Annotated in this window: 61 protein-coding genes and 1 riboswitch (2 of these 62 running past the window's edge); of the genes, 42 read left to right on the forward strand and 19 right to left on the reverse strand. The window is 35.8% G+C overall.

The genetic code is table 11. From position 1 onward, the window contains the following. From ABH957_RS24100 to ABH957_RS24135, 8 genes are all read left to right on the forward strand, one after another. Positions 1–599 carry the 3' portion of a DUF871 domain-containing protein gene (locus ABH957_RS24100; RefSeq protein WP_113768969.1) on the forward strand. 490 nt of this gene lie to the left of the window's left edge, so 599 of the gene's 1,089 nt are visible here — the last part of the coding sequence; its start codon lies off the left edge, out of view; it ends in the stop codon at positions 597–599. 78 nt (positions 600–677) lie between these two features. After that, complete coding sequence (locus ABH957_RS24105) at positions 678–2,618, forward strand: BglG family transcription antiterminator (RefSeq protein ID WP_404512364.1); 1,941 nt, start codon at positions 678–680, stop codon at positions 2,616–2,618. Positions 2,619–2,728: 110 nt separating this feature from the next. Beyond that, positions 2,729–3,049: a PTS lactose/cellobiose transporter subunit IIA gene (locus tag ABH957_RS24110; RefSeq protein ID WP_002087442.1), complete on the forward strand. Its 321-nt coding sequence runs from the start codon at positions 2,729–2,731 to the stop codon at positions 3,047–3,049. A gap of 1 nt (position 3,050) precedes the next feature. Further along, on the forward strand, positions 3,051–3,356 hold the full coding sequence (locus ABH957_RS24115; RefSeq protein WP_002087440.1) for a PTS sugar transporter subunit IIB: 306 nt from the start codon (positions 3,051–3,053) through the stop codon (positions 3,354–3,356). A 77-nt stretch (positions 3,357–3,433) separates the two neighbouring features. Continuing rightward, entirely contained in the window at positions 3,434–4,744 is a 1,311-nt protein-coding gene (locus ABH957_RS24120) for a PTS sugar transporter subunit IIC (protein WP_001013048.1), read from the forward strand. Beyond that, positions 4,720–4,998, forward strand: a complete 279-nt coding sequence (locus tag ABH957_RS24125) for a hypothetical protein (RefSeq protein WP_002087437.1) — start codon at positions 4,720–4,722, stop codon at positions 4,996–4,998. The genes ABH957_RS24120 and ABH957_RS24125 overlap by 25 nt, the downstream gene beginning before the upstream one ends. Further along, on the forward strand, positions 4,988–6,073 hold the full coding sequence (locus ABH957_RS24130) for a DUF871 domain-containing protein (protein ID WP_404512366.1): 1,086 nt from the start codon (positions 4,988–4,990) through the stop codon (positions 6,071–6,073). The genes ABH957_RS24125 and ABH957_RS24130 overlap by 11 nt, the downstream gene beginning before the upstream one ends. A 107-nt stretch (positions 6,074–6,180) precedes the next feature. Further along, positions 6,181–7,104: a HEAT repeat domain-containing protein gene (locus tag ABH957_RS24135; RefSeq protein WP_404512368.1), complete on the forward strand. Its 924-nt coding sequence runs from the start codon at positions 6,181–6,183 to the stop codon at positions 7,102–7,104. Positions 7,105–7,157: 53 nt separating this feature from the next. On the opposite strand, the gene entC is transcribed toward ABH957_RS24135, so the two are convergent. The 4 genes from entC to ABH957_RS24155 all read right to left on the reverse strand — a co-directional run bounded on the left by entC (position 7,158) and on the right by ABH957_RS24155 (position 12,098). Next, positions 7,158–8,582 (reverse strand): cell wall-binding protein EntC, encoded by a 1,425-nt coding sequence (entC, locus tag ABH957_RS24140; RefSeq protein ID WP_404491821.1) that lies wholly within the window; start codon positions 8,580–8,582, stop codon positions 7,158–7,160. 563 nt (positions 8,583–9,145) lie between these two features. Further along, the gene (locus ABH957_RS24145; RefSeq protein WP_002029935.1) at positions 9,146–10,297 is read right to left on the reverse strand and encodes an ABC transporter permease; all 1,152 of its coding nucleotides are present in this window, start codon (positions 10,295–10,297) and stop codon (positions 9,146–9,148) included. Between the two features lie 26 nt (positions 10,298–10,323). After that, positions 10,324–10,998 carry an ABC transporter ATP-binding protein gene (locus tag ABH957_RS24150; protein WP_002087431.1) on the reverse strand — a complete coding sequence of 225 codons (675 nt, stop codon included), beginning with the start codon at positions 10,996–10,998 and terminating at the stop codon, positions 10,324–10,326. Continuing rightward, positions 10,995–12,098 carry an efflux RND transporter periplasmic adaptor subunit gene (locus ABH957_RS24155; protein WP_088038535.1) on the reverse strand — a complete coding sequence of 368 codons (1,104 nt, stop codon included), beginning with the start codon at positions 12,096–12,098 and terminating at the stop codon, positions 10,995–10,997. Before ABH957_RS24155 ends, ABH957_RS24150 begins: the two co-directional genes overlap by 4 nt. A gap of 212 nt (positions 12,099–12,310) precedes the next feature. Between ABH957_RS24155 and ABH957_RS24160 the strand changes: the two genes are divergently transcribed. The 3 genes from ABH957_RS24160 to ABH957_RS24170 all read left to right on the forward strand — a co-directional run bounded on the left by ABH957_RS24160 (position 12,311) and on the right by ABH957_RS24170 (position 15,008). Beyond that, positions 12,311–13,045 carry a YwaF family protein gene (locus ABH957_RS24160; protein ID WP_404512370.1) on the forward strand — a complete coding sequence of 245 codons (735 nt, stop codon included), beginning with the start codon at positions 12,311–12,313 and terminating at the stop codon, positions 13,043–13,045. Positions 13,046–13,135: 90 nt separating this feature from the next. Then, the gene (locus ABH957_RS24165; protein ID WP_404455457.1) at positions 13,136–14,002 is read left to right on the forward strand and encodes an ABC transporter permease subunit; all 867 of its coding nucleotides are present in this window, start codon (positions 13,136–13,138) and stop codon (positions 14,000–14,002) included. Between the two features lies 1 nt (position 14,003). Continuing rightward, complete coding sequence (locus tag ABH957_RS24170) at positions 14,004–15,008, forward strand: ABC transporter permease (protein WP_404455460.1); 1,005 nt, start codon at positions 14,004–14,006, stop codon at positions 15,006–15,008. Positions 15,009–15,051: 43 nt separating this feature from the next. On the opposite strand, the gene brnQ2 is transcribed toward ABH957_RS24170, so the two are convergent. The 4 genes from brnQ2 to ABH957_RS24190 all read right to left on the reverse strand — a co-directional run bounded on the left by brnQ2 (position 15,052) and on the right by ABH957_RS24190 (position 17,707). Further along, positions 15,052–16,368: a branched-chain amino acid transport system II carrier protein BrnQ2 gene (brnQ2, locus tag ABH957_RS24175; RefSeq protein ID WP_404446119.1), complete on the reverse strand. Its 1,317-nt coding sequence runs from the start codon at positions 16,366–16,368 to the stop codon at positions 15,052–15,054. A 220-nt stretch (positions 16,369–16,588) separates the two neighbouring features. Beyond that, a complete protein-coding gene (gene cotJC, locus ABH957_RS24180; protein WP_002010774.1) occupies positions 16,589–17,158 on the reverse strand; it encodes a spore coat protein CotJC in 570 nt (189 codons plus the stop codon). A 61-nt stretch (positions 17,159–17,219) separates the two neighbouring features. Further along, positions 17,220–17,483: a spore coat protein CotJB gene (locus ABH957_RS24185; protein ID WP_000194953.1), complete on the reverse strand. Its 264-nt coding sequence runs from the start codon at positions 17,481–17,483 to the stop codon at positions 17,220–17,222. An 8-nt stretch (positions 17,484–17,491) separates the two neighbouring features. After that, positions 17,492–17,707, reverse strand: a complete 216-nt coding sequence (locus ABH957_RS24190) for a spore coat associated protein CotJA (protein ID WP_404512372.1) — start codon at positions 17,705–17,707, stop codon at positions 17,492–17,494. Positions 17,708–17,815: 108 nt separating this feature from the next. On the opposite strand from ABH957_RS24190, the gene ABH957_RS24195 reads away from it, so the two are divergent. From ABH957_RS24195 to ABH957_RS24215, 5 genes are all read left to right on the forward strand, one after another. Then, positions 17,816–18,226 (forward strand): VOC family protein, encoded by a 411-nt coding sequence (locus ABH957_RS24195; protein WP_404491820.1) that lies wholly within the window; start codon positions 17,816–17,818, stop codon positions 18,224–18,226. 241 nt (positions 18,227–18,467) lie between these two features. Continuing rightward, complete coding sequence (locus ABH957_RS24200) at positions 18,468–18,749, forward strand: YkvA family protein (RefSeq protein ID WP_000733852.1); 282 nt, start codon at positions 18,468–18,470, stop codon at positions 18,747–18,749. An 11-nt stretch (positions 18,750–18,760) separates the two neighbouring features. Continuing rightward, on the forward strand, positions 18,761–19,366 hold the full coding sequence (locus ABH957_RS24205; protein ID WP_002010780.1) for a DedA family protein: 606 nt from the start codon (positions 18,761–18,763) through the stop codon (positions 19,364–19,366). 110 nt (positions 19,367–19,476) lie between these two features. Then, positions 19,477–19,845: a DUF3992 domain-containing protein gene (locus ABH957_RS24210; RefSeq protein ID WP_404446133.1), complete on the forward strand. Its 369-nt coding sequence runs from the start codon at positions 19,477–19,479 to the stop codon at positions 19,843–19,845. 20 nt (positions 19,846–19,865) lie between these two features. Continuing rightward, the gene (locus tag ABH957_RS24215; RefSeq protein ID WP_404455466.1) at positions 19,866–20,204 is read left to right on the forward strand and encodes a DUF3992 domain-containing protein; all 339 of its coding nucleotides are present in this window, start codon (positions 19,866–19,868) and stop codon (positions 20,202–20,204) included. A 63-nt stretch (positions 20,205–20,267) separates the two neighbouring features. Here the strand turns inward: ABH957_RS24215 and ABH957_RS24220 are convergent, their stop codons facing one another. Next, the gene (locus tag ABH957_RS24220) at positions 20,268–20,687 is read right to left on the reverse strand and encodes an S-Ena type endospore appendage (protein ID WP_404455469.1); all 420 of its coding nucleotides are present in this window, start codon (positions 20,685–20,687) and stop codon (positions 20,268–20,270) included. Positions 20,688–20,991: 304 nt separating this feature from the next. Here ABH957_RS24220 and ABH957_RS24225 point away from each other — a divergent pair, with 304 nt between their 5' ends. Together ABH957_RS24225 and ABH957_RS24230 are read left to right on the forward strand one after the other, a co-directional pair. Continuing rightward, the gene (locus ABH957_RS24225) at positions 20,992–23,454 is read left to right on the forward strand and encodes a LamG-like jellyroll fold domain-containing protein (protein ID WP_404512374.1); all 2,463 of its coding nucleotides are present in this window, start codon (positions 20,992–20,994) and stop codon (positions 23,452–23,454) included. An 80-nt stretch (positions 23,455–23,534) separates the two neighbouring features. Then, on the forward strand, positions 23,535–23,738 hold the full coding sequence (locus tag ABH957_RS24230) for a hypothetical protein (RefSeq protein ID WP_000391506.1): 204 nt from the start codon (positions 23,535–23,537) through the stop codon (positions 23,736–23,738). Between the two features lie 144 nt (positions 23,739–23,882). Here ABH957_RS24230 and bcaP read toward each other — a convergent pair whose 3' ends face one another. Continuing rightward, on the reverse strand, positions 23,883–25,286 hold the full coding sequence (bcaP, locus tag ABH957_RS24235) for a branched-chain amino acid transporter BcaP (RefSeq protein ID WP_404512376.1): 1,404 nt from the start codon (positions 25,284–25,286) through the stop codon (positions 23,883–23,885). 289 nt (positions 25,287–25,575) lie between these two features. Here bcaP and ABH957_RS24240 point away from each other — a divergent pair, with 289 nt between their 5' ends. The 10 genes from ABH957_RS24240 (at position 25,576) to ABH957_RS24285 (ending at position 34,107) form a co-directional block, all read left to right on the forward strand. Beyond that, a complete protein-coding gene (locus tag ABH957_RS24240; RefSeq protein ID WP_016094715.1) occupies positions 25,576–26,703 on the forward strand; it encodes a cation:proton antiporter in 1,128 nt (375 codons plus the stop codon). 124 nt (positions 26,704–26,827) lie between these two features. Continuing rightward, on the forward strand, positions 26,828–27,157 hold the full coding sequence (locus ABH957_RS24245; RefSeq protein ID WP_404491818.1) for an outer surface protein: 330 nt from the start codon (positions 26,828–26,830) through the stop codon (positions 27,155–27,157). 17 nt (positions 27,158–27,174) lie between these two features. After that, positions 27,175–28,038, forward strand: coding sequence for a MurR/RpiR family transcriptional regulator (locus tag ABH957_RS24250; RefSeq protein ID WP_002010793.1), 864 nt, complete (start codon positions 27,175–27,177; stop codon positions 28,036–28,038). Between the two features lie 155 nt (positions 28,039–28,193). Continuing rightward, positions 28,194–29,078 carry an N-acetylmuramic acid 6-phosphate etherase gene (gene murQ / locus ABH957_RS24255; protein ID WP_002166328.1) on the forward strand — a complete coding sequence of 295 codons (885 nt, stop codon included), beginning with the start codon at positions 28,194–28,196 and terminating at the stop codon, positions 29,076–29,078. 23 nt (positions 29,079–29,101) lie between these two features. Then, positions 29,102–30,466 (forward strand): PTS transporter subunit EIIC, encoded by a 1,365-nt coding sequence (locus tag ABH957_RS24260; RefSeq protein WP_002125455.1) that lies wholly within the window; start codon positions 29,102–29,104, stop codon positions 30,464–30,466. Positions 30,467–30,517: 51 nt separating this feature from the next. Further along, positions 30,518–31,576, forward strand: coding sequence for a DUF871 domain-containing protein (locus ABH957_RS24265; RefSeq protein WP_404491817.1), 1,059 nt, complete (start codon positions 30,518–30,520; stop codon positions 31,574–31,576). A gap of 168 nt (positions 31,577–31,744) precedes the next feature. Next, positions 31,745–32,149: a DoxX family protein gene (locus tag ABH957_RS24270; protein WP_404512378.1), complete on the forward strand. Its 405-nt coding sequence runs from the start codon at positions 31,745–31,747 to the stop codon at positions 32,147–32,149. A gap of 182 nt (positions 32,150–32,331) precedes the next feature. Beyond that, positions 32,332–33,132, forward strand: coding sequence for an MBL fold metallo-hydrolase (locus ABH957_RS24275; RefSeq protein ID WP_404491816.1), 801 nt, complete (start codon positions 32,332–32,334; stop codon positions 33,130–33,132). Continuing rightward, positions 33,132–33,536: a nuclear transport factor 2 family protein gene (locus tag ABH957_RS24280; RefSeq protein WP_002140494.1), complete on the forward strand. Its 405-nt coding sequence runs from the start codon at positions 33,132–33,134 to the stop codon at positions 33,534–33,536. Before ABH957_RS24275 ends, ABH957_RS24280 begins: the two co-directional genes overlap by 1 nt. A gap of 88 nt (positions 33,537–33,624) precedes the next feature. Further along, the gene (locus tag ABH957_RS24285; RefSeq protein WP_404446160.1) at positions 33,625–34,107 is read left to right on the forward strand and encodes a PRK06770 family protein; all 483 of its coding nucleotides are present in this window, start codon (positions 33,625–33,627) and stop codon (positions 34,105–34,107) included. Between the two features lie 32 nt (positions 34,108–34,139). On the opposite strand, the gene ABH957_RS24290 is transcribed toward ABH957_RS24285, so the two are convergent. Beyond that, positions 34,140–35,051, reverse strand: a complete 912-nt coding sequence (locus ABH957_RS24290; RefSeq protein ID WP_404446163.1) for a DMT family transporter — start codon at positions 35,049–35,051, stop codon at positions 34,140–34,142. Positions 35,052–35,256: 205 nt separating this feature from the next. Here ABH957_RS24290 and ABH957_RS24295 point away from each other — a divergent pair, with 205 nt between their 5' ends. Continuing rightward, a complete protein-coding gene (locus ABH957_RS24295; protein ID WP_063219320.1) occupies positions 35,257–35,751 on the forward strand; it encodes an Lrp/AsnC family transcriptional regulator in 495 nt (164 codons plus the stop codon). A 291-nt stretch (positions 35,752–36,042) separates the two neighbouring features. Beyond that, positions 36,043–36,498, forward strand: a complete 456-nt coding sequence (locus ABH957_RS24300; RefSeq protein WP_404491815.1) for an N-acetyltransferase — start codon at positions 36,043–36,045, stop codon at positions 36,496–36,498. 78 nt (positions 36,499–36,576) lie between these two features. On the opposite strand, the gene ABH957_RS24305 is transcribed toward ABH957_RS24300, so the two are convergent. Continuing rightward, positions 36,577–37,347, reverse strand: coding sequence for an SDR family NAD(P)-dependent oxidoreductase (locus ABH957_RS24305; protein WP_404512380.1), 771 nt, complete (start codon positions 37,345–37,347; stop codon positions 36,577–36,579). A gap of 140 nt (positions 37,348–37,487) precedes the next feature. Here ABH957_RS24305 and ABH957_RS24310 point away from each other — a divergent pair, with 140 nt between their 5' ends. From ABH957_RS24310 to ABH957_RS24330, 5 genes are all read left to right on the forward strand, one after another. Then, entirely contained in the window at positions 37,488–37,847 is a 360-nt protein-coding gene (locus ABH957_RS24310) for a MerR family transcriptional regulator (protein ID WP_002087388.1), read from the forward strand. Positions 37,848–38,338: 491 nt separating this feature from the next. Continuing rightward, positions 38,339–38,695: a DMT family transporter gene (locus tag ABH957_RS24315; RefSeq protein WP_002010813.1), complete on the forward strand. Its 357-nt coding sequence runs from the start codon at positions 38,339–38,341 to the stop codon at positions 38,693–38,695. Positions 38,696–38,697: 2 nt separating this feature from the next. Continuing rightward, the gene (locus tag ABH957_RS24320; protein ID WP_404491813.1) at positions 38,698–39,012 is read left to right on the forward strand and encodes a DMT family transporter; all 315 of its coding nucleotides are present in this window, start codon (positions 38,698–38,700) and stop codon (positions 39,010–39,012) included. Positions 39,013–39,150: 138 nt separating this feature from the next. Beyond that, a complete protein-coding gene (locus ABH957_RS24325; RefSeq protein WP_404512382.1) occupies positions 39,151–39,729 on the forward strand; it encodes a TetR/AcrR family transcriptional regulator in 579 nt (192 codons plus the stop codon). A gap of 210 nt (positions 39,730–39,939) precedes the next feature. Continuing rightward, entirely contained in the window at positions 39,940–41,142 is a 1,203-nt protein-coding gene (locus tag ABH957_RS24330; RefSeq protein WP_002125479.1) for an MFS transporter, read from the forward strand. A 53-nt stretch (positions 41,143–41,195) separates the two neighbouring features. On the opposite strand, the gene ABH957_RS24335 is transcribed toward ABH957_RS24330, so the two are convergent. Then, a complete protein-coding gene (locus ABH957_RS24335; protein WP_002188429.1) occupies positions 41,196–41,534 on the reverse strand; it encodes a winged helix-turn-helix transcriptional regulator in 339 nt (112 codons plus the stop codon). 169 nt (positions 41,535–41,703) lie between these two features. Here ABH957_RS24335 and ABH957_RS24340 point away from each other — a divergent pair, with 169 nt between their 5' ends. Next, complete coding sequence (locus ABH957_RS24340; RefSeq protein ID WP_404446176.1) at positions 41,704–42,243, forward strand: ester cyclase; 540 nt, start codon at positions 41,704–41,706, stop codon at positions 42,241–42,243. Between the two features lie 19 nt (positions 42,244–42,262). After that, positions 42,263–42,811 carry an NAD(P)H-dependent oxidoreductase gene (locus ABH957_RS24345; RefSeq protein WP_107887887.1) on the forward strand — a complete coding sequence of 183 codons (549 nt, stop codon included), beginning with the start codon at positions 42,263–42,265 and terminating at the stop codon, positions 42,809–42,811. 54 nt (positions 42,812–42,865) lie between these two features. On the opposite strand, the gene ABH957_RS24350 is transcribed toward ABH957_RS24345, so the two are convergent. Together ABH957_RS24350 and ABH957_RS24355 are read right to left on the reverse strand one after the other, a co-directional pair. Beyond that, positions 42,866–43,384, reverse strand: coding sequence for a hypothetical protein (locus ABH957_RS24350; protein WP_044444655.1), 519 nt, complete (start codon positions 43,382–43,384; stop codon positions 42,866–42,868). Positions 43,385–43,414: 30 nt separating this feature from the next. Next, a complete protein-coding gene (locus tag ABH957_RS24355; protein ID WP_404512384.1) occupies positions 43,415–45,154 on the reverse strand; it encodes an SgrR family transcriptional regulator in 1,740 nt (579 codons plus the stop codon). A 249-nt stretch (positions 45,155–45,403) separates the two neighbouring features. Between ABH957_RS24355 and ABH957_RS24360 the strand changes: the two genes are divergently transcribed. Further along, the gene (locus ABH957_RS24360; RefSeq protein WP_242311146.1) at positions 45,404–46,666 is read left to right on the forward strand and encodes an MDR family MFS transporter; all 1,263 of its coding nucleotides are present in this window, start codon (positions 45,404–45,406) and stop codon (positions 46,664–46,666) included. Positions 46,667–46,720: 54 nt separating this feature from the next. Here the strand turns inward: ABH957_RS24360 and ABH957_RS24365 are convergent, their stop codons facing one another. The 4 genes from ABH957_RS24365 to gapN all read right to left on the reverse strand — a co-directional run bounded on the left by ABH957_RS24365 (position 46,721) and on the right by gapN (position 51,712). After that, the gene (locus tag ABH957_RS24365) at positions 46,721–46,924 is read right to left on the reverse strand and encodes a hypothetical protein (RefSeq protein ID WP_219301322.1); all 204 of its coding nucleotides are present in this window, start codon (positions 46,922–46,924) and stop codon (positions 46,721–46,723) included. Positions 46,925–47,082: 158 nt separating this feature from the next. Next, positions 47,083–48,282, reverse strand: coding sequence for an ABC transporter permease (locus ABH957_RS24370; protein WP_404512386.1), 1,200 nt, complete (start codon positions 48,280–48,282; stop codon positions 47,083–47,085). 60 nt (positions 48,283–48,342) lie between these two features. Beyond that, positions 48,343–49,767, reverse strand: a complete 1,425-nt coding sequence (locus ABH957_RS24375) for an amino acid permease (protein ID WP_404455512.1) — start codon at positions 49,765–49,767, stop codon at positions 48,343–48,345. Positions 49,768–49,913: 146 nt separating this feature from the next. Then, positions 49,914–50,095: riboswitch (Lysine riboswitch) on the reverse strand. A gap of 177 nt (positions 50,096–50,272) precedes the next feature. Continuing rightward, the gene (gene gapN, locus ABH957_RS24380) at positions 50,273–51,712 is read right to left on the reverse strand and encodes an NADP-dependent glyceraldehyde-3-phosphate dehydrogenase (RefSeq protein WP_002010835.1); all 1,440 of its coding nucleotides are present in this window, start codon (positions 51,710–51,712) and stop codon (positions 50,273–50,275) included. 706 nt (positions 51,713–52,418) lie between these two features. Here gapN and ABH957_RS24385 point away from each other — a divergent pair. The 4 genes from ABH957_RS24385 to ABH957_RS24400 all read left to right on the forward strand — a co-directional run. After that, entirely contained in the window at positions 52,419–54,179 is a 1,761-nt protein-coding gene (locus ABH957_RS24385) for an ABC transporter ATP-binding protein (protein WP_404512388.1), read from the forward strand. Next, on the forward strand, positions 54,176–56,176 hold the full coding sequence (locus tag ABH957_RS24390; protein ID WP_404455518.1) for an ABC transporter ATP-binding protein: 2,001 nt from the start codon (positions 54,176–54,178) through the stop codon (positions 56,174–56,176). The genes ABH957_RS24385 and ABH957_RS24390 overlap by 4 nt, the downstream gene beginning before the upstream one ends. Positions 56,177–56,479: 303 nt before the next feature. Beyond that, on the forward strand, positions 56,480–57,277 hold the full coding sequence (locus ABH957_RS24395) for an amino acid ABC transporter substrate-binding protein (RefSeq protein ID WP_002010840.1): 798 nt from the start codon (positions 56,480–56,482) through the stop codon (positions 57,275–57,277). Then, on the forward strand, positions 57,264–57,671 hold the 5' portion of the coding sequence (locus tag ABH957_RS24400) for an amino acid ABC transporter permease (protein ID WP_033706449.1). Its footprint extends 291 nt past the window's final position; only the first 408 of its 699 coding nucleotides appear in the window; it begins with the start codon at positions 57,264–57,266; the stop codon falls past the right edge of the window. The genes ABH957_RS24395 and ABH957_RS24400 overlap by 14 nt, the downstream gene beginning before the upstream one ends.

The following is a 57,671-nucleotide window of genomic DNA, read 5'->3' on the forward strand; positions in this document are numbered from 1 at the left end:
GCTCGAAACAATTTAAAGATTACGGTATGAGAACGGCTGCTTTTATTTCATCATTTGATGCAACATACGGACCTTGGCCAGTAACAGAAGGGTTATGTACGTTAGAGCAGCATCGCGAATTACCGATGACAACACAGGCGAAGCATTTGTTTGCAACAGAATTAATTGATGATGTTATTATTGCGAATGCTTATGCTTCAGAAGAAGAATTACAAGCACTAGGTGCGTTAAATAAAGAGAAACAAACATTTGATATAGAACTATACGATACAACAACAGATTTAGAAAGAATTATCGTATTAGAAGAACCTCATTTTTATCGCGGGGATGTATCTGAATATATGATTCGTTCTACACAAAGTCGTGTGAAATATAAAAAAGAAGAGTTTAAACCGCATAATACGCGTGAAATTAAGCGTGGCGATCTTTTAATTGATAATGAGAAATATGGCCAATATAAAGGTGAATTGCAAATTGCTTTAAAAGATATGGTGAATACAGGAAAAACAAATGTAGTCGGCCGAATTATAGAGGAAGAAATCTTCTTATTAGATTATTTACAAGCTTGGGATAAGTTTGGATTTACGCTAAAGAAATAATGAACGCGGGATAAAAGGGAAAAAACTACTGATTTCAGTGGCTTTTTCCCTTTTATATAAAGAGCGAGAGGAAGAGCTATGACAAAAGTGCATCAGCGATTAATTTCCATTTTAGAGGAGTTTTTAGAAGAGAAATCGATGCTAAATCGAGCTTTTTTAGCGAGCCGTTTACACGTATCAACGAAGACGATTCAAAAGGATATAAAATTATTAAATGATATATTGGAAGAACACGGAGCGAAAATTGAATCACAAAGAGGGAATGGGTACGAACTAGAAATTATACAAACTAAGAAGTTTGAAGATTTTTGCGTAAATGTATTTCAAAAACAGACAGAAAAGATTCCAACTTCTTATGAAGAAAGAGTAGCTTATATTTTACACCGTATTTTAACGACAGATGGGTATGTGAAGCTTTCACAGCTAGCGGAAGAGATTTATGTGAGTAAATCTACTGTAAATTTAATTATGAAAGATGTTACAGATATTTGTAGTCGCTATGAGTTACAAATTGAAAAAAGACCATATTATGGTATACGTATTGTAGGAGAAGAATTTAATATTCGTTCTTGTTTATCACAATATGGTTTGCCGCGTTATGACCATACTCCGTTTCATGAGAACTATGAGCAGACGGACACATATTTATCGTTACCCCATATTTCTCTCATCCGCTCAGTTATACTAAAGTATATCGAGGGAGGAACGATATATTTATCAGATATAGAAATTGATAATTTATCAATTCATATTGCGATTGCTTTAAAGAGATGCAGGGATGATCATTACATTCAAGCACTGCATGTAGAGGAATCTGAACTTATAATAAAGAAAGAATATAAAATTGCGAAACAGATTTTAGGGAATTTAGGGGAAGAGCTAAAACTTCAATTTCCAGAAGAAGAAATTTTATATGTGACGATGCATTTATTAAGTACTGCTGTTACAGCGAGAGATCGCTATGAAAATGTGGAAGAGCTATTAGGGAAAGACGTATATGCATTCATGCAGCATATTCTTTTCAAAGTAGCGGAAGAACGGAATCTTACTTTTTATTACGATGAAGAATTATTATTTGGTTTTGGTGTTCATTTAAAAACGTTATTAAATCGTTTGAAATATAAGTTAAATACGCGAAATCCTCTTTTGGCAGAAGTGAAAAAAAATTATCCATATGCTTTTGAAATTGCAGTTCTCGTTGGAGATATAATTGGTGAATATACGGGTGAATCCATTCCAGAGAGTGAGATTGGTTATATTGCCATTCACTTTGGTGGGGCGATGAGCCGCTTGCAGGAAAATAATCAAAAGAAAAGATGTTTATTAGTTTGTGCAACTGGTCAAGGGAGTGCACAACTGCTGAAATATAAAATTCTATCACATTTCCGAGATAAACTAGAGATTGTAGGTATTACAGGGTACTATCAATTGAAAGTGGAAGATCTTTATAAAGATAAAATAGATTGTATTATTAGTACGATTCATATACCGAGTGGTTTGCCTGTTCCGGTTATAAAGGTAAACTCAATATTTGATGATAAAGAGATTAAATCAATTGGTAAGCAGTTATTTACACATGTGAATGATAGTATGCAGCAATATATTAAGGAAGATTTGATCTTCTTAAATCGTAGTGCTTCTACGAAAGAAGAGGTTATCCAGTTTTTATGTGAGAAAGCTGCTGAGAAAAACTATGTACCCGCAAACTTTTATGCTTCTGTTATGGAGAGAGAGAACACATCTCCTACAGCGGTTGGAAACTTAGTGGCAATTCCGCATCCGATGCAATTATTAAGCGATACGACATTTTTGATGTTTTGTACACTCGATAAGGCGATTGACTGGGGAGATAAAAAAGTACAAGTTATTATTATATTTAGTGTGAAGCGCAATAATAATGAAGATTTACAAAAGCTTTATGATTTTTTATTTGATATTATGTCTAGTCAAACTATAATAGAAAAATTGCATCAGGCTCAAGCTGTTGATGATTTTCAAGAAATCTTACTATCATTATGAAAAAGTATATTAAAACTTCCGTTACACAACGGAAGTTTTTTATGTTTAATTGTATGCGTTTTCATAATAAGATAAAAATATAGAAAAAACATAACTTGGGGGAATTTTAAATGACTGATATGCAAACTCCATTTGCGTTAATTTTACATGGTGGCAACGCGAGAAGCGCGGCGCTTGAAGCAATTGCTTTTGCAAGACAAGGAGATTTTGAGAATGCGAGTGAAAAGATGACACTTGCTAGTGAGGAAATATCATCCGCTCATCGTATTCAAACGGATTTAATTCAAGAAGAAGCAAGAGGAAATCATGCAGAAATAAGTTTATTATTAGTGCATGCACAAGATCATTTAATGAATGCCATTACAGTGAAAGAACTTGCTGAAGAATTTATTACTCTTCATAAACGAGTGGAAGAGAAAGTGACAGTATAAGATGTACATTTTATTATGTTGCGCGGCAGGTATGTCAACGAGTATGGTTGTAAGAAAAATGCAAGAAGAGGCAAAGAAACAAGGGAAGGATTATAAAATTAAAGCAGTTGATTCAGAACTTGTGAAACTGGAAATAAAAAATGCTGATGTTGTTTTAATTGGACCACAGGTGAAGTATTTGTTTCCAGCAGTAGAGTTTCTTGCGAAATCATACGATATACCAGTTGCAATTATAGAACAACGAGATTATGGCATGTGTGATGGTTTGAAAGTACTTAAGCAAGCTGAACAATTAGTTTTAGCGTAATTATATTTTTTTAAATATAAACATTATAATGTTATAACTTTTAAATTTCGCCACATTGAACATAGGGAGGGTTATCGATGAATGGTTTTATGAGTTTTATGGAACAGAAGATTATGCCGACAACGCAAAAGATTGCGGGGCAACGACATTTATTAGCAATTCGAAATGGAGTTATTTCTACATTACCGTTAACGATTGTCGGGTCATTTTTCGTTATCTTTTTAAACTTACCAATTGATGCATATATGGAGTGGATTGCACCGTTTCGCCATATTTTAGATATTCCATTCCGATTTACAGTAGGATTAATGGCATTATACGCAGCGTTTGGGGTAGGGGCTTCACTCGCGAACTTTTATCAGCTCAATCAATTAAGTGCAGGATTATTATCTGTACTCGCCTTTTTACTAGCATCAGTTGAACCAATTCAAATAACAAAAGCTGTACCAGGTGTTATTGATGCAGGTAGATATATTTCAGTAGGAACATTAAGTGCAACTTCTTTATTCGGAGCAATTGTTACAGCATTAATTGCAGTAGAAATTTATCACTTTATGATTAAGCATAATATTTCGATTAAATTACCAGATAGTGTACCACCAGCAGTTGCAAACTCGTTTGCAGCATTAATTCCAACTTTAGTAGTTATTCTTTTATTCTGGGGTATTCGTTACGGTTTGAAATTTGATGTAAACACAACAATCACATATTTAATCGCACCATTAAAATCAGTATTAGTAGGAAATAATTTATTCGGTGGTTTATTAACAGTATTCCTAATTGTATTCTTCTGGTCGTTCGGTATACATGGCCCAGCGATTTTAGGACCAATCATTCGTCCGATGTGGGATTCAGCAATTCTTGAAAATATGGAAGTATTTACGGCTACAGGAAATGCACATCAGTTACCAAACTTATTTACAGAGCAATTTATTCAATGGTTCGTATGGATCGGTGGATCAGGCTCAACGTTAGCTTTAGTTATTATGTTTATGTTCTCTAAATCTAAGTTCTTAAAAGAGTTAGGTAGATTATCATTCGTACCAGGATTATTCAATATTAACGAGCCAATTATTTTCGGGGCACCAATTGTAATGAATCCAATCTTAATTATTCCGTTCGTTATTACACCGTTAGTTACAACGACGGTATCATATTTCGCAGTTGTTTCAGGTATGATTCCGCTCATGATGGCGAAGCTGCCATTTACGATGTTAGCGCCAATTGCAGCGATTATTAGTACGGACTGGACAATTATGGCCGGTGTACTTGTACTTGTTAACTTTGTTATCTCATTCGTTATTTACTATCCATTCTTCAAAATGTATGAGAAACAACAATTAGCAGGAGAGGAGAAAACAGAATGCTCGGAGCAATTATCATCTTAATTACATTCGTGGCGGGGCAGTGTATTGCACATTATTCAAAGTGGGTACAAAGTAAATCGCTATTAGTTTTACTACTTGTGTCGATATTATTTATTGGATGTTCAATGGGAGCTTATGTGGCATTTAGTTTAGAATCACCGTACTTTATCATCGTACCAACGATTTTATGTGCAACATGTTTATCTGCAAAATATAGATTTACGAGCATGGCATTAATACAACGTGTGAAGGAGATGCAAAAGCATGGAGCGTAAATTAGGAATTTCACTTTATCCAGAGCATTCAACGAAAGAACAAGATATGGCATACATTTCGGCAGCGGCACGCCACGGTTTTTCAAGAATATTCACATGTTTACTGTCTGTTAATCGTCCAAAAGAGGAAATTGTAGTTGAATTTAAAGAAATTATTGGGCATGCAAAAGAGTATAATATGGAAGTTATTTTAGATGTAGCTCCGGCTGTATTCGATCAACTTGGTATTAGTTATAGTGATCTATCATTCTTTGCAGAGTTAGGTGCAGATGGAATTCGTTTAGATGTAGGGTTTGACGGGTTAACAGAAGCGAAAATGACGAATAATCCATATGGCTTAAAAATTGAGCTGAATGTAAGTAATGATATTGCCTATTTAGAAAATATCCTTTCGCATCAAGCGAATAAATCAGCTTTAATTGGTTGTCACAATTTTTATCCGCAAAAATTTACTGGTCTTCCGTATGATTATTTCATTCGCTGTAGTGAACGCTTTAAAAAGCATGGTATTCGCACGGCAGCATTTATTACGTCACATGCAGCTGAAATTGGTCCATGGGATATTAATGACGGATTATGTACGTTAGAACAACATCGTAACTTACCAATTGAAGTACAAGCGAAACATTTATGGGCAACAGGGCTTATTGATGATGTTATTATCGGAAATGCTTATGCGAGTGAAGAAGAGTTAGAGAAACTAGGAAACTTAAATCGTTACATGTTACAGCTAAAGGTACAATTTGTAGACGAAGCGACTGAAGTAGAGAAGAGAGCGACACTGCAAGAATTACACGTAAGACGCGGTGACATAACAGAGTATATGGTACGTTCTACAGAAGTGCGTAAAAAGTACAAAGACTATGATTTCCCAGTGCGCGAAAGTGTACGACAGAAAAGAGGGCAAGTTGTAATTGGTAATAACCTATTCGGAAAGTATAAAGGTGAACTACAAATCATCTTGAAAGAAATGCCGATAGATGAACGGAAAAATATTGTCGGTACAATTGCGGAAGAAGAACTGTTTTTACTAGATTATGTTGGGGCTTGGACACAGTTTACTTGTGTGGAATAGGGAAGGGAGGAGAGGATGCTATGGCATCCTCTTTTTTCTGTTGAAATAGTAATCTATCGTATATAGAATGCAAAGAGATAGATTTAATTTGGACGGGAGAGAAGGAGATGGAAGAGTATATAGATGATTTATTAAGGCGAATGGCCGATGAAGAGACAGAGATATGGCATCGTGCATATGATGAAGCAAAAGAGCTATATGACCTATTAACTTTTCCTTATTTACAGGAGAAGTTAATAAAAGCAAAAAAGATATCTATGAAGAAAGATATTTATTATTTAATGACGAAACTCGCTATAAATACGAAAGAAATCTGTATTGCTGATTACCTTATAGATCGTTTGGAATATGAAGAGAGCCCGACTCTGTTAAGTGAATTACTTAGTAATATTTATCCGTTACCAGAAGTAAGTAGTACAAATAAAATTATTCCTTATATTTATCATAAAAACGATAGTGTTCGTTTTTGGGCAGTTTCTTCCTTAAAGTTATATAAATCGTTAGAAGCGGAACGTGCGTTGCTAAAGTTGCTGGATACTGAAGAAAATAAAGATGAGATTACAAATATTTGTTATACGTTGCTTGAGATTGGAACAAATCAATCGATTCTTCCATTAACAAAGCTTTTATATAGGGATAGTGCTTATGTTCGTTCAACCGTTATTGAAGTGTTAGCAAAAATAGGGGGAGCGGACTTACAAATAGTTTATATTGAAGCTTTAAAGGATAGAAATATAATGGTGAAATACGAGGCTGTTCGAGCTCTTTATGCATATGGAGACGAAAGGACGATTAAGCCAATTTGTGAACGTGTGAATAAGATTGTTTCTAGAAGACGTAAAAATGAAGTAGTACCTACCGATGAATCAGAGATTGTTATTGCTCTTCGTTTCTTACATAAGTTTGCTGATCATGAAGAAGTTTTAAAGACGTTTGATAAAGTATATAAAAAACGAGGGAGCTTGTTTTTGTCAGAGAGAAAATGGCTTCGGGATAATATTAGTTACTTTCAAGAGAAAGAAAGAATGTAAGAATCATTAAAAAAGAGTTAGCCTCAATAATGAGACTAACTCTTTTTTTATAATTAGTTTAAAATTTTCACTGTAACTGTTTGGCGTCCCCAGTTACTTGATGTACCTTTATCTGGCATTAAAACATCAATTTTATTTCCTTTAATAGCTCCACCAGTATCACCAGCGATTGCTACTCCGTAACCTTCAACCCATACTTTTGAACCTAATGGAATTACACTTGGATCAACTGCAATTAGTTTCATGTTTGGATTAGCTGTTAAGTTATGGCCCATAGCTGATTTTACTTGATCTCCGGCTTTGTAACCATTTTCAAGTGGATCTGCTGTGTAAGCTGTTGCTACAACTCTTAATTCACGAGAAGAAGATGGTGCACTTGTTTCAGTTTCTTTCGCAACAGGTTGTTGTGTAGCTGGTTTTTGAGCTTTAGCCGCTTCACGAGCTTTAGCTGCCTCTTGAGCCTTAGCTGCCTCACGAGCTTCAGCTGCCTCTTGAGCTTTAGCTGCTTCACGAGCTTCAGCCGCCTCTTGAGCCTTAGCTGCTTGAGCTTCAGCTGCTTCACGAGCTTTAGCTGCCTCTTGAGCTTTAGCTGCTGCTTGAGCTTCAGCCACTTCTTGAGCTTTAGCTGCTTCACGAGCTTTAGCCACTTCTTGAGCTTTAGCTGCTGCTTGAGCTTCAGCCGCTTCTTGAGCTTTAGCTGCCTCTTGAGCTTTAGCTACTTCCCCGGCTTTAGCTGTTGCTTGAGCTTCAGCTGCCTCTTGAGCTTTAACTACTTCACGAGCTTTAGCCGCTTCTTGAGCTTTAGTTTTTGCTTGAGCTTCAGCTGCCTCTTGAGCTTTAACTGCTTCACGAACTTTAGCTGTATCTTGAACGTTAGTTACTTTTTCAGCTTTAACTACTGGCTGAACTTTAACTGGTGCTTTTCCTGTTAAGTAAGGAATGTGTACATAAGCTGTTTGGCCGTTATATTCAAATTGGATCCAATCATTTTGTACTTGGTGTGTTGTTTCGATTACATCATCTTTTTTCAATTTACCAAGAATCGCTGAATCTGTATTCGCTCCAGCACGTACGTTTAATACGTTTGCTGTTACGTAGTAAGTATCTTTTGTGTAGTCAGCGCTTATGAAAGCCTCTTTACCACTATTTAATTTAACTTTTGACCAGCCGTTTTCTGTATGTAAAACGTTAACTTTATATCCATCTAATAACTTTCCGACAACTTGTGATTCAGTAGTTGGGTTTTCTCGTACATTTAGTACATCAGTCGTTACGATTGTTTCTGCTTTAGCAGATGTTGTGAAAATCCCAAGACCAAAAACCGCTGCTGTTGCTATACCCATAAATTTTTTCATAATAGCCTCCATTGCATTTGTTTTCGTTGACCTCATTATAGCAACCATTATTTTCTTATTTGCGGAAAACACAAAACTACAAAGCATTCGTAACGAGGCATTAATATTCTGTAATAATTCCATTAATATCCTGATAGCGTTTTCTTTGCGTTTTTTAGGGGATTAGAACATAAGAATCATAAAATCGATACAATTTTAATTGCTAATAGATTAAAATTGTATCGGTGGTGTTACGTGAATGTTTCTGTAACGTTACAAAAAAGAGATATTTAACTATTTGAATCGTAATGTAGTTATGAAAATATAATCTTCTTGTGTGTGAAGTCGTATATATAGGGGTGATTTTAATGAAATAGAGATATAATTGTTACAAAACAAGTTGTAGTATGGAAAAAATTACGCCTTGAATTTGTGTTATTACATAGTATTTTTGCAATAATAGGATTGCAGGATAGTTGTAATGTGAAATGGAAGCTGCAAGGATAAAAAGGTAATCGCAACATGAAACATATATAATAGAAGAAACATGATTTAAAGGGACGATATTGTTATGAATTAGTTCGCGAATTGCTTCAGAGTTATATAGTAGAAGTTAGAGACGCAGATTTTTAATAAAACAGCGATAAAATTGAATTTGCCTTCAACAAAATAAAAAACGTAGGAGTGTACACTCCTACGTTTTTTATTTACTCATATCGTAAACATTCAATTGGATCAAGTTTAGCAGCTTTGTTTGCTGGTAGTAAACCGAATGCAATACCGATTAGCATTGAGATACCTACTGAAAGAAGTCCAAGTTCTTTTGAGATAACGAGTGGCCATCCGGCAAAGATTGAGACGATCCAAGCGAAGAAAATACCGAGCATGAATCCGATGAAACCACCGAGTCCTGTTAAAATACAAGATTCAATTAAGAATTGTGTTAATACTTTACCGCGCGTTGCACCAAGTGCTTTACGAATACCGATCTCACGTGTACGTTCTGTTACAGATACAAGCATGATGTTCATTACACCGATACCACCAACAAGTAAGGAGATAGCGGCAATGCCACCGAATACCATTTTCATCATACCGATGGATTCGTCTAATTGCTTCGTAAATTCACCTAAGTCCTGTGCTTCGAATTTGTGCTCGAATTTAGGAGCTTTCATGTCGTTTAAAACAGAAACAGCTTGTTTTTCTACACTTTTGCGTTCTGTTGGAGAGGTCATTGTTAATTTTACAGAGTCATACTCATTTACTCCTGAAATGACAGGCGCGTTTTCAAGAGATGTATAACCTTCAGGCATAGCCATTCCAAATTCGTTTTTCGTTTCGTATACACCGACTATTTTATACGGCTTTCCTTTTACATCTGTGTATAGATTTGATTCCCAACCACTAAATAATTTGTTGAAAGCTTCTTCATTTAATATAACAGCAGGAATTGCTTGGTTTAATTCGCTGTCGTTTAATTCACGACCGTGAACTAATTTTATTTTCGAATCTGTCATAAAGGCGCCTGTTCCACCTTTTAAATCAAGAGAGACATCTTTTGAACCAGAAGATGCTTTTACTTTCATACTTACATCTGGATAAACATCTTTAACGCCTGGTACAGTTTGAAGACGTTTTAGCATATCAGGTGTGATTTTGGCACTATCAGTTCCATAATCAGGGTTGTTGTAGTAAATCGTTACTTCAGTATCTTTTCCTTGGCCTAACTCTTTTTTAAACTTTGCATTTGTACCATCACCCATTGAAATGATAGTAATAATGGCGCTAATACCGATAATAATACCTAGCATTGTTAATATAGAACGCATTTTATGAGCAAAGATAGAGGAAAGGGCCATGCGTATATTTTCACTCGTGTTCAAAATTAACCTCTCCAATCTTGGACGATATTTCCGTCACGAATTACAATTTGACGTGCGGCCGCTTCCCCAATTTCACGATCGTGGGTAATCATAATGATTGTTGAGCCTTGTTTGTTTAATTCGTAAAAGAGATCCATAATTTGTGTACTTGTTTTCGTATCAAGTGCACCCGTCGGTTCATCTGCTAAGAGAAATTTCGGGTTATTTACGATTGCACGTGCGACTGCGACACGCTGCTTTTGTCCACCTGACAATTCATTTGGTAAGTGAGTAGCACGATCAGCTAAACTGACTTTTGTTAAAGCTGCTAATGAGCGCTCACGTCTTTCTTTTTTATCGACTCCAGCGTAAATAAGAGGTAGTTCTACATTTTGAAGTGCTGTAAGTCTCGGTAATAACATAAAGTTTTGGAATATGAATCCGATCTCTTTATTACGAACATGTGCAAGTTCTGTTTCAGACATGTTTGAAATGTTTTGACCAGCTAGTTCGTACGCACCTGTCGTTGGCTTATCTAAGCAACCGATAATGTTCATTAATGTTGATTTACCAGAACCAGATGGTCCCATAATAGAAGTGAATTCTCCTTGGTTTAGTGTTACATCAATTCCGTGTAATATTTGAACGGACTCTGCACCATTTTGGAAAGATTTCGTGATGCCTTTTAAGTTAATCATTGAGTGACAACCTCCATACCGTCTTTTAAGTCTTTTTCAGGTTTAGAGATAATTTCCTCTCCTTTTTTCACTCCAGAAACTTTTGCTTCGCTATCTGTCTCGAATTCAACAGTAACTGCTTGTTCTTTCGCTTTACCGTCTTTTACAACGAAGACAACATTTTTGTCACCTTTTTTCACAATGCTGCTTTTCGGAACAATCGTACCAGTTGCTTCGCCAGATTTACTCGTTACGTAAACATGGAAGCCGTTTTGTAATTCTTCACTATTATCTAATGTGACAGTGAATTGATAATTAGAAACAGTTTTGTTTTCGTCCATGCTCTTTAATGGTGTAGAACCGATTTCTGTTACTTTTCCTGTCCAAGTCTTACCAGCGACAGTTTTTGATGAAACAGTTACTTCTTGCCCAACTTTCATACTAGCAAGTTCATATTCAGAAAGTTGACCTTTTACTTTAAATTGACCAGCGTGACGAAGTGTAATGCCACTCATACCTGTTTTTTCATCAGCAGTTTTTACGATATCATCAATTACACCGTCGGCTGGACTCGTTACAGAAAGTGTGTTTACTTTCTCTTTTGCTACTTTAATCATTTCATCAGCTTTTTCTACTTCAAACTTCTTCATTTCAAGTTGTGATTCTAATTGCCCAACTTCAATTTCGGATGCTTTTAATGCTTCAGCGGGAAGGCCTGCATTTTTATCTTTTTGTAATTTTTGTTTCGCTGCATCAATTTGTTTTTGGAACAATGTTACTTCTTTTTGTGCGATTTTCTTTTGCATTTCTGCTTCCGTTACACCTTGTTTAGCAGTAGGGTCATTATATTTAAACAGAAGCTGACCTTTTTTCACTTCATCACCTTTTTTAACAGCTAATTCATACGTACCTTTTGTTGGATCGAATGAAATTGTTTCAATACCATTTGGAATAACTTCGCCGCCAAATTTTTGTGCATTTTCAATTTGTTTTTCCGTAATTTTATAACCGCTATATGCCATTGCTACTTCTGAACCACCGCCAGCAAATGCAAAATATGATCCAGCTGCAATTCCGATCGCTACTACACTAGTAATTAACACTTTATTTTTCTTCTTCATCTATTTATCACCTTTTCGTTCGTTTTAGTATCTACATTAAGTATAGAAGAGGTGAAGAATCTGACAAATCGTTTTAGCTTACAATAACCTTACAGTTTTGTAAGGTATCGATATGTAAATGTAATGTAGAGGTTGTACATGGTTTAAGCAGATGAATTGACTCCTTGTTTCTTTCTAACAATAATATTGTATGAAGGAGAGGAGGAAGGAAGATGGAAGCTTATTTTAGTGCGCATCCATTAAAACCATTTATTCCATACTCAAGGCAACACGTCCTTATATTATTTATTATGTTGGTGGGGATATTTTTTCTGTATCAATACCAAGATATATTACGGCAAAGTGAGTGGAATATAGCGGTTCGATATGCGATTGCATTTTTATTTATTGGGAGTGAAATTGGGCTCCATATGTGGGAATGGAAATTGGGGATTTTTGAACTAGGCACTTCATTACCATTCGAGTTATGTACGATTAGTTTATTGTTAGCATCGATTATGATTGTAACGAAAAGTTATCGCATATATGAGATTGTATTTTTTACAGGAATTATCGGTGCATCACAAGCTATTTTAACGCCGAACGTGCAATATGCTTTTCCGCATTTTCGCTTTATAGAATTCTTCGTTGCACATGTATTACTCATTTGGGCACCACTCTTTATGACGTGGGTAGAAGGATATAGACCGACCTTGCAATCAATTAAGCGTACGATGATATTTTTAAACATAATAATTCCAATCGTTTCTTTTGTGAACTACAAAACAGGTGGCAATTATATGTTTTTAGCTCGTAAGCCAGAAACTGCTTCATTACTCGATATGTTAGGGCCACACCCTTACTATATTATTTCATTAGAAATAGCTGCACTTATTGGATGTTTTATTTTGTATATGCCGTTTGCGAAAAGAGAAGGGCATGCGCATAAAGAATCACTAGAATCATAACCTAGTGATTTTTTTATGTATAAATATTTACAATTCAGAAAATTAAGAATAAAATTAAAAGGGAAATTATATAGAGAGAGAAGGGAAAACGTGGTCAAAAAAGTTTTTCTGAATGGGATGGAAGTGACGGTTCAATTTATTATTTCGATTTTGGGTATTATTTGTTTAGGGGCATTACCGAAATTATTTTACGGATTTGAGTTGCATGCATCAAAGTACATACAGAGTTTAAAAGAAGTGTTTGTGAACTTAATGGATATCTCCAATTTTCAATATGTGAGAGGTAAATTTTTATTTCCGCAGTTGTTCGTCCATTATAAAGAAACGATTGTGATTTTTTTGGCGGCTTTTTTCATTTCATTATTTGTAGCATTTTGTATTGTTTATGTCATTATGAATAGTTCACCGCGTATACAGCATCGCATTAAATCATTTCTCATCTTCCTAGAATCTATTCCAGACATTCTACTTATTTTAGTATCACAAATTTTAGTTATATGGTTTTTTAAAAGAACAGGCTTTTTACCTTTTCAAATTGCGTCAATTGGAGGCGAGTCGATTAGAGGATTGCCGATATTTTGTTTGAGTATACCGACTACGATTCTGTTTGTAAAAATGTTAGTGCTTCGTTTTGAAAATGAGCTAGAAAAAGATTATGTACTATTTGCTAAGGCGAAAGGGCTGAATCGTTTTCATATTTTAAATCGTCATGTTTTACGAAATGTGTTGCTTAGTACACTTTTCTTTGCGAAAACGAATATCTTTTTTATGTTATCTAATTTATATATTATAGAATGGATTTTTAATACGGGTGGTATTTTTATGTTTTTGAAATCGTATGAGAGTATTAGGGTTGAGGTTTTCATCGTTAGTGTGCTGCTTATTTATATTCCGATTTTTATTTTGTTTAAATTGTTTCATTATCTCATTCCAGCTGCGATGAAGGAGAGACTATAATATGTGGACGTATATAAAACGCGATAAAAGATTTTGGATAAGCATTGGGTTTCTTCTCATATTAGTTCTTTTGAGCATCGGAAATACGATATGGAATGATGGACATATTAGACAAGTTACATTGCAATATGATGCGGATGAAAATCCACAAGTGCCACCGTTTTCACCTTCATTACAATTTTTACTTGGGACAGACCGGAAAGGATACGACCTGTTACATTTAGTCATTGAAGGTGCGAAGTGGACGATTGGTATATCTATTTTAATTGCGGCACTTAGAATGGTAATAGGTGTGTTTTTTGGTGTTGTGCTTGGAACATATGTAAAAAGAGGGTTTTCAAAAATCGAGGCTTTTTTTGATAGTTTTACAGTTATTCCAACAGTTATGATTGCGTATTTTTTTCTTCACCTTGCAAATGCATTTGGGAGTGGGGAGGAAACAACAACCTTTTTTGAAAGAGCTTCGTTTCAAGTTTTATTACTTGTAATGCTTGTGATGCCAGTTATTGCACTGTATGTTGCGAAGGAAGTACGTAAATTGAGAACCGAAGAATTTATTGAAGCTGCGTGCATATTGGGTGGATCGAGAAGGCACATTGTTATAAAGCATATTTTCCCGCATCTCTATATGACGTTTATACTTGTATTTTTTCAGCAGTTTACGCAAACTCTTACTATTTTACTGCACTTAGGATTACTGGAAATATTCTTTGGTGGAACAGTTCAGTTTTTAGGACCGATAGAAGAAATAGAATCTTACACGCATGAATGGTCAGGTTTAATTGGAGTCTATTTTAGATCATTAACAGTGAATCCGTGGATTCCGCTCGTTCCCATCACATTTTTTGGACTTACTATTTTTTCAGGAAATATGATTGTAAAAAGTATAGAAGAGGCGATGATGAAAGTAAGGTTAGGAGGAGTGAGAATGAAGACAGATGTAGAAAAGGAACAACCTGCTGTGCAGTCAAAAGAAGAGCTGTTTACGTTTAAGCATACGATTTGAAAATAAAGAAGAAGCAAGCATAATCAATGCTTGCTTCTTTTCTTTATTTTGTAGAAACTTCACCTGCAGCTTCTGTTTGTGGAGTACAGTATCCGATTATACCACCGATTATTGCTGGAACGATCCAGCCGATTCCTAAGTTATAAAAAGGAATTGTGTGTACGATATTAGCGATAAAACTTGGTATCATTCCCACATTATCAAGTGCATGAATACAGCTAATAATGAATGCTGCGATCATCGCTCCGATATAGACAGAAGGTTTACGTTTCGTATATTTATCGATAAATGATACGAAAATTAAAATGATTGTAATTGGATATAAAATAATCAATACGGGTAATGTAATTTTGATTAATAAACTTAATCCTAAGTTTGAAATAACGAAGCTAAAAATACAAACGTATAGTACAAGCTTCTTATATGAAACATTTGTTAATACTGTTGTGAAATAGTTGGCGAATGCACTTACAACACCGATTGCAGTCGTTAAACAAGCAAAGATAATTGCGATACTTAATAAAACATTACCGCTTGTCCCAAAAAATTGATACATAATAGTTGCTAATAGTTGACCGCCATTTTCAAATTGTCCTAAGTTTCCGTTTGAAGCGCCGATATAACCTAGTAAGAAGTAAACAATTGTTAAGAAAAGAGCCGCAATGCTTCCGCAAATAATTGTATATTTCGCAATGGATTTCTTATCTTGTATCCCGTTTTGACGAATTGCATTTACAACAATCGTTGATAATACGAGTGCTCCGATTGCATCTAATGTTAAAAAGCCTTCAAGAAATCCTTTGAAAAATGGAATTTCTTTATAGTCACCAACAGGTTCTGCAAATGATCCTGGTGAAAGAATCGCTTTTGTTGCCATAATTGCAATAATTCCAAGCAAAATTGGCGTTAATATTTTTCCGATATGATCTACTAATTTGGATGGATTTAACGATAAGAAGTAGACGACTATAAAGAAAATCGCACTAAAAACTAACATAGAGTACCATTGATCTGGGAAAAGTGGTGCAATCCCAATTTCATAAGATACAGTTCCAGTTCGTGGAATAACAAATAGTGGGCCGATGGAAAGATAAATAATGATAGCGAATACTGCTGCGAATTTTGGGTGAACACGGCTCGCTAAAGTATTAAAACTACCACCAGCAAGGGCAACAGCGACGATAGCTAGTAAAGATAAACCGACATCTGTAATAATAAATCCTGTAATGGAAACCCACATATTTTCTCCGGAAGAAAGACCGAGAAGAGGCGGGAAAATCATATTACCAGCACCGAAGAAAACTGCGAATAGTAATAAACTAATCGAAAGTATTTGCGCTGGTTTTAAAGTTGTACGCATATAAAGAAAAGCCTCCTAATGAGCGTTTTTTTGTCGAAAATTCAAATAATTTGTCGATTGACTGTTATTATTTTAAAGGTCTGATGACTAGAAAGCAAGAGGGAATTTTAAAAATATTTTAAAATAATGCGTAAAATTGAATAAATATACTATTTATATGTTAATGCAGGAAGAATTTCACTTTTAACGTAAAAAAACACATATCGCTAGGATATGTGTATTAAAAATAAATTTGCCTATCACGTTCTTCTTTTAAAATTTCTACAGCCTCTCGGAAACGTTGAGAATGGACAATTTCTCGTTCGCGTAAAAAGCGTAAGCTATCATTTATATCGGGATCGTCTGATAAATCAATTAGCCATTGATAAGTCGCTCGTGCTTTTTCTTCAGCTGCAATATCCTCGTATAAATCTGCGATAGGATCTCCTTTCGCTTGAATGTAAGTGGCAGTAAAAGGAACACCACCTGCATTATGGTAAAACAAGGCGCTATCATGATTCGCATAATGCGCGTCTAATCCGGCAGCTTTCATTTGTTCAGGTGTTGCATCTTTTGTTAATTTATAAATCATTGTAGCAATCATTTCTAAATGTGCGAACTCTTCTGTACCAATATCGGTTAGTAAGCCAACGACTTTATCAGGAATTGTATAACGTTGATTTAAGTAGCGAAGAGCAGCAGCCAGTTCGCCGTCCGCACCGCCATATTGTTCAACTAATAATTTGGCGAGTGCTGGATTACAAGTACTCACTTTAACTGGATATTGTAATTTTTTTTCATAAATCCACATAGTTTCTCTCCTTTATCCCGCTATTTGCTGCCCGTAAACTCCACTTGATTAAAGTTTCATTTTATATTTGCCATGGCCACGGTCCTTGGCTCCATTGCCATGGAGCGTTAGAATAACTATTTCCGAACTGCTGAAGTGGCCCGTATTTTTCTTCAATTTTTTGTTGTAATACTCTTCGTTTATAGGAGAAATCATTGAATTGATTTATAGCTGCAGTATCGTCGGGGTGCGTATCTAAATAGAGGGTAAGTTCAACTAATACAAAGTCTAGTTCTTGTAGTTCTTCAATCCATTTGTAATATTCATCAGGCAATGTTTGTGTCACGTTTTTATTCACCGTCCTTTTTTGTGAGGATGTTCATAAAAATCATAAAAAGCAGGCCATAAAGTCCCTTTTCTTAAAGCTTCGTTTGGTGGGAATTGGGGTAAGTTAGGTGGTTGAAAGCCCATAAATAGGTGTGGGGGAGTTGAGTAGTATTTCTTTCCAATTGGAGGGCAAGGATCATTTGGACCGTGATAAGGTATGTAAGATTTCATGAATTTATCCATGTTACACGCCTCCTTTATAAATGAAATATTCATCACTATGTATTGTATTCGTACATAATTGCAAATTATGACTCATATAGAAAACTAAAAGGGGCAGGGGGAGTGCGGATGGAAAGTGTTACAACATGTATTGTCTTAGAATCTAAAAACTTAAAGGAAACATTATATTTTTATGAAGGAATTTTAGGGTTTAAACCGAGCGAGGAGAGGCCACAAATACGTGTAACAGGTGTGTGGTATGATATTGGTTTAACGAGAATTTGTTTTGTTGTAAACAGGGGACTGGGAGAGTATAGAGAAACTGTAACCTCATCAGTGAAGGAACTATTGTTAAAAACTACAAATATCGAGCGGTTAAAGAAAAAGTTAGCGTTTTATCAAATATCATTTGTAGAAGAACGATGTGGGGAAGAAGTTAAAATAATATTTCTTGATCCAGATGGTTATACACTCCAATTTACTTCAATAGAGAGCGTGAAAGAGAGCTTTTTGCAATGTAATAATCTGAATGGTGAATGAAAAAAATATTGACAAGCTTAGGTAAATATTTTAATGTGATTGTATAAAACTGTGTATATAAAGGGGAGTAACTTATTACAGTAAAGTCGTCATTACAGGGAGAAACCCTCGGCTTTATTGGCAACGTTTCGTTGTTAGTGAGACCTTTACCAGCAATGGTAAAGGCCCCTTATTGTCTTTTTTAGGACCCTTACCATATTTGGTAGGGTCCTTTTTGTATACAAAGAGAGGAGAAATAAAAATGAAAAAACTTATTAGTAGATTAAGAGTTGTATTTCATGTTCGTCGTTTCGTTCCATTCCTATTTGACTTTTTTACTTCAAAAGAGGTTTCAATAAAGAAGAAAATTTTATCTGTTGCTTTTTTAGTTGGGTATGTTGCGATGCCGCTTGATTTAATTCCAGACTTCCTGCCGTTTATCGGTATTTTAGATGATATTGGAATTGTGTTATTCATTTTGAACCGAATTGTAAAGATGGCGCCAGTTCAATTACAAGAAAAGCATAACGTAAACGTAGGATAGGAGTTGAAAATATGGAGCAAATTATTTTAGATATAATCGAGTTTTTAAAGCAGTTTTCTTATTTTGGAGTTGTGTTAGCATTAACGTTTGAATTTATTCCAGCAGAAGTAGTTTTGCCCATGGTTGGGTATTGGGTATATGAGGGAGATATGAATTTTTGGCTAGCTGTATTAGCTGGAACGCTTGGCGGAACGACAGGACCTTTAACGTTATATGCGCTCGGGTATTACGGTGGTCGTCCTCTATTAATAAAATACGGGAAATACTTCTTCATTAAAGAAGAACAAATTCAAAAAGCAGATGATTTCTTTGAAAAATATGGACCGGTTGTAGCATTTGTTGGACGCTTTGTGCCAGGAGTTCGAACGCTTATTTCCGTTCCATGTGGTATGGCGAAAATGAACATATGGAAATTTAGCATATATACATTTGTAGCAATGTTCCCATTAACGACTTTGTATATTTATTTTGGAATGAAATTAGGTCCGCATTGGGAAAAAGCAGCGGGTGTTGTTGGACAATATATGCTACCGATATTAGCCGTCGTTCTTATTATTGTAGGTGGTATTTTAATCTATAAATTTATGAAAAAACGAAACAGATCGGAATCTATCTAGTCATTGGTAATGGAATTTGCATATTTTTTGAAAATAGATGAATAGTACAGGCAAAAGACTCTGAGGGACATACACATATAGGGAATATAAAAGAGAGAGGGGAAACAACTATGTCTTGTGAGTGCTCAGGGTCAGCATTAACTTGCTGTCCAGATAAAAATTTTGTACAAGATAAAGTGTGTAGTCCATGGTCAGGAACTGTAGTTGCTACTGCAATTACAAATGTGCTGTATAACAACAATATTAATCAAAATATGATTGGAACAGGGTTCGTTAGGTATGACGTCGGGCCAGGTCCAATCACGCTGACAGTTTTGGATGCAACAGGAGCTACACTTGATACACAAACATTAAATCCTGGAACGAGTATAGCTTTTACGTACCGTCGTTTCCAGACAATTGAAGTAACTTTACCTGCTGGAACAGCTGGAACATATCAAGGAGAGTTTTGTATAACAACACGTTATCCACTTTCATAATAGAAAAGGAGAGGACTAAGATGTGCAATTCTAACTTATCATGCTGTTCCAGTAAAACACTTGTTCAAGATCAGGTGTGTATAGATTGGGCTGCTACTGGTGCGGTCACTGAAACGGTATATACGAATAATATTACACAAGACCTGTACGCATCTGGATATATAAAATATGATGTGGGTGTAAATCCAGTTACAGTAAACTTTCTAGTAGGAGCGACAGTAGTTAATACAATTACTGTACAACCACAAAGTAGTGGATCGTTTACAGTAAGGTATTTTACTACAATTCAAATTGTAACAACAGGGACGGCAACGAGCCAAGGGCAATTATGCCTTACAGTGCGTTATCCGATTTCATAAGGAAAAGCATACCGTAATGGTATGCTTTTTTGTATAGTTTGTAAGTTAGGGTGGTAAAGAATTTTATAAGCAAAATGAGAATTGGCAACAATATTTTCCCTCTATATATTGAATTGGGTTATTTGGAATATTAATGATTGTCACAGATTGTAATGATTGACCTGTATATGACATTGTGTTGCCAGGATAGACAGTAAAAGTATTTGTCACCTGCCCAATAATTTGAACGGTAACCCCTCCGGTACTACTAGTGCTATTATACACAGAAATGGTACCTGATATTTTAAGTAAACCATCTCCTTCCCATAAAACTAATGTGGAATTTTCAGAAGGTGGAGGGATTTCTTTTGTTATAAAAAAATTACCAGCAAATTCATTCGTGACTAGTTCACAGCTTGGTGGTTTAGGTGGATTAGGTGGATCGTAGGGAGGGCAGATGATAGATAAAGGGGCATAGCAGCCGATATTTTTTTTACAAGCCATTAATAGTTCCTCCCTTCATAGTTTCTTTTTATTACTATTAAATGTTGTAAAACGATAGTTGTGTTAATAAAGGGGCGAAAAATTTCACGAAAGATGTTTAATAGGCTTACAGCTAGTAATAAGTTATGAGAGTCTGTAAGACAAAAGGTGGTTGTATAAGATAATACAAATAATGTGGGATGTTACACAAAATTGACTGTATATTTACAAGAATTAAATAAATTTCATTCTTAATTCAAACTAAGTTAATATGCATTCGATACAATAACCATTGTAAATAGTTTATTATATGAGGAGGATTTACGTGGAAAGAACTGCTTTAAGAAAAGTAAAAGGACTTATTGGATTATTGATGGTTTTTGTATTAGCATTCGTGTCATTTCCGTGGAGTGCGTCGGTTAAAGCGGAAGAGAAAAAGCAAGAAAAGGCACCAAGTGAGAAGAAGCTTGTTTTTCCAGTTGTAAGTGATGTGCATATTAAAGATAGTGGAACAGATGATACGTTCCGCTGGAAAAGAGCGATTGAGCAATTTAATACGCTTGCACCAAAGCAAGATGCGTTTGTCATTGTAGGTGATTTTACTGATTCGGGTTCAGTAAAGCAATATGATCGTTTTATGCAAGTGTATAACGAAAATGCAAATAAAGATGCGGTACGAATGAATTCTCTAGGTAATCATGATTATTGGAACGGCTTATCTGTAGAGGGAGCACAGAAGCGTTTCTTAGAAAAGACAGGAATGGAATCGATTTATTATCATAATGTAGTAAAAGGGTATCACTTTATCGTAATGTCACCAGAGGATGGAACAACGCATGGCTATTATTCGGACAAGCAAATTAATTGGTTAAAAGAAGAAATGGCAAAGGCACAAAAAGATGATCCAGAAAAACCGATTTTTGTGTTTTTACATCAACATATTAAAGATACAGTGTACGGTAGCCAAGAATGGGGAACGAAAGATAGTGCAAAAATTAATGCGGTATTAAAAGAATACCCACAAGTAATTACGTTTTCAGGTCATTCACATTATCCGTTAGATGATCCAAGATCGATTCATCAAAAAGACTTTACGTCTGTTGGAACATCTTCTGTAAGCTATATGGAAGTTGAAGGTGGTAAAGTACAAGGGAATATCCCGCCAGGAGCTAGTACATTAAGCCAAGGTTTATTAGTAGAGGTAGATGACAAAGAGGTAACGATTAATCGCCGTGATTTCCATACAAACTCTTGGACAGGTGAGCCTTGGAAAATTAAATTACCAACGAAAAAAGAAGGATTCAACTATGTAGAAGATCGTGATAAAGAAAAGCCATACTTTGCGAAGGATGCAAAGCTTGCTGTATCAAATGTAACGGAAAATGCGGCAACAGTAACATTCCCGCAAGCATTGGACAACCTTCTTGTTCATTCTTATCGCTTGCAAGCAAAGGATAAACAAACAGGTGAGATTAAAAATAAGCTATTAGCGTTCTCTGAATTTTATCGTGATCCAGTGCCAAAAGAACTTACATTTACGCTTGCTGGATTAGATGGCAGGAAATCATATGCACTTGAAGTGGTTGCAATTGATTCGTTTGGCAATGAAAGTGAGCAACCATTAACTGCAGAAATCACAACGAAAAAAGATAATATTGATCCTAATGTGAAAGTACCAAAGGCAGACGTTTTTGATGTGAATTTCTTAGATGGTACATTTAAAGATAACTCACCGTTTGGGACGAAAGGTGATGTGAAAGGGAATGTATTTATTGAATATGATAAAGCTCTGAAAATAAATGTAATGAAATTAAATGGAAAAGCAAATACATTTGGGTACCTTCCATTTTCAGCAGCACAAAAAGAAAAAGTAGCGAATACGTTTACGTTAGAAACTGTATTTTCGATGAATGAAATTCGTGGACAAGGAATTTTACAAAATACAGAGAGTGGCGGAATTGGTTTTGAATCTACAGGAAATGGATATGTAGAACTATGGGCTCATATTGGTGGCAGTTATAAACGTGTAGGCGTTCAATTAGCAGCAAACAAAACGTATCATTTAACAGGAACGTATAACGGTAGTGAAGTAGCAATTTATGTAGATGGTAAAAAAGTAAATAGTCAACCAGCTCAAGGGAAAGTATATCACCCGAACGTGCCATTTGCACTTGGTGCAGACCCAGATAGTAACGGAAATGGTGGTATTCCGTTAAATGGACAAATTGCGCTTGCAAAATTATATAGTAAAGCGTTGAGCTCTTCAGAAGTATTAGCAGCATATAACGAGTTTTCTAATCGTACAAAATTAGAGCAAGTAAATGCGTTATATGAAGAGATTGCGAAAGTGAAAGAAGTATTGGCAGGTACTTATGAATTTGGTGAAAAACCAGGTCAGTATTCACAAGCAGCTTTTAACGAATTACAAAGAAGTTATGACAATGCAAAGAAAGTGTTTGAGAATATAGCAAGTACAGGAGAACAAATTGTTCAAACGTATAATGAATTAAAAACAGCAAACCAAACATTTGTACAATCAAAGGTAGCAGAAGAACAGCCAAAAACACCGAAAGAAAAATTACAAGTGAATATTGAATCTGCAAAAGCTTTAGTAAAGAAAGCGCAAGATGGAAATGTAACAGACGGTTCTGTTAAATCATTAAGTCAAAAAATCACAGTTGCGGAAGCTGTGTTAAAAGATAAAAATGTAAAAGATGAGTATGTGGAATCAATGAATCGTACGCTAGAGCACGCTATTTCACTTGTTGAAAAAAGCATCAACAAATAAGGTGTAAGAAAAAGAAGCTTATCATGATAGGCTTTTTTTTTGTTATACTAAAAGTAGTATAGAAAAAGGGAGCGAATAATTTGGAAGAGAAAAAGCTAAAAAGAATTCTTGAATATGTATGGATCGCCGTTGTGCTCCTTGTAGGATATTATTTATTAAAAGATAAAAGTATATGGATTCTATTTTTAATGACATTTTTATTAGCGGGATTAGGAACGCTATTTATTAACTTTTTCTTTGATAGTGTAAACGCGTGGAGAAAGAAAAAGAAAGAGACGAAGTAAGGGAGAATAAAGTGAAACTTTAATCAGTGGGAGTCTTAATGCCCGGCAAATAGCGGGATAAGTATACAAAAGTTGATCGGTATATTTTTCGTTTTACAATCGTTAATGAAAATAGCTCGCCTTTATTATAGGCGAGCTATTTTTTTATACTTCTTTTTTCTCATCATTTGTTTTTTTAGTAGCTAAATGACTATGTTTTCTAGAGTAGAAGAAGTATACGCATAAACCGACTATAAGCCAAAATGAAAAGCTGATCCATGTCGTTTTGGACAAATTAGTCATTAAATATAAACAACAAAGAATAGCGACAACCGGTAGTACAGGTACGAGTGGTGTGCGGAAGCCTCGTTTTAAATCAGGATGAGTTTTCCGTAAAATAAGTACAGCAAAGCAAACGAATGTGAAGGCTGTTAACGTACCGATGTTTACTAAATTCGCTAGTAAATGTAGGTCTAAAAGTCCTGCTAATAAAGCTGCAAATACTCCAGTAATCCATGTGTTTAATAAAGGGATTTTTACTTTTTTATTTACGCGTGATAAAGCTTTTGGGAGTAAGCCGTCTCGGCTCATTGCATAAGAAACACGAACTTGTCCATACATAACGACTAAAAGAACGGTTGTCATTCCTGTCATCGCACCAACTGCAAGTAGCCCCGCAATAGTATCTTCACCAACGAAATGTAGTGCAAATGCAACTGGATCAGAAACGTCTAATTGCGTATAAGGAACCATGCCTGTTAAAACGAAAGATACGATCATGTATAAAACTGTACAAATAAGAAGGGAACCTATAATGCCAATTGGTAAATCACGCTGCGGTTTTTTCGTTTCTTCTGCCGCGGTTGCGATTGCATCAAAACCTAAAAAGGCGAAGAAGACAGTCGCAGCTCCGGTAATAATACCGTCGTACCCGAATGGAATGAACGGTGTCCAATTTTCAGGCTTTACATATTTTGCGCCTGCTACGATAAAGGTGATAATAACTGCTAATTTGATAAGGACCATAACATTATTAATGCGTGCGCTTTCGCGTATACCAAAACTTAAAAGCCCAGTAATGAGAAGTAAAATACAAACAGCTGGTAAATCAATGAGACCACCTTTTCCTGTACCAGGGGCCGAGGAAATAATGGTGGGAAGGTGTATATTGAACCCTTGAAGCAATGATTGTAAGTATCCAGACCAGCCAACAGCTACCGCTGCAACAGCGAGTAAATATTCGAGCATTAAACACCAACCAACGATAAAGGCGACGACTTCCCCGACTGTCATGTATGCGTAAGTATACACACTTCCTGAGACAGGAATAGAAGAAGCAAATTCGGCATAACAAAAGGCTACACAAGCACAAGTAAATGCAGCAATAAGGAATGATAGCATAATACCAGGGCCAGAATGTTTTGCCGCTACGATACCTGTTAATACAAAAATCCCTGTCCCAATTACGGCGCCGATTCCTAAAAACGTTAAATCAAGTGCCGTTAATGTTCGATCTAGCTGTCTTGGTGATTCAGTACTAAGTGCTTTTTTTCGTAATAATGACTTCACTTTGAACTCTCCTCCTTTAGTTTTCATTTCCATAACTGCGAATATAGTACGAGCCCATTGGAAAAGAGTATGTAAGTGAATGAAAATACAGTTATGGTATGTAGTTTTTTAAAATTTCTGGGTTAATCTTATTATAATTCAGAATATTTTGTCAAATAAAATTTTAACAAATAAAAAGCCGGTTGTAAGGAGAAACTATGTGCAGAAATAGATGCAGGTTAACAATCAGTAGAGATGAAGAATAATCCACTGATTAAAGTTTTACTTTATTATAGTAGGAGAAGATGTTATGTTATTTTATTTTGAACTTGTCGTCATTTTACTTTGTACGAAATTAGCTGGTGATATTAGCGTTAGACTTGGCCAGCCTTCTGTACTCGGTAAATTAATCGTTGGTATTATTATCGGTCCGGCTTTGCTAGGTATTATTAATAGTTCAGAACTTATTGATGAGCTTAGCGAAATTGGTGTTTTGCTACTTATGTTTATGGCGGGACTTGAAACAGATTTAGAAGAGTTGAATCGGAATTTAAAATCTGCATTCGCAGTAGCGATGGGAGGAATTATTTTCCCATTCCTTGGTGGGTATTTAGCGGGGCTTGCTTTTGGAATGTTACAGTCGCATGCGATCTTTTTAGGGTTATTACTTTGTGCCACATCGGTTAGTATTTCTGTTCAAACGCTAAGAGATTTAGGGAAAATGAATACGAGAGAAAGTACGACGATTTTAGGTGCAGCTGTATTTGATGATGTAATTGTCGTTATTTTATTAGCGTTTGTCATGAGTTTTTTAGGCACACAAGATGTAAATGTAACGCTTGTCATTGCAAAGAAAATCATCTTTTTTGTAAGTATTGTTTTCATCGCTTGGAAAGTTGTTCCGTGGATTATGAAAATGCTCGTACCACTTCGCGTAACAGAAGCATTAATTAGTGCAGCTCTTATTATTTGTTTCTCTTTTTCGTATTACAGTGAAATGATGGGGATTGCAGGTATTATTGGAGCATTCGCAGCTGGAATTGCCATTTCTCAAACAGAGTATAAGCATGAAGTGGAACATAAAATTGAACCAATTGCTTATGCAATATTTGTTCCAGTGTTCTTCGTAAGTATCGGAATGGAAATTACATTTCAAGGTATCGGAAGCCAGCTTTGGTTCATTATCATCATGACTCTTATTGCGATATTCACAAAGTTAATCGGATCAGGTTTAGGCGCAAGACTGACAGGATTCAACCTTCAATCTTCTATTAGTATCGGTGCGGGAATGGTTTCGCGCGGAGAAGTGGCGCTTATCATCGCAGCAAATGGACTTGCGGCGAATTTGTTAGCGAAAGAAAATTTCACAGCGATTGTCATTGTTGTTATATTGACGACAATTATTACGCCGCCGCTTTTGAAGAAGTATTTTGTATAGAGAGGAAGGGCTTATCTGATGTAGGTAAGCTCTTTTTTTATTGCAAAATGCAGTGGTCATGTAGCATGAATGGATTGTAATTATGATAAAATCTATGTATGTGATATGACAAGGAGAGGGAAGTGTGAAGATTACAAAGGGGAAAGTTATAGGTGTAATCATACTTATTGCACTATGTATACCATTTACTGCATGGAAAGAGTCAAAAGTGGAAAATTTTCCAGTTTCTATTTTTTCTTCCTATGTAGAAGACGAAAATCCGAAAGACTATAAGTACACTGCTTTTGTACCTGACTTTGCAATTTGGATACATGGATGGGAAAAACAGCGATCTGAAGGTGAAATAACGTCATATAAAAAAGGGGATCGAACTGTAATTGTTCACCATCCACCTGGCAATGATGGTTTTTATCTATATGATACAAATGATATTAGAGAATATACGCAACCATAAGAAGTGGAGGTTAAATAGTGAAAGCTTCAACATTACTATTTAAAATTGAAAGTAATATGGATCAATTTTCACCAGCCGAAAAGAAGGTTGCCATGTACATAATGGAGAATGCAGAAATTGTTCCGAACTTAACGACGAAAGAAGTGTCAACGAATGCAGGCGCAAGTGAGGCAAGTGTTGTTCGCTTTTGTAAGTCGATTGGGATTGGGAGCTTTAAATCATTTAAAATCGCGCTCGTTCGTGAATTAACGATTGCTGATTATAATATTAATGATTTTTCAGTGATGAATACGGAAGATGGACCGTACGACTTGTTTAATAAAGTTACATATGTGAATAAAGCTGCAATTGAGGCGAGCGTTACTGCGATAGATAAAAAGGAACTTGAGAAAGCTGCAGATCGTATTGTAAATGCGGATAAAATTATATTTTACGGAGTAGGCGGATCGGCTACTCCGGCGATGGACGGGGCTTATAAATTTACAAGGCTCGGATTTACAGCGATGATGCTATCTGATTTTCATATGATGTTGCCACTCGTCACGAATTTAAAAGAGGGAGATATATTTGTGGCGATTTCAACTTCTGGGCGGACGAAAGATGTGCTCGAAATGGCGCAATATGCGAAGAAGCGAGGGGCTACAGTTATTGCGATTACGAAGCTAGACCAATCATCTCCGTTATATAAAGCGGCAGACATTCGCCTTTGTATGCCAGATGTAGAGCAAGACCATCGCATTGCGAGTATTGCTTCGAGAATGACGCAACTGAATATGATTGATGCTTTATATGTGATTACTTTCAATCGAATTGGTAATAAAGTATTAGATCAATTTATGGAGACGAGAGAAGAAGCATTACGGTTACGGAAATTGAAGTAGAAGAAAAGATGGGGAGACTCATCTTTTTTATTATCTTTGACACAAATATGTCATGTTGTGAAATTTTATTTCATAAAATAAGAAAGAGTTATTGATTTTTAGTTTCTTAAAGTTATAATAAAAGTGTGAAATATAATTTCGAAGAGGGTGGCAATATGTTAGAGAATTTATCGACAGAACACCGTAATGAGAAAACGATGAATCTAGATGAGATGAGTATAAAAGAAGTGTTACAAAGTATGAATGAAGAAGATCGAACTGTTGCGTTAGCAGTTGAAAATGAAATAGAAGAAATTGAAAAGGTTGTACAAATTGTTACTAAGTCTTTTGAAGAAGAAGGCCGTTTAATTTATATTGGGGCTGGTACGAGTGGCCGTTTAGGCATTTTAGACGCAGTAGAATGTCCCCCGACATTTGGAACAGATGATAACATGGTTCAAGGATTTATAGCAGGTGGATTGAAAGCGTTTACTAAGGCGGTGGAAGGTGCCGAAGATCGTGAAGAGTTAGCAAAAGAAGATTTAAAAAGTATTGGATTAAACGAGAAAGATACGGTTATTGGAATTGCAGCAAGTGGTAGAACACCCTATGTAATTGGCGGATTGAAATATGCAAGTAGCGTGGGAGCAAGTACAGCTAGTATTTCCTGTAATAAAAATGCTGAAATAAGTAAATATGCAAAACTAAATGTGGAAGTGGAAACAGGCGCAGAAATATTAACAGGCTCAACACGGTTGAAGGCTGGCACAGCGCAAAAGTTAGTACTCAATATGATTTCTACAGCGTCTATGATTGGTGTAGGGAAAGTATATAAAAACTTAATGGTAGATGTTCAATCTACAAATGAAAAATTGGTAGAACGCTCAAAACGAATTATTGTTGAAGCGACAGGCGCTAGTTATGAAGTAGCTACAGAGTGTTATGAGAAAGCAGATCGAAATGTGAAAGCTGCAATCGTTATGATATTACTACAGTGTGAATATGGGGAAGCACTAGAAAAATTAAAAGGTGCGAAAGGATTTGTGAAGAAAGCACTTTAAACTTTGGGGAGGGGGATTCTATTATGAAGAAAGAAGAGAGAATGGCCAAAGAAATTTCAGAGCAGCTTGGGGGAGTAAAAAATATTCGTGGCATTGCTCATTGTATGACGAGGTTACGATTAACGCTTCATGATGAAAGTAAAGTGAACATGGACCTTTTAAAAAAGGTTGAAGGTGTTATGGGAGTGATTGAAGATGAAACACTTCAAGTTGTTGTTGGGCCAGGGACAGTAAATAAAGTAGCAGCTGAGATGGAAGATTTAACGGGACTGCGAATTGGTGAGGTGGCAGATCACCACCTTGAAGATCTTGGGCAAGAGATGAAGTCAGAGATTAAGAAGAAAAATAATACACCAGTGAAAAACTTTTTAAGAAAAATAGGAAGTATTTTCATTCCGCTAATTCCGGGACTTGTTGCGTCAGGAATTATAAATGGGGTTGCTAACTTTGCGAAAAACGCAGGTGCTGACCCGAATGCAACGTGGCTACAAATGCTACTACTTATTGGCGGCGGTATCTTTACATTCTTAGGAATTTTAGTCGGTTGGAATACAGCGAAAGAATTTGGCGGGACACCAGTTCTTGGGGCAATTGCAGGTATTTTAATTTTCAACCCAGCGATGGCGAATGTAAAATTATTTGGTGAAGCGCTCGTACCCGGACGGGGCGGATTATTTGCAGTTATTTTTGCAGCATGGCTTATGGTTGTAGTTGAGAGACGAGTGCGAAAAGCTGTGCCAAATGCAGTTGATATTATTGTGACACCACTCATTACTGTATTAGCTGTAAGTATAGTAACGATGTTAGCGATTCAGCCAGTAGCAGGCTTCTTATCTGATGGTATTACAAGCGGTATTAATGCAATTTTAAATGTTGGCGGAGCATTTGCTGGAGCTGTGCTTGCCGGAACATTTTTACCTCTCGTAATGGTCGGATTACATCACGGTTTAACACCGATTCATATGGAATTTATTAATCAAACGCACGTAACGCCTTTATTACCAGTATTAGCAATGGCTGGCGCTGGGCAAGTAGGAGCAGCAATTGCGATTTATGTGAAAACAAAAAATAAACGCCTTCGTAATGTGATTAAAGGTGGATTACCAGTAGGATTTTTAGGAATTGGCGAACCGCTATTATACGGGGTTACATTGCCACTTGGGAAACCGTTTATTACTGCTTGTTTAGGAGCGGCTGTCGGTGGTGCATTCCAAGCTGTTATGAAAACGGCTTCACTCGGAATAGGTGTATCAGGATTATCATTAATTCCGTTAATTGCTGATAATAAATATTTATTATATTTCCTTGGATTAGTAGTGGCATATATTTTCGGATTCATCTTTACGTACTTCTTCGGCTTTAAAGAAGAAATGGCAGAAAACATATAGAGAAAGGGATTCCTTTCTCTTTTTTTTATATTAATAGAAGGAGAGATTTATATGATAGGAGTTTCAATTTATCTTTCAAAAGAGCGAGTAGAGAAACAAGAAGCATGGTTAAAACTAGCAAAAGAAAACGGATTTTCATCTGTTTTTACATCTCTTCACATTCCAGAAGATGATCCGAATACGTATAAGGAGTTAATTCAAATACTTGGGAAACAAGCTCTCGAAAATGAAATGGAATTAATGGTCGATGTCTCTCCAAAATCGTTAAACCATTTAGGCATAACGTATGAAAATGTGGAAGAATTATTAGAGTGGGGCATTACTGGTTTACGAATGGATTACGGAATTATGTCAAAAGAAATTGCGAGTGTATCGCGTAGGATGAAGGTAGCGTTAAACGCGAGTACGATTACAGAATCATTTTGGAAAGAGTTACTTGCGGAAAATATACGAGTAGATCGAGTAGAAGCGTGGCATAATTTTTATCCACGTCCAGAAACAGGACTAGCAAAGTCGTTTTTGCAAAAACAAAATAAATATTTACATGAGTGCGGAATAAAAACGATGGCGTTTATTCCGGGAGATGGTGAAAAACGCGGTCCGTTATATGAGGGCTTACCAACTTTAGAAAAGCACCGCAGTATGCGCCCGCTTCAAGCATATTTAGAACTTGTGCAAGATTGTGCTGTTGATAAAGTTTTAATTGGCGATATAAGCGGGAGTTTAGAAAGTGTACAAGAAATAGCAAGTGCGAGTGGTGGGATTATTCCGGTGCGGTATCAATCGTTTATAAATGATAGCGACACAGTGCAACTGATAGAACGAGTGCATACGAACCGGCTTGATCCGGCTCGTGACGTAATTCGCTCTGTAGAATCAAGAGAAGAAAATAAAGTTGCATTACAACCGATAAATACAATTTCAAGAAAACGAGGCAGTATTACAATTGATAATGAATTGTACGGTAGATATGCTGGTGAAATGCAAATAGTTATAAATGATTTACCTGAAGATAGGAAAGTGAATGTTGTTGGAATGGTGATGGAAGAAGATGTGTCTTTATTGTCTTATATAGGTGCTGGGAAAAATTTTCAACTTTTTTCTAAGTAATAGAGCGAAAGCTTGAATTAGCACTATTTTATAAAAAACATTATCTGCAAAAAGGATAATGTTTTTGGGTTTCTTTAAAAAAGTATTTGACGAATGAAAAGAAATACCGTATTGTTTTGTCTTGTGAATAAATGTTCACCATAACAAAACAAAAAAGGAGAGTTCAGAATGAATCAATATATTGGGAATTTAATTATTCGTATCGTATTAGGAGTTACTTTTTTTGCACACGGTTTAGCAAAGTTTCAATCAGGTATAGATAACGTAGCAGGATGGTTTACAAGCATCGGTTTACCAGATGGTCTTGCATACGGCGTAGCAACAGTTGAATTAGTTGGTGGTATATTATTGATTATCGGTTTAGGCGTGAGGTATGTAGGATTGTTATTCGCTCTTATTTTGGCTGGAGCTATCGTAAAGGTAAATGGAGCAGCAGGCTTATTAGGAGATGGAAAGAATCCGGGATATGAATTAGATCTTGCATTATTATCAATGGGTGCGTATTTATTCGTTGTAAAAGCAGAAGGATATGTAGATCGTTTTTTAAAAGAGAAAGTAATGAAAACGAAGTAAATTTTATTTTTTAAGTGTTGACTTGACGACTTGGTGTAACTATAATGATTACAACGAGTCGATTAGTAATAAAATGATTCGTATATTTTTTTATTCTAGTTGTAACTAGTTTAGTTACAACTAGAATAAAGCTTAAAGAATAAAGGAATATAAAAGAGTAAATAAAAAGTGGAGGAAATAACATGTCAAAATTACATTTAGAGGTTTTTACAGGATCTGAGCAAGCATTTCAAGTTACATCCACAATTGTATACGGAGAAAAAGATGCAATTCTTATCGATGCACAATTTTTATTAAGTGATGCGCACCGTTTAGCAGCTCAAATTATTGAAACAGGAAAGAATTTAACTCATATTTATGTGACTCATTTCCATCCAGATCACTATTTTGGATTAAATGTATTACATGAAGCATTTCCAGAAGCGAAGATTGTTGCGTTACGGAATACTGTTGAAGATATTCGTAATACATTTGAGAAGAAAGTGGAACAGTGGAAACCATCTATTGGGCATAATGTTCCTCATCAACCAATTGTTCCAGATGAATTAACAGAAGAGAAATTGATTTTAGAGGGAAATGATTTAATCATTAAAGGTGGTTTGCAAGGTGATACACCGAATAATAGTTATGTATGGATTCCATCATTAAAAGCCGTTGTTACAGGCGATATCGTTTATAACAATACTTTCGTATGGACGTTAGAAACAGATGCTGAAGCTCGTCATAAATGGTTAGAAACATTAAGTGAACTTGAAAATCTTCATCCTGAAATTGTTGTAGCGGGTCATCGTGATTATGACGTACCAAATACAGCAGACGCGATTAAACATACTCGTAAATATTTAGTTGCATTTGATGAAGTTCTTGCAGGAAATCCTTCAAGTGAAGAAATTCAAACGGCAATAAAGGAACGATTCCCGCGCGTTAAAGCGTTAGAAATTGGACTTATTTTAGCGGCAAACGCGTTTGGGGCGAAAAAATAATGAAGCAAAAAACAAATTTAGAAATTATTCAAAGCACGTATGAAGGATCAGCTTCTTCGAATGCAAAACATTTAGCAGAAGCATTTTCTGAAAAAGTGGAATGGACAGAGGCAGAAGGTTTTCCGTACGGCGGAACGTATATAGGTACAGAAGCTATAATGGAAAATGTATTTAGTCGTTTAGGATCAGAATGGGATGATTATAAAGCGAGTGTAAAGACGTACCATGAAGTAAACGGAAAAGATGTGATTATTGCTGAAGGTGTTTATTCAGGAGTTTATAAAGAGACGGGAAAATCATTTGAGGCGGAATTTGTTCATGTATGGCAGCTTGAAAATGGAAAAATCGTGAAATTTAAGCAATATGTGGACAGTTACATTGTACGAGAAGCGATGAAGGCTTAAAATGAAATAAGGAAACAAATGGAATCGACTATGTGCAGGCGATTCCATTTGTTTATGTAATTATTAGGGGGAATGGGGAGTACATAATATGAAAAAATGGATAATAGGGGCAATTACAATGATTGTAATTGCGATAGGAGCTGTATTCGGTGTTACTAAACTTCTTAATTATATAGAGGAAGAGGAGAAGAGTCTTAAAACACAAAAAGTGATGAGCCAACAGGACAAGAAAGTTGCGGAAGAGAAGCCACAATTTAGTGAAGATGAAATTATTTCTACAATGCATAGGATGGTACATCAAAAAGTGAAATCATCTGATAAATGGGGATTTATCGAAATGACAAATAAGGAAATTCGTAGTGAGAAGAACGCAGTAGAAAGCAGTACAAATTTTAAATATAAAGCAAAGCTACTTTCTACTTTGGAGCGTTGGGAGAAAGGAGACTTTTCACAAACGGTTGAGGATCATAACTTTTTGTGGGAAATTCAAGGTGGTGATACCGGAAAGGCAACAGAACGTTTATCGCCAGAAGAAGAAAAGCAGTATGTGAAAGAAATGAAAGGTAAATAAAAACATCGCCACTTTGGTGGCGATGTTTTTGATTAAGAATGTTTTCGCATTAAAGCTCTAGTTGGCTGAACAGCAACGGTTTTGAAATGAGAAAATAAATAACACCCTGTCACGACGATGATTGTACCGAAAATTTGAATCCATGTTAATTCTTCTCCAAGGAAAAGGAATGCTAAAATAGCTGTGAAAATTGGATTGAAATTTAGAAAAATCCCCGATGTAGTAGCGCCTAATTTCTGTACACCAATATTCCAAAACACCATACAAAGTACTGTTGAAATGAGTCCTGTATATAAAAGTGATGTTATGAAGGAAGAATTAATATTGGAAACAGTGAAGTTGCCTATGTTAAATGGAAGCAATAAAATGACGCCGAAAATACCAGAATATAACGTCGCCATTAGCGGTGTAACTATTTTTGTCGCCCATTTACTACAAACAGAATAAATACCCCAAATACATACTGCCGCCATCATCCATAAATCTCCGCTATTAAAATGTAGTGAAAATAAAAGAGCGAAATTTCCTTTTAAAAGGACGAGCATAACCCCGAAAAATGAAAGAATCATAGAAAGAATTTGAAGTGTATTTACTTTTTCTTTTAGAAATAGCACAGAAAATAATGCAATTGAAATAGCGTTCAATGTAGAAATAAGACCTACATTCGTTGCGGATGTTTTTTCTAGTGCTAAAAATTGAAAAATGTTAAAAAGAACGACTCCTGAAATTCCCATAAGTATTAACGGAAGTATTGCAGAGCGTGGTGGAATGATTTTCTTCTCTTTAAACCATACCATTGGTAATAAACAAATGATCGCAATTAGCCATCTTAAACTTGTCAGTGTCATCGGAGATGCATGATCGACGAGTGATTTCCCAACGACGAAATTTCCTCCCCATAATAAGCTTGTTAATAATAGTAAAAAGACATAAAAATAAGGCATGCTAAAAACCCCTTTGTTGAAATAAGAATGAACTGTAAATAATTTTAGCATTTTTCTTTATTATCTAATATATTCTTTTGTATAATGGTGAAAACTCGATAAAATGTTTCGTTAGAAATCTTATTTGCAGAAAAACATTCAGTTTTATATAAGTTATGAGATGTTTCTTCGAATAATCGTCGGTAAGAAAAAAGGGGGAATTTTGATGGAGTCATCTGTTATTAAAGTGCTTGATGATTTGGATGTGAAAATTTTAGATATATTGCAGAAAGAATCACAAGTAAGTAATGCAGAGCTTGCACGCCGTGTTAATTTATCTCCAGCTGCGATGCATGCACGAATAAAAAGGTTAGATGGGGAAGGTTTTATTGATAAGCAAGTAGCAATTTTAAATCAAGAAAAGCTTGGATTTGATTTATTATGTTTCATTTTTATGAGTACGAATATTCATCAGTATGAAAAGCTGGAAGTGTTAGAACGAGAATTAGAATCTATGCCTGAAGTGTTAGAATGTCACTGTTTAACAGGAGAGTATGATTATTTATTAAAAGTTGCGAATCGTGATCGTAAAGAACTGGAGCATTTTATTAGAAAGCTGAATAAGCTTGGTATTACACGTATACAGACGAGTTTAGCACTTCGTGAAATTAAATATTCAACGGTATTACCGATACGAAATGAGGAACCGAGCATCGATTAAGTTGCTTGGTTTTTTGTTTGTGTAAAGTGAAACTTTAATCAGTGGGGGTTTTGTTCATCCACCACTGATTATTAGCCTTCACCAATCGGGCGTTTAGGGGTAGCCCGACTCCCACCTATCTTCTTTGCTTCAGCCGAATTTTGAGGTGGGAGTCTTACTGCCCGTTAATGCGGGATAAAATTCAGAAAAGTAATTGACGGAGAGAAAAGAGAGATGTATTATTATATGAAATTATGAATTAAAATTCATATAATGTTATAAATATTAACATTGGGGGCAAGGGGATATAATATGAAAATCTTTAATGCGGTTACAAGTGATGTGAAAGAAATTTATAATCTCATTGAAATGTATGCAAAAGAAGGAGTTGTTTTGCCGCGTTCTCTTTTGTCTCTCTATCAATATTTACAATGTTTATATGTTATGAAAGAAGGGGAGGAAGTCGTTGGAGTTGCTGGTTTGCATGTGTTAGGAGAGGATCTCGCAGAAGTACGATCGTTAGTAGTTTCGCATACATATGCAGGAAAAGGGATAGGGCGTAAGTTAGTGAATCATGTAATGAATGAGGCGGCGAAGATAAAAGTGAACGGGGTAATTTCTTTAACATATGAAACAGAATTTTTTCAAAAGTGCGGGTTTGATTTTATGAATAGAGAAGCATTGCCAGAAAAAGTGTGGATTGATTGTAGACATTGTCCAAAAGTTGATTATTGTGATGAGGTGGCGATGATACGGTATGTGGGGTGAAATTTTTAGAGAGAAAAAAGGCCCACTATTATTTAAGAAATAGTGGGTATCTATATTTTGATCAGAAATGAGATGTTGTTAAGAATTTGAATTCGTTTGTCTCATTGCAAAATTAAAAATGGGATTTTTAAGCTCATAGTTATAAGTAGAACCATCGACCAGCCCTACAACTTTATCGCTATCATAAAGGTCGAGCATAAATTGTGCCATTTGTTTTGCCGTGTGGAATTTCGGTACAACACCATCATATTGGAACTCATCAATATTAAATGAACGTTTCGCAAATTCTGTTTCAGTTGCACCAGGAGCTAAAACTTTTGCTTGTAATTTTGCACCTTGTTCTTTCAGTTCGTGAGATAGTCCTTCTGTAAATGCACTTACATAAAATTTCGTAGCGCAATACGTAACAGCATTGGTAACAATCGTGTATCCACCGCCTGATGAAACGTTAATAAGCTGTGTTCCTTCGGTCATTGAATAATCTCGAACGAAAAGGGAAGATAGTATTGTTAGTGCTTCTATATTTACATGCAACATCGTTTCTATCTTGTTTAAATTTTGTTCAGCAATTGAGGCGAAATTACCAAAACCTGCGTTGTTAATCCACGTTTCAATTTGAAAAGTTTGTAGGCTTTCATAAAGTTTATAAACATTTTCAGTGACGGATAAATCAGTTCTTCGAATGACAACATCCAACTCTGGATGCATTTCGTTAATTTTTAATTTTAATCCGTCTAATTCTTCTTGTCTTCGAGCTACAAGTATTAAATTTTTTCCGCGAGATGCAAAGACTAAAGCGGATTCATAGCCAATTCCTGAACTAGCACCAGTAATAACAGTATATTTCATATAAAAGCCTCCTAAATTCAAATTAATTTATCATGGTTAGATTGTATTTGTTAGAGTATACTCTAAGTCAAATGTTTTTTATAATTTGGATAAGGCAGTAAAATATATGAGAGTAAATGGCGTGCGGAGGGAGAATGGTTATGTACACAATTAGCGAGGTAGCTAAATTATTAGGAGTGAGCACACATACATTACGTTATTATGAAAAGGAGAACATATTAATTGCAAATCGCGATGCAAATGGGAATAGATTGTATGAAGAGTCACATATAAAGTGGTTGCAGTTTGTAATGAAATTAAAACAAACACAAATGCCGATAGCGAAAATAAGAGAATATGCTAGATTATATTTAGAAGGGGAGCATACAACCGAAGCTCGTTTACAACTGTTAGAAAATCATAAAAAATCTATTCGAACTCAAAGAGAAAACTTAGAAATTACAGAGAAGATGCTCGAAAATAAAATTATTGCATACAAAGACTCGTTGAAAAGTAAATAGCGTACAAAATATTTCGTTCTTTGTTGCATGTTGAAAAGGGAGTACAGGTCTTTGTTTTGGAATTTATCTATGAGTATTTTATTATAATGTACCGATAAATTAAAAAAGAGCAGTTAGCTAAAAGCAACTGCTCGATTCAAAGGGATCTCCAAGGGGGGAATGGAGAAAATATTATGTTACTACCATTATTCACAGATTATTAAGAAATATTCATGTGGATTTAAGAAATTTAAAATATTTTTGGTTAATAGAATCCGGGTGTTGACACTTTATCAATTGGTCATGTAGAATATTTATGAATGACATTCAGTCATTTCTTCTGTGGAAGGGTGTAGATAAGCAACTTTTATATGTAGTTAACTTAATAACGGAGCAAATATAAGGATAAATGAGGATGATATTGGTTTTTTAAATAGTAGTTAGAGTGAGATTATATTTTTTAAATTAAAAATGACTGACGGTCAGTCAGTGAATAATAGAAGGTGAGAGATATGAAAAATAAAGCTTGGTTATATGTCATATTAACATGTATTTTTGAAGTCTTTTGGGTGTTTGGTTTTAATACAGCTCATACTTGGTGGCATTGGGTCATTATTGTAGGAGTTATCGCTGTTGATTTTTACTTCCTATCGAAAGCGTGCGAACATCTTGCAACAGGGACTGTATATGCTGTGTTTGCCGGAGCTGGTACGGTAGGTACTTTCTTAATGGATGTATTCCTTTTCGGCGGCAGTTTCAGTGTAGGAAAACTATTCTTTATCGTGATGGTCGTAGCGGGCGTTATCGGTTTAAAATTGGCTGATAATAAAGAAGAAACCGCGGAAGAAACTATGGAAGGAGCTGCTTAAAAATGGGTTGGATTTTCGTATTTTGTGCTGCAATTAGTGAAATAGTCGGTGTGATAGGCCTTAAAATGTATAGTAAAGATAAGAAGTTAGCAAATGGAGCGATTTATATAGGTGGATTTGCAACTTCCTTCGCATTTTTATACACATCTTTCTTGTTCTTACAAGTAAGTGTGGCTTATGCGGTTTGGATTGGCATTGGAACAGCAGGCGCAGTTTTATTAAATATGTTTCTGTTTGGTGAATCGAAAAGTAAGGCACGTTTGATTAGTGTAGCTCTTATCGTATGTGGAGTTACGGGATTAAAGGCTCTTTCATAAGAAAATGATATTAAAGTTGAATCTCCTAACGATTTGTTGGGAGATTTTTATTATGAAAAGTGCACTATAATTGACAGTACAGCTAGTTATTTTATAAAATGAGTGACAGTCATTCAATACGCGTGTGAAAGGGTTTAGATGATGAATAAAAAAGAAAAAATTGTCTATGCAGCTATTGAAGTATTTCAGGAAAAGGGCGTTGAAAAAACGAAGATTTCTGATATCGTGAAATTGGCTGGCATTGCGCAAGGAACGTTCTATTTATATTTTCCTTCTAAGTTATCTGTTATGCCTGCAATAGCAGAAGTGATGGTTGAGAAGATGATACTTGCAGTGAAAGAAAAAGTACAGAACGATTCACCTTTTTCAAGTAAGGTTGAGCAAGTAATAGATGCAGTGTTTAACTTTATAGCTGAATATCGTGAAATACAAGCTTTAATGTATGCGGGTCTTGCATCTACTGAACATATAAAAGAATGGGAAGCTGTGTATGAGCCTCTTTATATATGGCTAAGTGACTTTTTAAGTGAGGCAAAAGAATCAGGTGAAATTCGTGATTCGGTTCACGCAGAGCGAACAGCGAAGTTATTTATCGCTCTTGTTGAATCAGCAGCGGAACAAGTTTATTTATATGATCATAAAGATGATGAGCAAGTCGAGCTACAAAAGGCAGAAGTACTAGATTTTTTAACACATGCACTACATATGAAGAAGTAGTAAGATGAACCTGTCTGAAAAGGTAGGTTCATTTCTGCGGGAAACTGAATGATAGTCATTCACCCTGTGTTTATGTATGTGTGGAAGGATAGAGTGAAATTCTAATGAGTGGGGACATCTTTACTCAGTATGAGCCCACAAATAGCAGGATAAAGAAAAAGCTTCTTGGGCATTATTTTTGAGAGGAACTACGGGAAGAGGTGTTAAAAATTGAAGAAACCGATAAAAGAACAAAAGATGGTATTGATCATTCTTTTGAGTAATATATTTATCGCTTTTTTAGGGATTGGATTAATCATTCCGGTTATGCCGTCCTTTATGAATGATATGAATTTAACAGGAAAGACGATGGGTTATCTCGTTGCAGTGTTTGCGATGGCGCAGCTTATTACTTCACCTATTACGGGTCGTTGGGTCGACATTTACGGTAGGAAGAAAATGATAATCATTGGATTATTTATTTTTGGTGTTTCAGAGCTTCTTTTTGGATTAGGTACAGATGTGTGGATGCTTTATGCAGCGAGGGTGTTAGGCGGAATTAGTGCTGCGTTTATTATGCCGGGTGTTACGGCATATGTTGCTGATATTACTTCTATTCAAGAACGTCCAAAGGCGATGGGCTATCTTTCAGCCGCTATTAGTACCGGATTTATTATAGGGCCTGGAATTGGCGGGTTTATTGCAGAATACGGTATACGTGTGCCGTTCTTTGTGGCAGCAGTGATTGCTTTTGTCGCATGTGTAATTTCCATCTTTATTTTGAAAGAGCCGTTAACGAAAGAAGAGCTTGCAGAGATTTCTGCTAATACGAAAGAATCAAGCTTTATCGGGGATTTAAAGAAATCATTAAATCCAATGTATGCAATCGCATTTATTATTGTATTTGTACTCGCATTCGGTTTATCAGCATATGAAACTGTTTTTAGTTTGTTTTCTGATCATAAATTTGGTTTTACACCGAAAGATATTGCTGCAATTATTACGATTAGCTCCATCTTTGGGGTAGTTGTGCAAGTATTTATGTTTGGCAAATTGGTTGACATGTTCGGTGAGAAAGTATTAATTCAAATATGTTTAATTGTAGGTGCAGTATTAGCATTCGTCTCAACTGTAGTCTTTAATTATTGGATTGTACTTCTCGTTACTTGTTTTATTTTCTTAGCATTTGATTTACTTCGTCCAGCTTTAACGACGTTTTTATCAAAAGCAGCTGGAAAAGAGCAAGGATTCGTTGCTGGTATGAACTCAACGTATACGAGTTTAGGAAATATCGCAGGACCAGCGATGGGCGGAATATTATTTGATATAAACATTAATTATCCATATGCATTTTCAGGTGTTGTTTTAATCGTTGGTCTCGGCATTACATTTATGTGGAGAGAGAAACAGCTAGCTCAAAGTTTTGCGAAGTAATGTAGTGAATAACGAAAAGCCTCTTACTATTTTTATGGTAAGGGGCTTTTCGTTTATAAACTTAATCCAAACCGCTTTAATTCAATAAATATCCCCTCTAATTGCTTTCCTTTATCCGTTAACGTGTACTCTACGCGAGGCGGAACTTCTGGGTATACTTTTCGCGTTATAATCCCTTGTGTTTCCAATTCTTTTAGGCGAAGCGATAAAGTTTTCGGACTAATCCCGTCCATTGATTTTTGTAAATCACTAAATCGTAAAGTTCCTTCGATAAGAAGGTCACGAATGATTAAAAACGTCCATTTTGTACTAATTACGTCAAGCGTTTTAGCGATAGGACAAGGTATACCAGGTAAACCTTTCGTTAATACAACTGGATCTATATTGCTCATGGAAATAGCCTCCATAAAATTTTTTTGAATGAATTTGCCTTATCGTATCACAAAACTATCTTTTTAGTAACTATATGAAAAAAATATCACTACTTCCATAAAGGAAGTTAGTGCATATACAATAGCAATACGAAATACAAAGGGTTTGTATGAGGAGGAGGTGATTTCCATGGGTATGAAAAAGTTGTTTATGTTTCTTAGTTTTTTTGTCATTTGTATTGTGCTTGTAGCATGTAGTGGTGAGCAAAAAACTGAAATTCAGTTATTAAAGGAAATGCCGAAGCCAAAAGCAATGACAATTGATTCTTCATTAAGTAAAAAGGAAGCGACAGAAATCGTGCATGCAGCTCAGCGTTTTTATGCATTTTGGGATACAGGTAAAGAGGAGCTTATTCCGCAGACGGTTACTGAAAATTTTTTCGATAACACACTGCCGAAAGGTCGACCACAAGGCACTGAAGGATTAAAGCTCGCGGCGCAAAACTTTCGTAAAGTAGTTCCAGATATACATTGCGAGATTGAAGATTTATTAGTGGTTGGTGATAAAGTAACAGCTCGTCTTTCTTTTACAGGAACTCATAATGATAAGAAAATCAATTTTTTTGCAATTGATATTTTGCATGTGAAAGACGGAAAGGTAACGGAAGATTGGCATTTAGAAGATAATCTTACGCTGAAACAACAACTTGGGTTAATAGCTGAAGAGTAAAATAAGGGAGAGAAAAGTTATGAAAAATATATTCATTATAAATGGGCATGAAAAATACGGTTCAAAGGAAGGTCGATTAAATAAAACGCTAGCTGATTGCATGATAAGTTTACTAAGTGAAAATCATCATGTGAAAACAACAACGATTCAAGATGGATACAGTATTAAGGAAGAGCAAGAAAAGTTTTTATGGGCTGATGTTGTAATTTATCAAACACCTATTTACTGGTTTAGTGTACCGGGATTATTTAAAACATATATGGATGAAGTGTATGAATACGGTTTGTTCTTTAAAGGTGCAGATGAATACGGAACAGGTGGTTTATTAAAAGAGAAGCAGTATATGTTTTCTACAACTTGGAACGCACCTGAAAAAGCATTCGGAGATAAGACGAAGTTCTTTGAAGGAGAAAGTTTAGAATCAGCACTTAGTCATTTACATCGTGTGCAGAAGTTTCTTGGCATGAGTCCGTTAAAGAGTTTTGCTTGTTATGATGTGGTGAAAAATCCGGATATTGAGCAATATTTATTGAACTTGAGAGATCACTTAGATAGAGTAATTAAATAATAGTTTGTATCTGTATGTGAAGAAGGTACTACTAAGGATGTAGTACCTTCTCTTTCATGAAATACGTTGAAAATCTTTACTCATACAGGACGGTTTTAGTTTTTTTGATTTGATTAAATGTTTAATATCAGAGATGTTATCGTATGAAAGTTGAGTATGATAATAGTTAATGTACTCAAGTAATGCAAAAATATAAATAAATAGAGTGAATGATACCCCGCCTAAAGGTAAGTGGGGATACCAAATTACAAAATCAATAGTAAACGTAATAAATCCCGTGACAATCAATGCTATATTTATCTTTTTAAGTACTTTTAAATATTGAATCATCCTAATAGGTGTAATAGATGTTTTCTCTTTTTTTAGTCGTTTCCGCTTTACGTACCAGTAAATTGCTCCTTGTAATAAGATAAACTCTAAAAGAAGAAATGAGATCCAAAAAGAAAATAGGGAATATAAATGTAACGTAGGATAAGCATAATTAAGTAAGTAACTTGTGAAAATAAAAGTAATGACTGAAAATAACTCACCTGTGTATAGATAGGAAAGTCTTTTTTCTAGGTTGCGTTTCATGGTTCTTCTCCTTTTATAAAAACTCATATTTTAATACGTGGATGGCTGTATCCATAACTTCGCAAAATTCGCCCAACCGAATGAATCAATTGTTACGTTTTTTAAAGAAGAAGGGTATGTTTTTCTTTTTAAAACGTGATAGTTAAATAAAATGATGTGTTCTGTTTGTAAAAACTCTTCGATCTCATACATGAGCTTATACCGTTTTTCTTTATTGTCTTCTAATAAAAAGGTATCAAGTAAACAATTAATTTGTTTTGCATAGTGTGGGTCCATGAATCGATTTACGAAGCAACTTTTATTTTTAAATACATTTAAAAATGCAATTTCATGATCGGTAGCAAATACTTCCCCCATGAAAATAATATCCGCATGTTTATCAATAGAACGATCCATATAATCTGAAACGAGAAATGGGTGAAGTTCTACGTGTACTCCTAATTGTTCGCAGCGTTCTTTTAGGAAATGTGCATCATTTGCACTATCTTTAAATGCGAAGAAGTAAATATGAATCGTCTCTCCATTATAGGTGCTCTTTTTTAAATACTCTTTCGCTTTTTCAAGAGAGTAGGACCTTTTAGGAACTTGGCGGCTTCTTTCAGGGAAAAAGCTTGAAGCAGCAATTGTTCGTCTGCCTTCTATGCTATGAAGTATCGTTTCAACGTCATATAGTTCTCTCCAAGCTTTTCGAAAGTGAATGTCGTGATGAGGACCAGGTTTTGTAAAGTTGAAGCTAGCATAAATACAACCTATTTCTTCTATTTGTATATCATGCCTTTCATTTTCCTCTTCATTTGGTAGTTCATAATCAGCATTTATTTGCAAATGATCAGGAATCCCCCAAAATTCAATACGGTCTAATAACGCACGCTCTTTAAAATAATGGGTGAACGCTTCGAGTACGATATTGTCTTCAGAGTAATGAGTAAGTTTAAAAGGTCCAGTACCTATGTAGTGATGATTTTGAATAACTGCATCATGCGGTAAAATTGCGAGTTGCATGGAACTCACATAACGTAAGAAAAATAAATTTGGTTTTGCTAAATGGAATCGAATTTGCAGTGGTGATGGTGTTTCAATTTGGACAATTTCCTGTGTTAACCATGCGTAAGGAGATTGAGCTTGCTGCAATCTTTCAAATGAAAATTGAACATCTTTAGAAGTTAAAAGAGTTTCATTATGAAAATGTATATCTTTTCGTAAATAAAACGTCCACGTAAGTTGATCCTGACTTAATTCCCACGTATGAGCAATGTGCGGTTCCATTTGTTCTGTCACATCGTTATAAAAGACTAATGTATCAAAAATTTGACTAGTAAGATGGCTCTCCGTAGTTACAGCCACAAAAGCCGGATCTAATGGGAATATCTTTCTTGATATAGGAATCTTTAATATGTCGTACATATCATTTGAAGGTTCGTATCCAAAATGATGGTGTAGTTTATTTTCTATTTTTTTTTGAAGTGCAAGAGGAAGGGGCTCTTTTAAAAGAAGAAAGACATCTTTTAATTTTTCTTGGGCTAACAGTTCATCTGTATAGGATTCAATTGCTTCTACGAAACTATGTACAAATATAATTTCTGTTTTATTTCCGCGACCACGCCCTGGTGTCCACTTAATGAATTGTTCCTCGCTCATTTTCTTTAATAAAATCTTCACGTTTTTCGTACTGCAATATAAAAGATCCGCTAATTCTTGTAAGCTATTTCGTATATGTTGTTGATCTTGTGCATGTAGCCTTAGTCTAATGTAATAGTCCATAATTTTCATATGTACACTTCCTTCTATAATAAAGTGAAACTTTAATCAGTGGGGCATCCCCCACTGATTATTAGCCTTCACCAATCGGGCTTTTACGGGCAGTTGATCCCCGCCTAACTTCTTTGCTTTCGCTGAATTTTGAGGTGGGGGTCTTACTGCCCGTTAATGTTTGATAAAAGGGGAAACTCTTTAGAATATTCTAACCTTTTTCTTCCTCTTTTTCAAAGTAAAATGAATAAGCATAAGGAGGGGGAAACAATGGGATTTTGGAGTATGCACCGAAATATAAAAATTAGAATTATAACTTCGTTTTTAACACGCACTGTATCCACAATGATTTTTCCATTTATGGCAATTTACTTTTCAATAAAATTAGGTAGTGCGATTGCTGGTGCTTTATTACTGATCAATGTGCTAGCAGCATTAATTATCGGTTTATATGGTGGGTATGTTGGAGATCGGCTCGGTCGTAAAAAAGTAATGATTATCGGCCAAAGTATACAAGTCGTTTCCATTGCTTGTATGGGAATTGCAAACTCAGATTATGTAGATTCACCGTGGCTAACATTTGTGTTTATGTTAGTGAATAGTTTAGGATCTGGACTTATGAATCCAGCGACGGAAGCGATGTTGATAGATGTGAGTACACCAGAAAATCGAAAAGTGATGTACAGTATTAACTACTGGGCTATTAACTTATCAATTGCGATTGGAGCAATATTTGGCGGATTACTATTTGAGAACTATAGATTGCAATTGTTTATAGGATTAACAGTTATTGCAGTTATTACTTTATATGTGATGGCTGTATATATGGAAGAAGTGTATGTGGCACGAAAAACGGTGGAGAAGAAAAATGTATTAAAAGATATGGCAGATAGTTATAAAGTCGTGATGAAAGATAGAGCGTTTTTAATTTTTTGTGCAGCAAGTATATGTACACTATCGTTAGAGTTTCAAATTAATAATTATTTAGGGATACGTTTACAGAAGGAATTTGAAACGGTGCACTTTTTCTTTGGGAATGGTTTTACATTCGATTTAACAGGTATTCGAATGCTCAGCTGGATTTCAGCAGAGAATACAATTTTAGTTGTGTTATGTTCGGCGCTTCTTATTAAAATGCTGAAAAGCTTTAACGATTTAAAAATTTTATATGTAGGCTTATTCATTTATACAATTGGATTTACAATACTCGGAACGAGCAATAGTTTATGGATCTTATTAATCGCAGGGCTTTTCCAAACTGTAGGAGAGATGATGTATGTGCCAGTTCGTCAATCTATTATGGCAGATATGGTGCCGAATGAGGCAAGAGGTTCATATATGGCGATTAACGGAATGGTCTTTCAAGTTGCGAAAATGAATGGTGCATTAGGTGTTATGCTAGGTTCATTTATTGCATCTTGGGGCATGAGCGCTCTATATTTCATCGTTGGTATGAGCAGTATTTTATTATTTATGAAGGCGATAGGGAAAGAAAAGTATGAGGATGAAAGGGAGGTTTCTCAGATTGGATAAAACTATATAAAAAGCGAGCCAGTTATATACTGGGACTCGCTTTTTATATAATTTTTAAAACGGATCAACTTCAGCTAAGTCAGGATTGGTATTCGGGCTTGTTAAAAGATTCTTCAGTTCACCCACTTCTGAGAGAGCGACGAGAATATAACCACTAATGAGGACGATGAGTCCGATGACTCGTAATGTTTGCAATTTAATGTCACGGCTATTTTTTTCTGAGTTGTTTTGGGGCGTTGCAGGCGGATTGTTGTTCATAATAGGTCTCCTATCTTTTTTATTTATATGTGTAAAATCATTATTTAACTTATGGATAGGAATTGTATAGTCATTTTCACTATATGAGAACTGCCTATGAAAAGTGATTAGAAATTTTGGGACGAGAAAAGAGGCTGTGATGTGCAGCCTCTTTTTCGTTAAAATGCGGAAATTCGTTTCTTCGTTTTTGGTACAATAATAAATTTGATCCAGAGTAACCCGATAACCATAATGATAAGGCTATGTAAAAATTGTACTGTAGCAATGAGTATAACACTTGAAAATACAATGAGTTGAATGCTTAGCAATATAAAGATTAAGCTAAGAAATTGACTCATTCGTTCTTCAGTATCAATTGGATATAATGCTACGATAATATTTCCCGAAAAATATTTCCACAGAGAACGAAGCTGCATAGAAATCATATATAGGATGATATAAACGATAGCAGCTTTTACGTATATATTCGGAACAAAATATAGGATGAAAGCACCGATTACCCCCAAGCGAATATATATACCGAAATAATCATTACCACGTAAAAATGCAAGTGTATGTAAATAGAAGAAAGTAGCTTGTTTTTTATGTAGTAAAGGTTCGATCCAATTCGTAAGCCATTTTCTGCCGTTTACTTGTTTTTTTAGCTGCGGAACATCGGTAAAGATGCTAGCGAATTGATAAAATCGTATGTCCATTTTTTCTTCTTGCTCGATTATGTATTCCCACGGTATTCGCTTTGTGGGCTGTTTTTTTGTATATAGGAGTAGAAAGGCAAGAAGTAATAGTAAGCCGCCTAGCACAATGATATTTGCAACATAAAACAGCATGTAAATGATTAGGGCGTTACAAGCAATACGAATGATAAACCATATGTTTTTTTCATAACTATCACGCCACATCCAATGTATGTATATGTTCCAGCCTTTTAAAATCATTAAAACGATAAAGATTGTACATAAAAAAGGTACGGTTAATTGTAATGATTGCAGTGCAAGTGGTACGAGAATAAGGAACGTAAATAATAATGGGAAGAGCTGAATGATGTAATTATATAGAAGAGATTTTTTAAAATAAGAAGTTAATTTCTCTTCTAGTGCTAGTAAATAGACAGCATCGGGCTTTTGAATAAATGTACGTATTGGGCATCTCGTTATAATCGCTGTTAAGACGATTGTAATAAGCAATAGAGATATTCCTTTAGAAGGATCCGTTTTAAGAAACTTAGCGTAATAATATGCACCTACACATGAGACGAAGATGAAGCTATATAGTAAACCGTTAATCATACGTGCAAAGTATGTGATGGCATTTTGAATATGTTGTTGAAAGCGAGAGCTCCATAGTGATTCGATTGACATGTTTTTCACCTCTTTTTTCTATTATATATGTTTTATAAAGTAAAAAACGAGCAAATTGCGTTACGCAACTTGCTCGTTTTTCTTTTCTTTATTTTTTTTCTGATCACGATTCATTAATGGATAGAAGGCAAAGCCAATCCCGAATAAACCAATTCCGAGAAGGAATGTTTTTATATCGGACGCGCCTGTTTTAATAACCCATAACGCATAGCAAATTGCAATAACTGCGACCACACCATCTATAATTCTTGCCCGTAACTCATTTTTATAAGTTTCACCAGTTGCGACCAGTTTTAACTGGAATATTGGTGAAACGAGATATGGAATGAGGTAGGCTAAAGTTGATACTGTAATAACGAATGTATAAGCTTCCGCAATGGTTCCAGATAGTGTTGAGAATAAGAACACTTGTGACATAATGTTTGTTAATCGTAATGAGTAAATTGGACTTCCTTTTTTATTTGTTTTTGTAAAGAAGGAAGGGAAGAAACCTTCTTTTGCAGCTTGATAAGGTACTTCTGAGCTTAATAAAATCCAGCCTAATATTGAACCGAATAGGGAAGTAAGAGCAAGTAATGCCATAAGTTTCCCGCCACCATGACCCATTGCAGCGTTTAATGCATCTGCTAATGGACGTTCAGAAGCTTGTAATTTATCAACGTGAAGCACACCCATTGTTAAAATTGTAATTCCTAAATAAATTGCAACCGTTATTAATAAACCGGCAACAGTCGCACGTTTTACCGTTTTTGGAGAGGTAGCTCGGTTTGATAAAAGAACGGCTGATTCAATCCCGATAAATGCCCAAAGCGTTGTAAGAGCCGCTAAATTTACTTGTGAAAGGAGGCCATGTGATACGCCTTCTTTATCGATCATTGGTGTGTACCATTGTCCAAATTTTGAAGCTTCGAACGCAAATAACGTAACGACGATGAATAGAAGGAATCCAGTTACTTTCGTTGTTGTTGCTAAGAAGTTTAGCTTCCCAGCTCCGCTTACACCGTTTGTTAAAATTAAATGTGTTCCCCAAAGTAAGATGGAACAAATAGTAAATGTAATTAGTTTTCCAACTTCTATATTGAAAGAGCCGATTGAAAACAATAGTCGTGTATCTTTCATAATCGGGAAGAAGAGCGATAAATATCCCGCGAAAGATGTAATGATGGCAACGTTACTTGCCCAGTTTGCAACCCAATATCCCCATACCATACTGAAACCAGCCATTTTCTTTCTTTTTGGTGTTGAGAATAAAGCATATGCATGACTTTGTGGTCCTGTTGTTAAATCAGGACGACGAATTGCTAAATTACCGAAAACAAGAGCTAGCATTAAAACACCAAACCCTGTTGTTAACCAAGCTAAAGTGACACCGAGTGGGCTTGCTGTTTGTGCCAACGTACTGGGCACCATGAAAATACCAGCGCCAACCATGTTACCGACAACGAAAGCTGTTAGTACCCAAAAGCCCCATTTTTTTTGTTGCATAGAAAATACCTCCAAAGTTAGTATAACCAAGTCAAGCGAGGAGATATGTATGTCTTCCTGATAAGGAAGAGAAGGTCCAAACAAAACAAAAAAAGCACGTAATCTGCCGCTACATGCTTTCTATCTTATAAGAAACCCACGACATACCTCTCGATAGCTCTCCACAAACGAAACGTTTGTGACAGTTCTGCACTTATTAAATGCAGACCCAGCAAGCGTGTATGGTGGACACGACTTACTTCGGCAATCATTCCTTTCTCATTTCTTCATCAATGCCACTACATCTCCTGAAATGATACTCTTAATGACTGCAACCTCTACCTCACCGAGATACGAATGAGGATTTATGTATTAAATTAACATGTTTAAGAGTAACAAATGTATTTTTATACGTCAATGGATATAGTAATAATCAGATTATAGAGAAGAATTCGTTATTAGGTCCTGGAGGGTTTTAACTAAAAAGCAGCTGACCTAAATATTAGATCAGCTGCTACATATAAGATTAAACTAAGTTTAATACAGTTACTTTTTGACGAGTCATAGACTCAAGGCTCTTACGAATACCTTGTGCGCCCATACCTGAACCTTTTACACCGATGAATGGGAAGTGGTCAGGGCCGCGCTCTGTGCGTCCGTTAATTTGAACAGAACCAGTGTCGATTTTGTTAGCAATTGCAAATGCTTTGTTAATGTCTTTTGTGAAGACACTTGCTTGCAGACCGAACTCTGATTTGTTAGCAATTTCAATCGCTTGTTCGTCAGAAGAAACACGGATGATTGGAAGGATTGGGCCAAATGGCTCTTCCCAAGCAACTTTCATTTCTTCTGTTACGTTGTCGATTAATGTTGGATAAATTAGGTTGCGCTCACGTTTGTTACCGATAACGATTGTTGCACCTTTTTCAGCAGCATCGTCAATTAAACCTTGAACGAAGTCAGCAGATTTGTCGTCGATTAATGGAACGATTGTGCTGTTTTGTTCTGGAGATCCAACTGATAGTTCAGCTACTTGCTCTTTTAATAAGCCAGCTAGTTCGTCTGCTACATTTTCATGTACAAGTACACGCTTAATAGCTGTACAACGTTGACCTGAGTAAGAGAATGCACCGCTTACGATATGCTTTGCAGCTTCTTGTAAGTCTGCATCTTCACAAACGATACCAGGATCTTTACCACCAAGTTCTAATACAAGTGGAATCATCGCAGCTTTTTTCGCTAAATGTTTACCTGTATTTGTACCACCTGTGAACGATACCATATTTACGCCAGGATGTTCTACTAAGTAGTCACCAATTACAGAACCGCGTCCTGTAGCTACATTTACAAGACCTTTTGGAAGGCCAGCTTTATGAAGTGCTTCAACCATTTTAACACCGCTAATTGCACCTTGAGTTGCTGGTTTGAAGATAACAGCGTTACCCATAATAAGTGCTGGTGCAAGTTTTGCAGCAGATAAGTTTACTGGGTAGTTAAATGGTGCAATTGCTAATACAACACCAAGTGGTGCGCGCTGAATAATCGCAAGTTTAGATTTAGATCCACCAGGGAAGCTATCACCCATCATGCTTTCACCGTGCATGTGAAGTGCTTCGTCAACTGTGTAACGAATTAAGTCAGCTGTACGAACGACTTCTTTTTGCGCATCTTTATAGCCTTTACCGACTTCTTTCATAATGATATCGGCAATTTCATCTTGCATATTTACGAGCTCATCAGCCCATTTATATAAATATTTTGCGCGATCTTGTAGAGAAGCTTCAGCCCATGATTTTTGAGCTTCTTTTGCAGATGCAATTGCTTCATCTACTTCTCCTTGAGTAATTGCTTGTACTTGCCCAATTACTTCGTGTAAGTATGGAGATGGAATGTCGATTGTTTGACCTGAAGAGCTTTCTCTCCATTCTCCGTTTAAATAAAATTTGTACGTATTGCTAGTTGTCATGATTAGTCCTCCTAAAATAGCAACTTGTAAGAGTGAGTATAAGGTGATTGTAGGTGGTTTGATAATATTTTTCAAATGAAATGTTTGTGAAAACGATTTCTTATTATTTTTTTGTTTTGTATGCCCTTTCTTACAGAAGATTCCCTTATTTCAAACTGAATTATAAGTAGAATGCATCACTTTCATTTTTTGTGATAAAAGATTATTTTATTCTAAAGCGAAAAAAAACAATTGACAGAATACTCAATAAAGTTGTAAGATTATAAATGGAAAATAAATGAAGGGGGTGTGCGTAATGATTGTAATCGTAAATGTAATGGGCTTAGCTCTGTTAAATGGCGGAAAACATTCATATCATTACGCAACCCGTGCGGATATATAGGACCTTTGCGTCTTATGAGAAGCGTACGTTGCGTATATCGTAACGTACGCTTTTATGCATTCTTTGCATATCGTCAAGCGGCGGTATGCTTTTTTTTGTTTATCCCGCTATTTGCGGGCTAATAATCAGTGGAGAATGAACAAAACCCCCACTGATTAAAGTTTCACTTTATTTTCCTTGTTTGCGTGGTTACTATAAAAAATCAGAATTTGGAAGGTGGAAAAATGTGATGAAATTGTATGGCTTACGAAATGTAAATGTGATGGGTTTGGATAGCGGGTAAAGAAATGTGAATCAAACGGGAACGAGAAAGGGGAGGTTATATTGTTTTCAGTATTACTAAAGTTAAGCTGGTTTTTTAGAGAGCATTGGAAAAGGTATAGTATCGCAATTGGGGTACTTTTAATTGTAAACGTGATAGAGGTAATTCCACCGAAAGTGTTAGGAATTACAATTGATAATATTAAAACGGGAGCCTTAACGAATGAGGCGATTATGCAATATATTTTTATTTTACTTGGGGTAACGATTGGTGGGTATGTGCTTACTTTCATTTGGCAGCACCAACTATTTGGCGGTGCGTTCGTACTTGAGAAAAAGATGCGTTCAAAATTTATGGGGCATTTACTTAAGATGACACCGACGTTTTATCAAAAAAATCGTACTGGCGATTTAATGGCGAGAGCGACAAATGATTTAAAAGCAATCTCCATGACAGCTGGTTTTGGTATATTAACGCTCGTTGATTCTAGTCTATATATGCTTACAATCGTTTGTATGATGGGCTTCTCAATTAGTTGGCAGTTAACATTTGCTGCGCTTATACCGCTTCCGATTATGGCATATGCGATGAATAGATACGGAAAGAAGTTGCATGAAAGATTTACAGTCGCGCAAGATGCGTTCGGGGATATGAACGATAAAGTACTTGAATCAATTGCGGGTGTACGCGTTATTCGTGCGTATGTACAGGAGAACGCTGATCAAGAAAGGTTTCATCATTTAGGAGATGACGTATACGAGAAAAATATGAGAGTAGCAAGAATCGATGCATTATTCCAGCCAACTGTAAAAATGCTCGTCGGTCTTAGTTATTTAATTGGTTTAGTGTACGGTGCATATCTCGTATTCCAATCAAAGGTGACACTTGGTGAGCTCGTTTCTTTTAACGTCTATTTAGGGATGATGATTTGGCCGATGTTTGCAATTGGTGAATTGATTAATGTTATGCAAAGAGGAAATGCGTCGCTCGACCGTGTAAATGAAACGTTAGCTTATGAACCGGATGTAAAGAATCCGAAAGATCCAAAGGTTGTACAAGAGCCAGATTACATTCAATTTGATAACGTTACTTTTTCATATCCTTCATCAATTGAAACAAATTTAAAAAATGTTTCGTTCTCATTAAAACAAGGAGAGACACTTGGAGTTGTTGGGAAAACAGGAAGCGGGAAAACGACGCTCGTTCGTCAGCTTCTTCGTCAATATCCACTTGGGGAAGGGGATATTGCGGTTTCTGATGTGAAGCTAGATAAAATTACGAATGATAACGTACTTGGCTGGATTGGGTATGTACCTCAGGAACACATTTTGTTCTCAAAAACAGCGAAGGAAAATATTTTATTCGGAAATAGAGAAGCGACTGAAGAAGAACTTGAAAAAGCGATTGAAATAGCTGCGTTTAAAAAGGATTTAGAGCTTTTACCGGAAGGTTTAGAAACGCTCGTTGGAGAGAAAGGAGTTTCTTTATCAGGTGGGCAAAAGCAAAGGATTTCGATTGCGAGGGCTGTTATTCAAAATCCGGAAATTTTAATTTTGGACGATTCTTTATCAGCTGTTGATGCTCGTACTGAAGCGGCAATTATTGAAAACATACGAACAGAAAGAAGCGGGAAGACGACGATTATAACAACGCATCGTTTGTCAGCAGTGCAGCATGCTGATTGGATTCTCGTTATGGATAACGGTGAGGTTATTGAAGAAGGTTCGCATGAAGCGCTCGTTCGAAATGGGGGCTGGTATGCAGAGCAGTTCGAAAGACAACAAGGTGAAAGTGAAAGTACGGATAGTGGGGTGAAAATATGAGTGTTTCAAAACGATTGTTTCAATACGCGATGAAAGTAAAAGGGCCGATTTTTGCAGCGATGGCGATGCTATTTGTTTTCGTTATTGCAGAACTCGCGGGTCCTTTCGTCGCAAAAACGATGATCGATGAGCATATCGTTGGAATAGAGAGACCCTGGTATGAAACAGAAAAGAGTGAGGATGCTGTTTCATATAATGGCGCCTTTTATAAGCGAAGTGATCGCTTTGAACAAGGTGAGCAAAAAGGGAAAGAAGTCCGAGTGATTCAAGTTGGTTTTCAGTACTATTTTGTACCGAATAAAATAACGCTTGAAGGAACTCGTTCTGTTAAGGGTGATGTGCTTACAGTACAAAGTGGTAAGGCAGTGCAAGTGTATAAATCGAAAGCCTTAACGAAAGAAGAAGTATTTGCGTTTTATAAACCAGAAATAAATAGGTTATTACTACTTGGCGGTGGATATTTCGCTTTATTAGTAATCGTATCATTATTTGCATACGGAAAGCAGTTCTTCTTACAGAAGGCGGCAAATAAAATTATTCAAATTATGAGGGAAGACGTCTTTTCCCATATTCAAACGTTGCCAATTCGTTATTTTGACCATTTACCAGCAGGGAAAATTGTATCGCGTGTAACGAATGATACAGAAGCGATTCGTGATTTATATGTAACAGTGCTTGCGACATTCGTCTCTAGTATCATCTATATTATCGGGATTTTCGCTGCGCTATTTTTACTTGATGTAAAACTGGCGGCACTATGCTTACTCATCATCCCAATTTTAATTGTTTGGGCGATTATGTATAGAAAGTATGCGTCTGTATACAATCATAAAATGCGTTCGCGTTTATCGGATATTAACGGAACAGTGAATGAATCAATTCAAGGGATGCCAATTATTCAAGCATTTCGTCAAGAACATGAAACGAAGAAGGAATTTGAAGAGTTAAATGGTGATTATTTTAAATATCAAAATAAAATTTTAAATTTAAATGCAGCAACTTCGCATAATTTAGTGTCTGTATTAAGAAACATCGCTTTTACAGGTGTAATTTGGTATTTTGGTGGTGCTTCATTAAGTGCTTCTGGCCTCCTTTCTCTAGGGATACTGTATGCTTTCGTCGATTATTTAACGAGATTGTTCTCGCCAATTACGAACATGGTGAACCAACTTGCTAACTTAGAGCAATCGCGTGTTGCATCAGAGCGCGTCTTTGAATTACTAGAGGAAAAGGGAGAGGCAGTAGAAGAAGAACGTATGCCTCGCTTAACCGGAAATGTGAAATTCGATAATGTCTCGTTTTCTTACAATGGAAAAGATGAAGTATTAAAAAATATTTCTTTTGAAGCGAAACAAGGGGAGACAGTGGCACTTGTCGGTCATACTGGATCAGGAAAAAGTTCCATTATGAATGTGCTCTTTCAGTTTTATGAATTTCAAAAAGGGAAGCTTACGATTGATGGTCACGATGTAACAGAGATGCCGAAACAAGCAACACGTGAACATATGGGAATTGTATTGCAAGATCCGTTTTTATTTAGCGGGACAGTGGCATCCAATGTAAGCTTAGAAAATGAAAAAATTTCAAAAGATCGCATCGTAAAGGCGTTACGTGATGTTGGTGCGGAAAGGTTTGCTAACAATATAGATGAAAAAATTACGGAGAAAGGAAGTACACTTTCAACCGGAGAACGTCAGCTTATATCGTTTGCTAGGGCACTTGCTTTTGATCCTGCTATTTTAATTTTAGATGAAGCGACTTCCAGTATTGATACAGAAACAGAAGCGATGATTCAACAAGCGCTAGAAGTTGTGAAGAAAGGACGAACGACGTTTATTATCGCTCATCGTCTTTCAACAATTAAGAGCGCTGATCAAATTATTGTGCTTGATAGAGGAACGATTTTGGAAAAAGGTTCCCATGATGAATTAATGAAAAAGCGCGGGCGTTATTACGATATGTATAAAACGCAAATGGAAGGAAACCAGAGTGCTTAATTTTTAGAAGAACTTGCGATTTTCGCAAGTTCTTTTTTGATCGGATTGTCCGCTTAGAAGTTAATATATTTCACCGGCTGAAAAACTTATAAATAAGTAGGTATTGTTTTACCTTTTTCTTTATAAATGCTATATTAAAAAATGTTACTTATTTTTTGTATGTAGCGCTATTTTTCCATTTTGTTTGATTATGAAGAAAAAGGTTAAACTAAATAAGAACATTTTCATTGAAAAATTGTTCGAAATTGCATACAATCAATATAGTTTTTAAATTCCTATCAGAATACTTGGAGGACTACTATCATGAAAAAATTATTTTCAGTGCTTGCAGTAACTACATTAGCGATTGGGATTGTAGCGGGCTGCGGTAAAGAAGAGAAAAAAGATACAGCTAATCAAGATGCATTACAGAAGATAAAACAAAGCGGTGAGCTTGTAATTGGTACAGAAGGTACATATCCACCATTTACGTTCCACGATACAAACGATAAATTAACTGGGTTTGACGTTGAATTAGCAGAAGAAGTTGCAAAACGTTTAGGTGTAAAGCCTGTATTTAAAGAAACACAATGGGATAGCTTACTTGCAGGAATAGATGCAAAACGTTTCGACATGGTTGCGAACGAAGTTGGTATTCGTGAAGATCGCCAAAAGAAATATGACTTCTCTAGTCCATACATTTCTTCTTCAGCAGCATTAGTTGTTGCGAAAGATAAAGATAAACCTGCTACATTTGCTGACGTAAAAGGATTAAAAGCAGCGCAATCTTTAACGAGTAACTACGCAGATATTGCTAAGAAAAATGGTGCGGAAATCACAGGTGTAGAAGGATTTAGCCAAGCAGCAGAATTATTAAGTTCTGGCCGCGTTGATTTTACAATCAATGATAAATTATCAGTGTTAAACTATTTAGAAACGAAAAAAGATGCAAAAATTAAAATTGTAGATACAGAAAAAGAAGCGTCACAAAGTGGATTCTTATTCCGTAAAGGTAGCGACAAACTTGTACAAGAAGTAAATAAAGCGTTAGAAGATATGAAAAAAGATGGTACGTACGATAAAATAACGAAAAAATGGTTCGGTGAAAATGTATCTAAGTAGCGCATTGATGTCAGATCGATTGTCTACTTGGATAGATATTATGCAGACTTCCTTCGCGCCTATGCTGAAGGAAGCTGTCTTTACGACAATTCCGTTAACGCTTATTACATTTATTATCGGTATTATACTTGCGACGTTAACAGCGCTCGCACGTATTTCAGGTAGTCGTATTTTACAATGGATTGCTCGTATCTATGTATCTATCATTCGCGGAACGCCACTTCTTGTACAGTTATTTATTATTTTCTATGGTCTTCCAACTCTTAATATTGAAGTTGAGCCATATACAGCAGCAGTTATTGGATTTTCATTAAATGTAGGTGCATATGCATCTGAAATTATTCGTGCTTCTATCCTTTCAATCCCGAAAGGACAGTGGGAAGCGGCTTACACA

Source organism: Bacillus sp. RC242, assembly GCF_044908245.1.
Taxonomy (GTDB): Bacteria; Bacillota; Bacilli; order Bacillales; family Bacillaceae_G; genus Bacillus_A; species Bacillus_A mycoides.

Excerpts from the sequence above, each read along its gene's own strand:
- ABH957_RS24310 (WP_002087388.1), top strand. The coding sequence starts at position 37,488 with ATGTACACAATTAGCGAGGTAGCTAAATTATTAGGAGTGAGCACACAT.
- ABH957_RS24345 (WP_107887887.1), top strand. The coding sequence starts at position 42,263 with ATGAAAAATATATTCATTATAAATGGGCATGAAAAATACGGTTCAAAG.
- ABH957_RS24130 (WP_404512366.1), top strand. The coding sequence starts at position 4,988 with ATGGAGCGTAAATTAGGAATTTCACTTTATCCAGAGCATTCAACGAAA.
- murQ (WP_002166328.1), top strand. The coding sequence starts at position 28,194 with ATGTTAGAGAATTTATCGACAGAACACCGTAATGAGAAAACGATGAAT.
- ABH957_RS24300 (WP_404491815.1), top strand. The coding sequence starts at position 36,043 with ATGAAAATCTTTAATGCGGTTACAAGTGATGTGAAAGAAATTTATAAT.
- ABH957_RS24285 (WP_404446160.1), top strand. The coding sequence starts at position 33,625 with ATGAAAAAATGGATAATAGGGGCAATTACAATGATTGTAATTGCGATA.
- ABH957_RS24270 (WP_404512378.1), top strand. The coding sequence starts at position 31,745 with ATGAATCAATATATTGGGAATTTAATTATTCGTATCGTATTAGGAGTT.
- ABH957_RS24365 (WP_219301322.1), bottom strand. The coding sequence starts at position 46,924 with ATGAACAACAATCCGCCTGCAACGCCCCAAAACAACTCAGAAAAAAAT.
- ABH957_RS24265 (WP_404491817.1), top strand. The coding sequence starts at position 30,518 with ATGATAGGAGTTTCAATTTATCTTTCAAAAGAGCGAGTAGAGAAACAA.
- ABH957_RS24160 (WP_404512370.1), top strand. The coding sequence starts at position 12,311 with ATGGAAGCTTATTTTAGTGCGCATCCATTAAAACCATTTATTCCATAC.
- ABH957_RS24355 (WP_404512384.1), bottom strand. The coding sequence starts at position 45,154 with ATGAAAATTATGGACTATTACATTAGACTAAGGCTACATGCACAAGAT.
- ABH957_RS24215 (WP_404455466.1), top strand. The coding sequence starts at position 19,866 with ATGTGCAATTCTAACTTATCATGCTGTTCCAGTAAAACACTTGTTCAA.
- ABH957_RS24295 (WP_063219320.1), top strand. The coding sequence starts at position 35,257 with ATGGAGTCATCTGTTATTAAAGTGCTTGATGATTTGGATGTGAAAATT.
- ABH957_RS24395 (WP_002010840.1), top strand. The coding sequence starts at position 56,480 with ATGAAAAAATTATTTTCAGTGCTTGCAGTAACTACATTAGCGATTGGG.
- ABH957_RS24350 (WP_044444655.1), bottom strand. The coding sequence starts at position 43,384 with ATGAAACGCAACCTAGAAAAAAGACTTTCCTATCTATACACAGGTGAG.
- ABH957_RS24150 (WP_002087431.1), bottom strand. The coding sequence starts at position 10,998 with ATGATTAACTTAAAAGGCATCACGAAATCTTTCCAAAATGGTGCAGAG.
- ABH957_RS24360 (WP_242311146.1), top strand. The coding sequence starts at position 45,404 with ATGGGATTTTGGAGTATGCACCGAAATATAAAAATTAGAATTATAACT.
- ABH957_RS24205 (WP_002010780.1), top strand. The coding sequence starts at position 18,761 with ATGGAGCAAATTATTTTAGATATAATCGAGTTTTTAAAGCAGTTTTCT.
- gapN (WP_002010835.1), bottom strand. The coding sequence starts at position 51,712 with ATGACAACTAGCAATACGTACAAATTTTATTTAAACGGAGAATGGAGA.
- ABH957_RS24190 (WP_404512372.1), bottom strand. The coding sequence starts at position 17,707 with ATGGATAAATTCATGAAATCTTACATACCTTATCACGGTCCAAATGAT.
- ABH957_RS24200 (WP_000733852.1), top strand. The coding sequence starts at position 18,468 with ATGAAAAAACTTATTAGTAGATTAAGAGTTGTATTTCATGTTCGTCGT.
- ABH957_RS24320 (WP_404491813.1), top strand. The coding sequence starts at position 38,698 with ATGGGTTGGATTTTCGTATTTTGTGCTGCAATTAGTGAAATAGTCGGT.
- entC (WP_404491821.1), bottom strand. The coding sequence starts at position 8,582 with ATGGAATTATTACAGAATATTAATGCCTCGTTACGAATGCTTTGTAGT.
- ABH957_RS24125 (WP_002087437.1), top strand. The coding sequence starts at position 4,720 with ATGCTCGGAGCAATTATCATCTTAATTACATTCGTGGCGGGGCAGTGT.
- ABH957_RS24315 (WP_002010813.1), top strand. The coding sequence starts at position 38,339 with ATGAAAAATAAAGCTTGGTTATATGTCATATTAACATGTATTTTTGAA.
- ABH957_RS24105 (WP_404512364.1), top strand. The coding sequence starts at position 678 with ATGACAAAAGTGCATCAGCGATTAATTTCCATTTTAGAGGAGTTTTTA.
- ABH957_RS24370 (WP_404512386.1), bottom strand. The coding sequence starts at position 48,282 with ATGTCAATCGAATCACTATGGAGCTCTCGCTTTCAACAACATATTCAA.
- ABH957_RS24220 (WP_404455469.1), bottom strand. The coding sequence starts at position 20,687 with ATGGCTTGTAAAAAAAATATCGGCTGCTATGCCCCTTTATCTATCATC.
- cotJC (WP_002010774.1), bottom strand. The coding sequence starts at position 17,158 with ATGTGGATTTATGAAAAAAAATTACAATATCCAGTTAAAGTGAGTACT.
- ABH957_RS24145 (WP_002029935.1), bottom strand. The coding sequence starts at position 10,297 with ATGGCCCTTTCCTCTATCTTTGCTCATAAAATGCGTTCTATATTAACA.
- ABH957_RS24195 (WP_404491820.1), top strand. The coding sequence starts at position 17,816 with ATGGAAAGTGTTACAACATGTATTGTCTTAGAATCTAAAAACTTAAAG.
- ABH957_RS24325 (WP_404512382.1), top strand. The coding sequence starts at position 39,151 with ATGATGAATAAAAAAGAAAAAATTGTCTATGCAGCTATTGAAGTATTT.
- brnQ2 (WP_404446119.1), bottom strand. The coding sequence starts at position 16,368 with ATGCGTACAACTTTAAAACCAGCGCAAATACTTTCGATTAGTTTATTA.
- ABH957_RS24305 (WP_404512380.1), bottom strand. The coding sequence starts at position 37,347 with ATGAAATATACTGTTATTACTGGTGCTAGTTCAGGAATTGGCTATGAA.
- ABH957_RS24275 (WP_404491816.1), top strand. The coding sequence starts at position 32,332 with ATGTCAAAATTACATTTAGAGGTTTTTACAGGATCTGAGCAAGCATTT.
- ABH957_RS24290 (WP_404446163.1), bottom strand. The coding sequence starts at position 35,051 with ATGCCTTATTTTTATGTCTTTTTACTATTATTAACAAGCTTATTATGG.
- ABH957_RS24110 (WP_002087442.1), top strand. The coding sequence starts at position 2,729 with ATGACTGATATGCAAACTCCATTTGCGTTAATTTTACATGGTGGCAAC.
- ABH957_RS24115 (WP_002087440.1), top strand. The coding sequence starts at position 3,051 with ATGTACATTTTATTATGTTGCGCGGCAGGTATGTCAACGAGTATGGTT.
- ABH957_RS24120 (WP_001013048.1), top strand. The coding sequence starts at position 3,434 with ATGAATGGTTTTATGAGTTTTATGGAACAGAAGATTATGCCGACAACG.
- ABH957_RS24260 (WP_002125455.1), top strand. The coding sequence starts at position 29,102 with ATGAAGAAAGAAGAGAGAATGGCCAAAGAAATTTCAGAGCAGCTTGGG.
- ABH957_RS24335 (WP_002188429.1), bottom strand. The coding sequence starts at position 41,534 with ATGAGCAATATAGATCCAGTTGTATTAACGAAAGGTTTACCTGGTATA.
- ABH957_RS24240 (WP_016094715.1), top strand. The coding sequence starts at position 25,576 with ATGTTATTTTATTTTGAACTTGTCGTCATTTTACTTTGTACGAAATTA.
- ABH957_RS24170 (WP_404455460.1), top strand. The coding sequence starts at position 14,004 with ATGTGGACGTATATAAAACGCGATAAAAGATTTTGGATAAGCATTGGG.
- ABH957_RS24155 (WP_088038535.1), bottom strand. The coding sequence starts at position 12,098 with ATGAAGAAGAAAAATAAAGTGTTAATTACTAGTGTAGTAGCGATCGGA.
- ABH957_RS24135 (WP_404512368.1), top strand. The coding sequence starts at position 6,181 with ATGGAAGAGTATATAGATGATTTATTAAGGCGAATGGCCGATGAAGAG.
- ABH957_RS24280 (WP_002140494.1), top strand. The coding sequence starts at position 33,132 with ATGAAGCAAAAAACAAATTTAGAAATTATTCAAAGCACGTATGAAGGA.
- ABH957_RS24375 (WP_404455512.1), bottom strand. The coding sequence starts at position 49,767 with ATGCAACAAAAAAAATGGGGCTTTTGGGTACTAACAGCTTTCGTTGTC.
- ABH957_RS24340 (WP_404446176.1), top strand. The coding sequence starts at position 41,704 with ATGGGTATGAAAAAGTTGTTTATGTTTCTTAGTTTTTTTGTCATTTGT.
- ABH957_RS24210 (WP_404446133.1), top strand. The coding sequence starts at position 19,477 with ATGTCTTGTGAGTGCTCAGGGTCAGCATTAACTTGCTGTCCAGATAAA.
- ABH957_RS24390 (WP_404455518.1), top strand. The coding sequence starts at position 54,176 with ATGAGTGTTTCAAAACGATTGTTTCAATACGCGATGAAAGTAAAAGGG.